This is a genomic window from Streptomyces sp. NPDC059373 (assembly GCF_042751495.1).
In the GTDB taxonomy this organism is placed as follows: domain Bacteria; phylum Actinomycetota; class Actinomycetes; order Streptomycetales; family Streptomycetaceae; genus Actinacidiphila.
Map to the genome: position 1 here is coordinate 1 of NZ_JBHYXC010000047.1, position 52,042 is coordinate 52,042.

Sequence of the window (52,042 nt, forward strand, 5' to 3'; positions counted from 1 at the left end):
CGGGCCGAGCACCGCAACTGGACGCCACCCGCACCAGACACCGTCACCATCACTCGGCAGGACAGAACCTAAGTCACCGGCATTGGGCCTAGGCCGCGCCCAGGCGGTCACGAACGGCCCCTTCGCGCCGCCCGGACCGCCCATGACCGCCCGGACGCGGCCTAAGCTGACCCCATGCCCCGTTACGAGTACCGCTGCCGGTCCTGCGGCAGCACCTTCGAGCTGAACCGCCCGATGGCCGAGTCGTCCGCCCCCGCGAGCTGCCCCGGGGGCCATGAGGACACGGTCAAGCTGCTGTCGACCGTGGCGGTGGGCGGCACCGCCTCCGCGCCGTCGCGCCCCGCCTCCGGCGGCGGTGGCGGCGGGGGCTGCTGCGGTGGGGGCTGCTGCGGTTAGGGCCTGTCTTGTCAGTGGTGGGCCGCGCGCTCCTCGCGGATGTTGGCGACGACCCGGGCCGCCGTCTCGCGTACGGCGGCGGTCTCGGTGAGGAAGTGCCAGTAGTCGGGGTGGCGGCCCTGGAGACCGGCGACGGCGCGGTCCAGGCGGGCCACGGCGTCGTCGAGCGGGCGGGCGTGGCGGGGCTCGGGGGTGGAGCGGCCCTGCATGACGAGGCGCTGGGCGTCGCGGATCGCGAACCGGGTCTTCTCGACCTCGGCCGCCGGGTCCTTCTGCACCTCGTTGAGCCGCCGCAGCCGGTCACCGGCCGCCGACACCGCCCCGTCCAGTTCGTCGAGCAGCGCCCGTACCGTGCTCAGCCGTGACGTCGCGTCCGGCCAGCGCTGCTCGTCGCGCGCCTTCGCCGCCTCCGCGAGCGTCGCCTCGGCCTGCGGGAGCACGGTGCGCGCGTGGGCCGGGACCTGCTGCAGGTCCTCCCAGCAGGCCAGGCTGAAGCGCCGCCGCAGCTCGCTCAGGATCGGGTCCACGCCTTCCGCCCGGGTCGCCAGCGCCTGTGTACGCGTACGGAGGCTGACCAGCCGCTTGTCGATCTCCTGGGCCCGCTCCGGCAGCCGTGCCGCCTCGGCCCGGATCGCCTCGGCGGCCCGCACCACCTCGTCCGCCCGCTGGATGGTCGCCTGCACCCCGTGCGTGCCGGCGCCCTGGTTCAGCTTCCTCAGCTCCGGCGCCAGTGCAGCCAGCCGCCCCGCCAGGTCGTCCGCCTTCAGGCCGGAGGCCCGTACGGCGTCCAGCGCGTTGCTCGCCGCCAGCAGTCCCTGCCGCGCCCGTTCCACGGCCGGCGCCAGCCGTGCCAGCTGCGTCTCCGCCTTCCCCAGCAACGGCCCCAGGCTCTCCCCGAACCTGTCCAGGTCCGCCTTCGCCCTGACCAGGTCGTCCTTCGCCTTGGTCAGCTCCGTCCGGGCGTGCGCCGCTGCCGAGGCGTCCAGCTCGTCCCGGTCCAGGTCGTGGGCGTCGACCGCCGCGATGTAGGCGCCGCTGACCTGGTCGATACGTTCGCCCAGCGCCCGGAAGTCCGCGCGGGCGCGCTGAGCCGCCGGGGAGTTGTCCACCGCCGTGATCGTCTCTATCGAGATCACCAGATCCCGCTGCGCACTGTCCAGCTCATAGAACGCCTCGGCGGCGGCGTCCTTCGCGGCCTGCGCGTCGGCGCGGATGTTGTCCCCGCGCCGCCACCACGAGCGTGCCGTCGTCACAGTCGCTCTCTCCCGCTCCGCCGCGCCGCTGCGCATCCTGCTTTTCCCGTTTTCCGGTCCAGTCTCCCACCCACCCGAGACGAATACACCGACCGGTCCGGTTGCGCGGCAGGTCGTCTCCCCCACCCCGCCCCTTCCCGAAACTGGGCTCAGGCCGTGGCGACAGCCACCATGCGGCGGAGGATCTCCTCCCCCGCGGCCACGCCGGCGGAGCCGAGCGCTTCGACGTGGGGCGCCGTCCAGCCCGTGTCGAAGAGCTCGCCGTGGCCGGGCCGCCAGCCGGCGTCCGCGGCGAGGAGGAGGTCGGCGTCGAGGAGGGAGTCGCCGGCGGCGAAGACGCGGTGGGCGCCGGTGCGGCGGACGACTTCGGCGAGGGCGGCGCTTTTGGTGAGCGGCTTGGGGACGGCGTAGATCTTGCGGCCTTGCATGGAGACGGTCCAGCCGCGCTCGTCGGCCCAGCCGGCCAGCTCCTTGACCCAGCCCTCGGGTACGAGGGAGCGCTCGACGACGAGGTAGACGAAGAGTTCCTCCGCCACCCGCTCCTTGCGCAGCCAGGCCGGGTCGGCGGTGAGGGCGAGGTGGTCGCGGACCTCGGCGAGCGGCGCGGAGCCGTCGGCGAGGCGGCGCCGCATTTCGGTGTTCCAGTCGTGGTCGGTGTGGCCCTTGACCAGGATGTGGCCACCGTTCGCGCAGATCGCGAAGCGCGGTACGGGCCCGGGCAGATTGATCCGCCGGTACTGCTTGCGCGTACGCGTCGTCGCGGGCACGAACTCCGCCGCCGAGGCGAGCTCCTGGACGAGCCCGGCAGCGGTCTCGGTCATGAAGGAGAGCGGGCGGGCCTCGTTGACCTCGACGCAGAGCAGCCGGGGGGCGTACTCGTCCGGCATGGTGAGGGCGAGGGCGGACGGGGAGTAGATGAGGGTGCGGTCGAGGTCGCTGGCGACCAGCTTGCGGGTCACGTTGCTGGTCACTTGGCCGCCACCGCCTTGCCGTCGGTGCCGGTCGCGCCGCGGGTGAAGCGGGGGTGGATGAGGCCGACGCAGGAGTACGGCAGGCCGTCCACCTCCTCGACCGGGACGCCGCGCTGTTCGGCGAGGAGCCGTACGTGGTCGAGGTCGGACCCGGCGCCGCGCTGGGCGAGGATCTTCCAGGGCACGCGGCGCAGCAGCACCCGCGTGGTCTCGCCGACACCCGGCTTGACGAGGTTCACGTCGCCGATGCCGTACTCCTCGCTGATCCGCTCCACCGCCGCCCAGCCCTCCCAGGTGGGCGAGCGGTCGGCGGCCTGCAGCGCCTTCACGTCGTACGCGACCTCCTCGGCGACCTCCGCGAAGCGCGCCTCGACCGCGTCGAGGAACAGCCCGGAGACGTCGGCGCCGGCCAGCTCGCGGTAGAACTTGCCGCCGTGGAAGTCGTCCGGTCCGATCAGGTCGGCGCGCAGCACGGTCCGCGAAACCAGCCCGGAGACGGTCGAGTTGAGGCATGCGGAGGGGATCAGGAAGTCGTCGCGGGTGCCGTAGGTGCGTACGCAGCCGCCGGGGTCGGCCAGGACGGCGATCTCCGGGTCGAAGCCTCCGTACGGCTTGACGGCCTCGGCCAGCTCGCGGGTGATGGCGCCCTTGCCGGTCCAGCCGTCGACGAAGACGGCCTGCTTGGGGTCGTGGTTGGCGGCCAGCCAGCGCAGGGCGGTGGTGTCGATGCCCCGGCCGCGCACGATGGAGACGGCGTAGTGCGGCAGCTCCAGGCCGTGCGCGTGGCGCGCCCAGCGGCGCATCAGGACGCCCACGGGCACTCCGGCCCGGGCCAGCGACACCAGCACCGCGTCCGGGCCGCGCTCGGCGAGCACCAGCTCGGTCACCGCGCCCACCGCCCGCGCTATCCGGGTCGCCGAGGTGTCGAGTGCGGCCCGGAAGAGGGCCTGGTAGTCGGGGCTGGGCTGGTACTCCACCGGCAGCGACTCCGCGTAGTGCGCGCCCCCGCTCTGGATCGCCTCCTCGCGCTCCTCGGTCGGCGCCTCCAGCTCCACGTCCGAGAGGTCCTTGAGCAGCCAGCCGACTTCTTCCGGTGCGTAGGAGGAGAAGGCCGGGCCGCGCAGGGGCTCGGGCAGCGTGCTGGGTTCGTACGAAGGCACCACGGCGAGCAGCAGCCTTTCTGTGTGTTCGGCAAGCTGCGCGAGCAGCCCGCCGGGGGCATGCAGGGCGGGGGTGTCCCCCGCCGAGTCCACGACGGCGACGATCGCGTCGAAGCCCCCGCCTGCGACGTTGTACGCGTAGCGTTCGCCGTCGCCGTCGGCCGGATTGTCGTGATCAGGGAAAACGATACGGGTACGTATCGCATATCCCGGGTCGTCCACGGCGAGTACGGGCGACCGGGTCGTCGTGGAGAACCGCACGTCCGCCGTGCCGGCGAGGGCCTCGTCGAGGGCGCGCGCGAGGCGCAGCGGGGCGTACATCAGCTCTTCGTTGCCCAGTACGAGGACGCTGCGTGCGCCCTCCGGGAGGGCGGCGGCGAGGCGGGCCGCCATGCCGGGGAGCGCGGCTTCGAGGCGGGTCCGGTGCTTCGGGGTGAACCCGTGGCGGCCGCCGTCCGGCAGGCCGGCGGGCCAGCCGAGGTCGACGCGGGGGGTTGTCTCCCCCACCCCGCCCTTTCCCGACCCAGAGCCCAGATCCTCCAACGCCGGACGGGCTGAAGTGTGCTCGGCCACCAATTCCTGCCCCCGCTCAAGCACCCCGTCCGGCAGGACGACCGTGCCGGAGGCCAGCGCGATCAGCTCCACCCGCGCGCCCAGCTCTGCCCCGAACGCGTCCAGGCGGGCGCGGTCCTCCGCGGACCGTACGTCGACCAGCGCGACCACCACGTACCGCTCGCGCGGGTGGCGGGCATGCAGGTCCCGCACCGTGTTGAGGACCGTCCGTCCGGTCGAGAACTCGTCGTCGACCAGCACCAGCGGCCCGTCCCCGGCCAGCAGCCCCGCGTCCTCCGGCAGCAACAGGTGCGACGTGGCGTGGCTGTGCTCCTCCTCGAAGCCGCCGACGGCGGCGACGCCCGCCACGGGGCGGCGGGTGGAGTGCAGGTAGGGGGCGAGGCCCAGGCCGTCGGCGACGGCGTGGCCGAGGCCGGTGGCGGTTTCGGCGTAGCCGAGGACGACGGAACGCGCGGCGGCGGCGTCGCCGAGGAGGGCCCGTACGCGGAGGCCGAGGCCGTGGCCGGCGTCGTAGACGACCGCAGGGCGCTGGGGGACGTGCTTGCCCAGGACGTTGGAGACCAGGAGGTGTGCGCGCTTCTTGTTGCGGCGTACGGCGAGCCCGAGGACGTCGGTGAGGCCGTCCCCGTGCAGCTCGATGCCGAGCCGGTCGGCGACCCACTGGCCGGTCCAGGTGTGCGTCATGGGGTGGGTGTTCCGTTCTGTCGTCACGCTGTCGGTCACGCCGGCACGCATGCCGCGAGAAGCTCCACGAAGCCGGTCTCCTCGCGGGCGACGCCGAAGACCTCGGCCCGCCGGAGAGTGCGCTCGGCCCAGGCGCGGTGGGGCTTCACCTCGTTCATCTTGTTGGTGTACGCGGAGCGCAGCACACCGCCGCCGCTGCGGTCCTCGTGGAGGATGTCGACGGCGTCGCTCCACTCCTCGTGGGAGACGACGTTGAGCGCGTGCACCGGCAGGACGTGCGACGGGTGGATGCAGGTCTTGCCCTGCAGTCCGTTCGTGCGGTCGAGCTCGATCTCCCGCAGCAGTCCGTCCATGTCGTGCTGGATGAGGGACTGGCGCAGGTCGACCGCCTCGGGGACGAAGGGGCTGTGCCGAAGCAGCGGCTTGAACATCCGCTCGGAGTGCCTGAAGTACTCCCACACGGGCCCGGTGACGGTGAAGCCGGTGCCGTCGGCCCGCCCGAGCACGTTGATGACGTCCGCGATGACCGAGGCGACGATGCGGACGTCGTACGCGGTCATGTCGGGCGACCGGCGCAGCCCGTACGCGGAGCAGAAGTCGGTGACGCCGAGCCGCAGGGCGAGGACCCGCTCGCGGTACTTGTCGACGGTGCGGGCGATCCCGTACAGGGTCTCGGTGCGCGTCTCCAGGTGCAGGAGCTGCGGGGATTCGAGGACCGGCATCGCGAAGAGTCGCCGCCCGGAGGCGGCCTCGGCGGCGGTGAGGGCCTCGAGGAAGGGGACGCCGGTCTCCTCGGTGAACTTGGGGAGGACGAAGCCGGACAGCAGCCGGATGTCCTCGCCGAGGCGCCGCGCGAGGTCGGTGATCTGGCGAGGGGTGCGGACCCGGATGAAGAGCAGCGGCAGTTCGCCGCTTTTGGTACGGGCGCCGAGGTCGGCGAACTGGCGGACGAGGTTCTGCTCGGCGCCCTCGACCTCGCGGTCGTCTATGGAGTCCTCGAGGCACAGCACCATCGAGACGACGCCGCGTCCGGCCTGCTTGATGACGTCGTCGGCGAGGGTCTCCCGGGTGGCCGGGCTGTAGAGCGTGGCGCCCAGGGCCACGGAGAGCGTGCGCGTCGGCGAGTCGGAGGTGAACTCCTGCGGCTCGCGGTGGAACAGCTCACTGCGTACGTCTGGCGCGAGGTGCCCGAAGTGGCGCATGCGAATCCCCGTGGTCTGTGATGGAAAGTGTGGCGGGCATCGTCCCCCGACGCCATTGGCCGATTATCGTACGTGTGGGTATACAACCTTCGTTCCCGCCGTGCGTGAAAATCAGGTAACCCCCTCGAGTCCTGGGCGTGTCATCTCGACCGCGCTCGCGCCCGCGTTGTGGGCACGGCGCCCGAAAGGGCAGGATGACGGACATGACGCACGCGATGGTGAAGGGCTCGAACATCCCCCTGAACGCGTCAGGGGTGCGCGCGGTGCTGCGCTGGAGCCCCGGCTCGGATGTCGACGCGTCGGCGCTGCTGCTCGGCCCTGACGGTCGGGTCCGCTCGGACGCGGACTTCGTCTTCTACAACCAGCCGAGGCATCCCTCGGGGCTGGTGCGCCATCTGCCCAAGCAGAGCGTCGCCGAGGGCCTGACCGACAGCGTCGAGGTGGACCTCGCGGCGCTCGACGCAGGGGTGGACCGGGTGGCCATCTGCGCGTCCGCCGACGAGAGCCCGTTCGGGCTGATCTCGGACCTGCGGCTGACGCTGTACGACGCGAGCGGCGAGACCCTGGCGGTGTTCGACGTGGTGCCGGACACCGGCCGCGAGTCGGCGCTGATCTGCGGCGAGCTGTACCGGCGGGGCGAGGGCTGGAAGTTCCGCGCCCTGGGACAGGGGTACGTGAACGGGCTGATCGGCCTCGCCACGGAGTTCGGCATCTCGGTGGACGAGGACGGGCCCGCGCCCGACGCCCCCGGCCCGGATCCGGTGCCGTCGCCCGCCCGCCAGGCCGCCGGGGAGCCGACGTCCGTCCCGCAGCCGGTGCCGGCGCCCACGGTCGTGCCCGAGCCCGACGGCTACCCGCTGCCCGCGCCCACGCAGGTGCCCGCGCAGCCGCTCGCCCAGCCCGCCTACGGCTACCCGCCCACCGAGCCCCCGACCGTCCCGGCTCCCGTGCCCGCCCCGGCCTCCGCCTACGGCTATCCGCAGACCCAGCAGGCGCCGCTCACCGTCCCGGCGTACGGCTACCCGCAGCAGGCCCCGCCGCCGCCCTCGCAGCCGCTCGCCTCACCGACCGCCTTCGCGCTTCCGCCGCAGGGCCCGCAGTTCCAGGAACGCCGCTAGCCGCCAGGCACCTAGCGCACGGCGTTGTTGGCCTTGTAGCCCCGGCCCCACTGCAGGCCCCAGCCGTAGAGCCGGTCGAGCTCGGCCTGGAAGCCGTACACGTACTTGACCTCGCGGCGCACGAGCAGCTCGCCCTTCTTGTTCTCGATGAGGACGACGGCGCAGGAGCGGGCCTGCGGCTCGCGCTCGTTGAGGGGGATCTCGATCCGGGGGCCGGAGGTCGGGAAGATCTCGACCTTGGCGTGGGTGCGGTCGAACGCGGGCGTGCCGTCATAGATGTAGACGAAGACGAGCAGGCGCTTGAACTCGTCGCGCTTGTCGAAGTTGATGTAGAGCGTCTCCCCCGAGGAGCCGCCGAAGCGGTCGTCGCCGCTCATCTGGATCCACGGGGGCGCGTCGAGGTCGCCGAGGAAGTTGCCGAGCGGCTGGACGACGCCCTTGGTGCCGTCGGCGAGCTCGTACATGCAGGCCAGGTCGAGGTCGACGTTGACCATGGCGGGGCCGGCGGCCTGGACGGGCTCGGGCTTGAAGAGGGAGAGCTGGCGGCCCAGCCAGGTGCCGCCCTGCTTGCCGAAGGCGCCGGTGTCGGAGGTGCGCATGGACCACGACAGGTTGATCCGCAGATTGCCGGCCGCCGCGCCCTGCTTGGTCAGGGACACGATCGGATGCCGCCGGGTCAGCTCGACGGTGTGCGCGTTCGCGACATCGAACTGCGCGGCACCACTGGGCCGCAGGAAACTCGGGAACTGCCACATACCGCTACCCCTCCCCTGGACGCGAACCGCCCCCCGCCGGGCGGCGGGGGGCGGGTGGGCCTTGTCGTCGACCGGGGTCAGACCCCGGAGGTGACTTCCGCCTTGTCGTTCGACTGTCCTGAGCTTTCCCCTTCGCGGCGGTTTCGCACCACCGACGACCAGTAGGAAGCGGCGATCAGGACGACGCCGACGAGACCGGTGATGACCTCGTTGATCTCGAACTTGATGGTGACGAGCAGGATGACCGCCAGCGCGCCGATCGCGTAGTGCGCGCCGTGCTCGAGGTAGACGTAGTCGTCCAGGGTGCCCTTGCGGACCAGGTAGACGGTCAGCGACCGGATGTACATCGCGCCGATGCCGAGGCCGAGTGCCATCTCGAAGATGTCGTTGGTGATGGCGAAGGCGCCGATGACCCCGTCGAAGGAGAAGGACGCGTCGATGACCTCGAGGTAGAGGAACATGAAGAACGCGGCCTTGCCGGCCAGGCCGACGGCGGACACCGCCCCGCTCTTGCCGTTCCGGGAGGTCTCCGCGACCGCTCCTGCCTCGCCGGGGGCGTCGTCGGAGGCGTCGTCGTCCTCGTCCAGGCGGTCCTCGAAGTAGCCGGAGATGCCGCCCACGACCAGGTAGGTGATCAGGCCGGCGACGCCGGACAGCAGCACGGTGGCGCTCTTGTCGCCGCCGCCGTGGGCGACGTCGGTGGCGAGGGTCATGGAGGTGACCAGCAGCGCGACCAGTGCGATGACGACCGACAGCATGTCGAGCTTGCCCAGCCTGGACAGCGGCCGCTCCAGCCAGGCCAGCCACTGGTGCTCGCGCGCCTCGAAGATGAAGTCGAGGAAGATCATCAGCAGGAAGACGCCACCGAAGGCGGCGATCGCCGGGTGGGCGGCGGTGACCAGGTGCTCGTAGCGGGTCGGGTCCTGGATGGCGACCTTGACGGCCTCGATGGGGCCGATCTTCGCCGTGATGGCTACGATCACGACCGGGAAGACCAGCCGCATGCCGAAGACGGCGATCAGGACGCCGACGGTCAGGAAGATCTTCTGCCAGAAGGCGTTCATCTTCCGGAGGATGCCGGCGTTGATCACAGCGTTGTCGAAGGAGAGCGAGATCTCCAGAACGGAGAGGATCGCGACGATCGCGAGCCCCTGCGCGCCCCAGAGGACGCCCGCCAAGGCCAGGCCGGCGGCGGTGATGCCCAACGACCAGCCGAATGTTCTCAGGAGCACTGGTAACCCAATCCCTTTGCCGCTTTACGAAACGTTGACCCCGAAGTCTAGGGCGATGCCCCGCAGACCGGACGCGTACCCCTGTCCTACGGCTCGGAACTTCCACTCCCCGCTGTAGCGGTAGAGCTCGCCGAAGATCATCGCGGTCTCGCTGGAAGCGTCCTCGGAGAGGTCGTAGCGGGCCAGCTCGGCCTGGTCGGACTGGTTGATCACGCGGATGAAGGCGTTGCTGACCTGGCCGAAGGTCTGGCCCCGGGTGTCGGCTTCGTAGATCGAGACCGGGAAGACGATCTTGTCGACGTGGTCCGGGACCTTGGTGAGGTCGACCAGGATCGACTCGTCGTCGCCCTCGCCCTCACCGGTGAGGTTGTCGCCGGTGTGCTCGACCGAGCCCTCCGGGCTCTTGAGGTTGTTGTAGAAGACGAAGTACTCGTCGCCGAGCACCCGTCCCGAGGCGCACAGCAGGGCGCTGGCGTCGAGGTCGAAGGGCGCTCCGGTGGTGGAGCGCGCGTCCCAGCCGAGTCCGATCATCACCTGGATGAGATTCGGCGCGGCCTTGGTGAGGGAGACATTGCCCCCCTTGGCGAGCGTGACGCCCATGTCCTGCGTTCCTCCCCGACAGACGTACGGCACCGCGCCGGCGGGGTGCGGTGCCGTACTGATGGATCAGACGTTGACGCCGAAATCCTGCGCGATGCCGCGCAGCCCCGACGCGTACCCCTGGCCGATGGCGCGGAACTTCCACTCCGCGCCGTGCCGGTACAGCTCGCCGAAGACCATGGCGGTCTCGGTGGAGGCGTCCTCGGTCAGGTCGTAGCGCGCCAGCTCTCGGTCGTCGGCCTGGTTCACGACGCGGATGAACGCGTTGCGGACCTGGCCGAAGGACTGCTGCCGGGTCTCGGCCTCGTAGATCGACACCGGGAAGACGATCTTGGCGATCTCGGCCGGGACCCCGGCCAGGTTCACCTTGATCTGCTCGTCGTCGCCCTCGCCCTCACCGGTGATGTTGTCACCGGTGTGCTCGACGGAGCCGTCGGGGCTCTTGAGGTTGTTGAAGAACACGAAGTGCTGGTCGGAGAGGACCTTGCCCTCCGCGCCCGTCAGGAGCGCGCTGGCGTCGAGGTCGAAGTCCGAGCCCGTGGTGGTGCGGGCATCCCAACCGAGGCCGACGATGACGGCCGTGAGATTGGGGGCCTCCTTCGTCAGCGATACGTTGCCACCCTTGCTGAGGCTGACTCCCACGAGTCCTCCCAAATGGTCACTTGCCTTGTTCCAGGACAACGCACCGAGCTTAGTGAGCGGTTCCCGTTCGCTACAGCGCTTCGAGCGCCTTTGCGTACTCCTTGAGGTCACGGGCGTCCGGGAGGCCGTTGACGATGGTCCAGCGGACCACGCCCTCCTTGTCGATGACGAAGGTGCCGCGCACCGCGCAGCCCTTGTCCTCGGCGAAGACGCCGTACGCCCGCGAGGCCTCGCCGTGCGGCCAGAAGTCGGAGAGCAGCGGGTAGTCCAGGCCCTCCTGCTCGGCGAAGACGCGCAGCGTGAACGGGGAGTCGTTGGACACCGCGAGCAGCTGGACGTCGTCGTTCTGGAAGGTGGGCAGTTCGTCGCGCAGCGCGCAGAGCTCGCCCGTGCAGACACCGGTGAAAGCGAAGGGGTAGAACAGCAGTACGACGCTCTTCTCACCGCGGAAGTCGGAGAGCCGGACGGTCTGGCCGTGCTGGTTCTTGAGCTCGAAGTCCGGAGCGTTCTCGCCTACGGCGATCGCCATGGAAACACACCTCTCTGGTCACGGAAGCCTGTCGCGCGGCCCAAGTCTGTCACCCGCGACTACGCCCCACCCAGCCGCCCCGAGGACAGGGTGCACGCGGGTGAACGCGGCACGCCCCCGCAGACCAGGGGTCTGCGGGGGCGCCGTGAAGTGCGGTCCACCTACTTCTTGCCCGCCCGAGCGGTCTTGGGGGTGACCAGTCGGCTGGCGGTCCAGTCCTTGGTCACATTGACGCTGCTCGTCTGAGCCAGGCCGGCGGTCTGCGCGGCCTCTCCGATGTCACTCGGCTCGACGTGTCCGTCGCGGCCGGTCTTCGGGGTCATGAGCCAGATCTGGGCACCGTCGTCGACGGCGGACGTGGCGTCGACCAGGGCGTCGGTCAGGTCGCCGTCGTCATCGCGGAACCACAGAATGACGGCGTCCGCGACGTCGTCGTAGTCCTCGTCGGCGAGCTCCTCGCCCGTGATCTCCTCGATACCCTCGCGGAGCTCCTGGTCGACGTCATCGTCGTAACCCAGCTCCTGGACCACCTGTCCGGGCTCGAAACCAAGCCGGCCAGCCGGGTTGGTCCGCTCCTCCGCGTGGTCCGCGGTCGCGCTCACGTTTTGCCTCCTGTCATGGGGGATACCTTCCCGCCACTGCGCGGGTTATTGGCGGTAGTCCACACGGGCGCGGCGGATCGCGCAAGTACCCAGCCGCCCATCACGCCCATACGTTGACGTGTCACCGCAACCCGCACGTCAAATCGTGACGCAGATCACGCCACTTTGCGAGGGTTCCACCCTAATCGGTGCCCCGGTCGGCCGTACGACCGAGTGGGCGTAGAGTTCAGATTTGGCCGTCGGGCCACCAGCGTCGCGCAAGGGACATGTACGAGTCTGTAAGGGGTCTGTCTCACTACGTGGCGGTTACCGCTCAGTAGAGATGACGATTCCGAGCGACGCGGTACACGATGGAGGCGGCGCGACCCAGCAGAGCAAGACCCTAGTAGCGAAGGAACAGCGTGGCTTCCGGATCCGATCGCAACCCGATCATCATTGGCGGCCTTCCCAGCCAGGTCCCGGACTTTGATCCCGAGGAGACGGCGGAATGGCTCGACTCGCTTGACGCCGCTATCGACGAGCGCGGACGTGAGCGCGCCCGCTACCTGATGCTTCGCCTTATCGAGCGTGCCCGCGAGAAGCGCGTGGCCGTGCCCGAGATGCGCAGCACGGACTACGTGAACACCATCGCGACCAAGGACGAGCCGTTCTTCCCCGGCAACGAGGAGATCGAGCGCAAGGTCCTGAACGCGACCCGCTGGAACGCGGCGGTCATGGTGTCCCGTGCCCAGCGGCCCGGCATCGGCGTCGGCGGCCACATCGCCACCTTCGCCTCTTCGGCCTCCCTCTACGACGTGGGCTTCAACCACTTCTTCCGGGGCAAGGACGGCGGTGACGGCGGCGACCAGATCTTCTTCCAGGGCCACGCCTCCCCTGGCGTCTACGCCCGCGCGTTCCTTCTGGACCGGCTCTCCGAGCAGCAGCTCGACGCCTTCCGGCAGGAGAAGTCCAAGGCCCCGTACGGCCTGTCCAGCTACCCGCACCCGCGGCTGATGCCGGACTTCTGGGAGTTCCCGACCGTCTCGATGGGCCTCGGCCCCCTCGGGGCGATCTACCAGGCCCGGATGAACCGCTACATGCAGGCGCGCGGCATCGCCGACACCTCCGCCTCGCACGTGTGGGCGTTCCTCGGCGACGGCGAGATGGATGAGCCCGAGTCCCTCGGTCAGCTCTCCCTGGCGGCCCGCGAGGGCCTGGACAACCTCACCTTCGTCGTCAACTGCAACCTGCAGCGGCTCGACGGCCCGGTGCGCGGCAACGGCAAGATCATCCAGGAGCTGGAGTCGCAGTTCCGCGGCGCCGGCTGGAACGTCATCAAGCTGGTCTGGGACCGCAGCTGGGACCCGCTGCTCGCCCAGGACCGCGACGGCGTCCTGGTGAACAAGCTCAACACCACGCCCGACGGCCAGTTCCAGACGTACGCCACCGAGTCCGGCGCGTACATCCGCCAGCACTTCTTCGGCGACGACCAGCGGCTGCGCAAGATGGTCGAGGACCTCACCGACGACCAGATCCTGCACCTCGGCCGTGGCGGCCACGACCACAAGAAGATCTTCGCGGCGTACAAGGCGGCCAAGGAGCACGAGGGCCAGCCGACCGTCATCCTCGCCCAGACCGTCAAGGGCTGGACGCTCGGTCCGAACTTCGAGGGCCGCAACGCGACCCACCAGATGAAGAAGCTGACGACCGACGACCTCAAGCGCTTCCGGGACCGGCTGCACATCCCCATCACGGACAAGCAGCTCGAAGAGGGCTACCCGCCCTACTACCACCCGGGCGCGAAGTCCGAGGAGATCCAGTACATGCACGACCGCCGGGCCGGCCTCGGTGGCTACGTCCCGACCCGCGTCGTGCGCGCGAAGCCGCTGCAGCTTCCCGACGACAAGGCCTACGCGGTCACCAGGAAGGGCTCCGGCACCCAGGCGATCGCCACCACCATGGCCTTCGTCCGGCTGCTCAAGGACCTCATGCGGGACAAGGAGATCGGCAAGCGCTTCGTGCCGATCGCCCCGGACGAGTACCGCACCTTCGGCATGGACTCGCTCTTCCCGTCCGCGAAGATCTACAACCCGCTCGGCCAGCAGTACGAGGCCGTGGACCGCGAGCTGCTCCTGGCGTACAAGGAGTCCCCGACCGGCCAGATGCTGCACGACGGCATCTCCGAGGCGGGCTGTACGGCCTCGCTGATCGCGGCCGGTTCGGCCTACGCCACGCACGGCGAGCCGCTGATCCCGATCTACGTCTTCTACTCGATGTTCGGCTTCCAGCGCACCGGTGACCAGTTCTGGCAGATGGGCGACCAGCTCGCCCGCGGCTTCGTGCTGGGCGCCACGGCCGGTCGTACGACCCTGACGGGTGAAGGCCTCCAGCACGCGGACGGCCACTCGCACCTGCTGGCCTCGACCAACCCGGCGGTCGTCGCGTACGACCCCGCGTTCGGCTTCGAGATCGCGCACATCGTCAAGGACGGCCTGCGCCGGATGTACGGCGAGAACAGCGAGGACGTCTTCTACTACCTCACCGTCTACAACGAGCCGATCGTGCACCCGGCCGAGCCGGCCGACGTGGACGTCGAGGGCATCCTCAAGGGCATCTACAAGTACAAGGCCGGCGACACCGGCGCGATCCCGGCGCAGATCCTCGCGTCCGGTGTCGCGGTGCCGTGGGCCATCGAGGCGCAGAAGATCCTCGCCGAGGAGTGGAACGTCAAGGCCGACGTCTGGTCCGCGACCTCGTGGAACGAGCTGCGGCGTGACGCGGTCACGGCCGAGGAGCACAACCTCCTCCACCCCGAGGAGGAGCAGCGCGTCCCGTACGTGACCCGCAAGCTCGCCGGCTCCCAGGGCCCGTTCGTCGCGGTCTCGGACTGGATGCGGGCCGTGCCGGACCAGATCTCGCGCTGGGTCCCCGGCACCTACCAGTCGCTGGGCGCCGACGGTTTCGGCTTCGCCGACACCCGGGGCGCGGCTCGTCGCTTCTTCCACATCGACGCCCAGTCGGTCGTCCTCGGCGTGCTCACCGAGCTCGCCAAGGAGGGCAAGATCGACCGCTCGGTGCTGAAGCAGGCCATCGACCGCTACCAGCTCCTCGACGTCACCGCCGCCGACCCCGGCGCTGCCGGGGGCGACGCGTGACGGTTACGTCGCCGTAGTGCCAAGCCGGGCCCCCGTCGCGCAGTAGCGGCGGGGGCCCGGGGCGTTCAGAGGCCGCCGCCCCAGCCGGCGCCGGTGAGCCACAGCAGCGCGACGATCGTGTCGATGCCGCCCAGGACCAGCGCGACGACGGCCGGGATGGACTTGCTGCCGCCCCAGGTGCGGCCCATGGCGAGCCAGCCGCAGACGATGGCGACCGGGCCGAGCACGATGCCCAGGACGAAGAAGCCCGCGATGGCGCAGATCACGCCGATGACGGCCAGAGTTCCGGTATCGGTACGGGTAGAGGTTCGAACCGGCATGGCACCTCCCTCGGTGTCAAGAGTTCGCCTGCCCCGTGCCGCCCGGATTATTGGTCGACGATCTGGAACGCCCTGACGGTGTGCCGGGACTCCGGTACCCAACTCCCGGACGGGAAGGTCACGAAGTCCCCCTCGGTGGCGCACTCACGGCTCTGATAGGTCGTCACCAGCCGCCCCGTGCGGTTGACGAAGGACTTCGCGCTCACCCCCTCCGGCAGCGGCACGCACGAGTTGACGTCGGTGTCGGCCAGCTCGTGGACCGTACGGCCGCCCTGGTAGCCGGGCTTGGCCCACAGGCACAGCTCGCCCGGCGAGCAGTCGCCCGCGGGGGCGGCGGTGGCGGGCGCGGCGGTGGCCGGGACGATGGCGGCGGCCGCGGTGAGGGCGGCGGCGGTCAGGATCTTGCGCATGTGGATCACTCCCCGTGTCGTATGAGCCGTAAGAGGCGTTGATCAGCTTCGTCGGGTCACGCAACCGGTAAAAGGGGATGAGTCCGATTTCACCCTGATAGGGAGTTGACAGCAGCCGTGTTACGCGGGGGTATCGTGTGCCCCCCAATGTGCAATCCGGACCCAGGGATTCCAGTGATCGAGACGCCGCCTTCGGCCGGACTGCGCGAGCGCAAGAAGCAGCGCACCCGCGACGCCCTGGTCCGCGCCGCGGTCGAACTGTTCGTCCGAAAGGGCTACGAGCGCACCACGGTCGACGAGATCGCGGCGGCGGTCGACGTCTCCCAGCGCACCTTCTTCCGGTACTTCGCCAACAAGGAGGAAGTCGCGCTCGCCCTGGAGGAGACCTCGGGAGAGCAGTTCGTGGACGCCGTGGCCGCGAGGCCGGCCGGTGAGGCGCCCTTCGAGGCACTGCGCGGAGCACTGGTCGAGTCGTGGGACAACATCGGCGCCACAATCGGCGCAATTGTCCCCATATCGGTCCATCTGAGGCTCTATCGGCTCATCGAGTCGACGCCCGCGCTGCTCGCCGCGCAGATGCGGCGATCGGCCGCCACGGAGGAACGCCTCGCCCAAGTGATCGCACGCCGCGAGGGACTGGACCCGAGGAGCGATCCGCGCGCCCGGGTGCTGGTCGCCGCGTTCGTCGGCGTCGTGCGGTCGGCGCGGTGTGAATGGAGTCACGGAGAGGAGACGAGCGTGGAGTCGATGCGCCGTACCACCGAGGAGCATCTGGCCCTGCTGGCACCGGCACTTACACAGGACTGGGGACACCGTACGCGAAACGCGGGAATCCCCCCGTCTCAAACGTGACTTGAGTCACCACCGGCCCGGGGGAGGCTCCCCGTCTCCTATGGTTGCCCGTACCGCGTTTTCCCCGGGGTCACCCCTTTATCCCCCACGTACACCGCGAGGCGAAATCCTTGGGCTTTGTCGACGAGCGCTTCAGCTCGCCCTCCCTGCGGGCCCTACTGGCCCTGGCCGTGGTCTTTGTGATGCTGGCGACCACCGGCTGGACCGCCCTGCACCGCTCCAGGGGCTACACCGACCCGAGGACCGCCGCCGCGGCCTCCTGGCTCAAGGGCTCCGTGGGCGGCAGACACCTGCCGAGCCCCGAGGCCGGGGCCGACGCCGTAGCGCACTTCTTCGCCACGCTGTCCCCCACCCAGCGGCAGGGCCTCGCGGCCCGCTACCCCCTCGTCGTGGGCAACCTCAACGGCGCCCCGGTGTCGCTGCGCTATCAGGCCAACCGCATCGCGCTGGCCACCGCGGAGGCCGATGAGGCCAAACGCTCGCACAGCACCCTGCTCACCGCCGACGGCCGCCAGGAGGCGGGGCGCCTGGCCAACCGCTACGCCTCGCTGCTCAGCGACGGCCGGCAGATCCTCGCCTTCGACCCCACCGGGCGCGGCCGGGCCGCCGAGGTCTTCGGCGACCTGAGCACCGCCAAGCGGATCTCGGTGGTCGTCCCCGGCGTCGACACCGACATCCTGTCGTTCGAGCGCACCGTCAAGGCGTACTCGTCGCCGGTCGGCATGGCCCGCTCGCTCTACGCCTCCGAGCAGGCCGCCCAGCCGTCCGCCCACACCGCCGTCATCGCCTGGGCCGACTACATCACGCCCTCGGGCGTCGGCCTGGACGCCTCCACCGGTGAACTCGCCGAGGTCGGCGCGAAGCGGCTCAACGCCCTGCTCGCCTCGCTTCCGGCCAGCTCGCAGGTCTCGCTCTTCTGCCACTCGTACGGCTCCGTGCTGTGCGGCGTGGCCGCGCCCTCCCTGCCCGGCACCGGGGCCACCGTCTCCGACATCGCGGTCTTCGGCAGCCCCGGCATGCGGGTCCAGCGGGCCTCCGACCTGCACACCACCGCGCGCATCTGGGCCACCCGGGACGCCACCGACTGGATCAGCGACGTCCCCCACCTCGAGTTCGCCGGCCTCGGCCACGGCGCCGACCCGGTCTCCCACGCCTTCGGCGCCCGCGTCATCGACGCCACCGGCGCACAGGGTCACGCCGGCTACTTCCGCGAAGGCACCGGCAGCCTCGCCAATTTCACCCGTATAGCGCTCGGCAGCTACAGCTCCATCCGCTGCGCCACGGGCGCGGCCTGCACGGCGGGCGTGTGAGCCGCTACTCCCGCGCGGCCGACGTGGAGGACATGTCCGGGTAGCGGTCGCCGGCGACCTGGCCGGCGATCGGCTCGAGCCACTGCAGCTCGACGTCGTCGAGGGTGATCCGGGTGGCCGCGGTGTTCTCGCGGACGCGGTCGGCCTTGCGGGTGCCGGGGATGGGGACGACGGTGAGGCCGTGGACCTGGGCGCGCTGGTGGAGCCAGGCGAGGGCGATCTGGCCGAGGGTGGCGTCGTGGGCCTTGGCGGCCTTGCGCACCGGGTCGAGAAGGTCGGCGTTGCGCTTGGCGTTCTCGCCGGTGAAGCGGGGCTGGAACTGGCGGAAGTCGCCGCCGGAGAGGTCGGCGGCCGCGTCCTGGAAGGCGCCGGTGAGGAAGCCGCGCCCGAGCGGCGAGTACGGGACGACGGCGACGCCCAGCTCGGCGGCAGCGCCGACCAGGGAGATCTCGACGTCCCGGCTGAACAGCGACCACTCGGACTGGACGGCCGCTATCGGGTGCACGGCGTGCGCCTCGCGCAGCTCCGCGCCGGTGACCTCGGACAGGCCGAGGTGGCGGACCTTGCCCTCCTTGACCAGCTCGGCCATCGCGCCGACGGACTCCTCGAAGGGCACGGACGGGTCCCGCCGGTGCATGTAGTACAGGTCGATCACATCGACGCCGAGCCGCCGCAGGCTGCCCTCCACGGCCTCGCGGATGTACGCGCGGTCGTTGCGGATGCCCCGGTAGTGCGGGTCGGCGGCCTTCCGTACGATCGCGAACTTGGTCGCCAGGGTGATCTCGTCGCGGTGGGCGCGGACGAAGGGCGAGAGGAACTCCTCGTTGGCGCCCGAGCCGTACACGTCGGCGGTGTCGAAGAGGGTGACGCCCGCCGCGAGCGCGGCGTCGAGGGCGGCGCGGGCGGCGGCCTCGTCGGTGTCGCCGTAGAACTCGCTGATGCCCATGCAGCCCAGGCCCTGGATTCCGACCAGGGGTCCGCCGGTGCCGAGTGCGGTCTTTTGGATCTTTGCGTTGGCCATCGGGGTCAAGCCCTTTCCGCATACATGTCGATTTTGTGGTCAAGGACCGCAAGGGTGTCCTGGAGCTCGGCGATCCGGCGCAGCACGTCCACGCGGGTGCCTTCCAGCAGCTCGCGCCGGTCGCCCCGGGTGTGGTCGCCGAGGCGCACCAGCTCGGCGTAACGGACCATGTCCGCGACCGGCATCCCGGTCAGCCGCAGCTTGCCGACGAAGGCCAGCCAGTCGAGGTCCTTGTTGGTGAAGCGGCGCTGGCCGGTGTGGGACCGGTCGATGTGCGGCATCAGCCCGATCCGCTCGTACCAGCGCAGGGTGTGCGCGCTGAGCCCGGTGCAGGCGACGACCTCGCTGATCGTGTACTGGTCCCTGCCGTCCGGGAGCGGGTGTGCCGTATCGTCCTCGCAGCTGCGTACGCTGCCGGGCTTGCTCTTCGCCACCTGCGTCACGGTCATGTCTTCAACGCTAGAACCTTAGAGCGCACTCCAAGCAAACATTTTTCAACGCGGAGCTCTCAGATCACGGCCTTACCGCCGTAGACGGCGTCCAGAACGCTGTGATCCACGATCTTGGCGGCGTCCGGCAGCTTCTTCACCCCGGCGGCGCGCAGCGCCTTGAACATGTCGCCCGCGAGCAGCGACTCGTCGATCCGGAAGAGCCCCTTGGCCTTGGTGAGGTCGCTCTGCGTGAGCGGGATCTGCAGCTCGTTCTCGCGGGTCTGCTGCTTGAGGTCGAGACCGAGGTCGGCGCCGTACTTCTGTACGGCGAGCCCGGCGGCGGTCGCCGGGGCCTTGGCGTTGTCCTGCCAGCCGCGGATGGTGGCGCGCATGAAGCGCTCCAGGACGTCGGCCTTGGCGTCGAGGAAGGAGCGCTTGCTGAAGACGATGTCGGAGTACTGCGGCAGGCCGAGGTCGGCGTACGTGACGACCCGGTAGTCCTTGCCCTCCTTCATGCCCTTCTTCTCCTCCAGGGTGATCGGCTGGTTGGTGACGAAGCAGGTGTACGCCTTGCCCTGCTTCTCCAGCAGGGGTCCCGGGTCGTAGCCGACGGGCACGAAGGTGTAGTTCTTCGCCAGCCCGGCCACCGTGAAGATCGCGTCGAGCAGCGGCTGGACGCCCTGCTGCCCGAGGATCTTCGCGCCCACCAGGTCCTTCGCGCTGGTCACCGGGTCGGAGGCGAGTGAGAGCAGACCTCCGGGGCTGGTCTGGAACTGGGTGCCGATCATGACGAAGTCGTTGCCCTTGGGGATCGACTCCACGAGGGTCTGCATGCTGGCGTGGACGCCGATGTCCGCCGAGCCGACCGAGACGCTGACGGTCGGGTCGGGGGCGTTGGGGCCGCCGGCGACGAACTGGACGGTGAGGTTCTCGTCGGCGTAGTAGCCCTTGTCGTCGGCGATCCAGTAGCCGCCGAACTCGACGTTCTTGATCCAGCCGAGCGCCACCTTGAGGGTGGCCGGCGCCGCGGTCGAGGTCGACGTGCTCTTCGCGGTGGCGGTGTCCCCGCCACCGCAGGCGGCCAGCAGCCCGGACAGGCCGAGGCCACCGAGCCCTGCCGCGCGCAGCACATTCCGGCGGGACCAGTCGTTCATGGGTGGTGCTCCTTCGGCTTGTACGTGATTCGGGCGTACGGATCAGGAGAAGCGCTCGGCGCCGCGCCGTTCGAGCGCGCGGGCGACCGCGAAACAGGCCACCGAGACGACGGTGGCGACGAGGGCCGTGCCCCAGGCACGGGCGGTGTCCATGAAGGTGACGGACTCGGCGAACAGCCGGCCGAGGCCGTGCGTGCCGAGCAGGTACTCGGCGAGCATCGCCGCGAGCACGGTGGTGGGCGCGGTCAGCCGCAGAGCGACCAGCAGCCCGCGTACGGCGTGCGGAAGCAGCAGCAGACGCAGCCGGGTGGCCCTGGAGGCGTTCAGCACGGTGAAGAGATCCGTGGTCGCGGCGGGCGCCGAGCGCAGCCCGGAGCCGGTGAGCACGAAGGCCGGGAAGAACGACACGACGGTGGTGACCGCCAGCACCGCCGTGTTGCCGAAGCCGACCAGCCGGGCGATCACCGGGATCATGGCGACCACCGGCACCGACCGCATGATCAACGCCATCGGTGTCATCAGCCCCGACAGCACCGACGAGGCCCACACGGCGACCGCGAGGGCCGCGCCCAGCGCCATCCCGGCCAGCAGTCCGGCGCCGGCGTTGAGCAGCGTCCAGCCGAGGTCGGCGGCGTAGACGCCGGGGTGGCCGAGGACGTCACCGAAGACCGCGCCGGGGGTGGGGGCGACGATCTGGTTGAGCTGCTGCGTGCGGATCCACAAGGCCCAGGCCGCGATGAGCACGGCGACGGTCCAGTAGTGCGAGACCACGCGCAGTCCGGCCTTCACGCGAACCTCCGGGCGGCCAGGGCGCGCAGCCCGGTGAGCGCGAGGTACGCGGCGAGCGAGACCAGCGCGGAGGCCAGGGCGGCGGCCCACAGCAGGTCGACCTGGAAGTTCTGCATGGCGCTGACCAGCAGTACGCCCAGGCCGCGCGGCGCCCCGAACCACTCGCCGATGACGGCGCCGAGCACCGCGGCGGGCGCGGCGAGGGTGAGGCCGTCAAGCAGCAGCGGTACGGCGACCGGGAGTTGGAGGCGCAGCAGGCGGGTGCGGCGGGTGGCGCCGAGGGCGCGGAAGACGTCGAGGTGGGCGGCGCTCGCGGCGGCCAGGCCGGAGGTCGCGGCGACGAACATCGCGAATCCGGCGGCCAGGGCGGCGATGACGGCGGGGGTGCTGTCGCGGCCGACGGTGGTGATCAGCAGCGGCCCGAGGGCGATCAGCGGGATCGCGTTCACCACCGCCGCCAGCCGGTCCAGGCCCGGTTGGGCCGGCGGCGCCAGCACCCCGATCACGGCCACCGCGACCGCGACGGCGCCGCCCAGCGCGAAGCCGGTGCCCGCGGCGGCGGCCGTGGCGGCCAGCGCCCGGCCCAGCAGGCCCCGGGCCACCGGATCACCGAGGTAGGACACGACCTCCGTCAGAGGTGGCCAGTTGTCCCCGAGGAGCCGCAGCCGGCCGACGGCCTCCATGATGCCGAGCAGCAGCAGCGCGCCGGTGGCGGTCAGCGATGCCTGCCGCGTGCGCGGGCTCACCGGGCGGTCTCCGCGCTCTCGTCGAGGAGTTCGGTGAGCCGGTCGACGGTGTCGTGGAAGCCGGGGTCGCGGGTGACCTCGCGGCCTCGCGGGCGCGGCAGGGTGATCTCCTCGATGTGCCGGACCCGGCCCGGGCGGCCGGTGAGCACCACGACCCGGTCGGCGAGCAGTACGGCCTCGTCGACGTCGTGCGTGACCAAGAGGGTGGTGATCCGCTGCTCGGCCCAGATCCGGGCGAGTTCGAGGTTCATCCGGCGCCGGGTGACCGCGTCGAGCGCGCCGAACGGCTCGTCGAGCAGCAGCACTTCGGGCTCGAGGGCGAGCGCGCGGGCGATGGCCACGCGCTGCCGCATGCCGCCGGACAGCTGGCGCGGGCGGGCGTCGGCGAAGCCCGTGAGGCCCACGAGGTCCAGCAGCGCGCCGACGCGCTCGCGGTCGACCGGGCGGCCGGCCACCCGGAAGGGCAGGGCGATGTTGTTGAAGGCGCTGGACCACGGCAGCAGGGCGTGCTCCTGGAAGGCGACGCCGAGGCGGTGGCCGCGTACCAGCTCGCCCGGCGGCCCGCCCTCCACCAGGGCCTCGCCGGCGCTCGGCTCCTCCAGCCCGGCGAGCATCCGCAGCACGGTGGACTTGCCGCAGCCGGACGGCCCGAGCAGTGCCACGAACTCGCCCTGCCCCACGGTCAGGTCCACCCCGTCCAGGGCCTGTACGGTGCGGCCGCGGCGCAGCGGGAACTCCTTGGACACGCCGCGCAGTTCGATCGCGGCCGGTGCGGGCGCGGCGGATGCGGGCGCGGCCGCTGCGGGCGTCTGGGCGTCCGGCTGCGTGGCGCTGTCCATGGCCTCGATCATCCAGCCTCCCATGGCCGTGAACCATTCGGTTCACCGAACGTAGGGCCCCTTCGTTTCCCCGGCATTGCGGCCCCTGAGCCGCGCCGTTACACCCGGTCAGCGGCGGGTAATGTGCGGGCCATGCCCGACAACCCGGCCCTGCCCGAGCGCGAACGACTCCTGCGGCTCACCGCCGACCACGTACTGGAGCACGGGGTCGCCGGGATGACGCTGCGCCGGCTGGGCCAGGCCATCGGCACCAACAACCGCATGCTGCTGTACTACTTCGGCTCCAAGGAGGAGCTGATCTCGGCGGCCCTGATCGAGGCCGGCCGCCGCTTCCCCGTACTGGCACGGGCGTTTGCCATCCTGGAGGACCAGCGGCGCCCGCTCCTCGACCGCATCACCGCCGCGTGGGACGCCGTCGCCGCAGCGGAGAACCTGCCCTTCCACCGCACCTTCTTCGAGGTCCTCGGCCTCGCCGTCCACCAACGCGGCCGCTTCGACGCCTTCCTCGGCGCCGTCGGCACCGACTGGCGCGACCAGGTCGCCGCCTGCCTCCGCCGCGACGGCGTCCCCGCCCCCCTCGCCGACGACCTCGCCCGCGAACTCGTCGCCCTCTGGCGCGGCCTCCAACTCGACCTCATCACCTCGGGCGACCGGGCCGGGACCAACCGTACGAACGCAGCCGTCGCGGCATCCATCGCCGAACGTGCCGCGGCAGCTACGAAGCCATAGGGATCTTCGGGACGACGATGTCGAGCGGCCCGTCCGGGATGGCGACCGCGTCCGCGCTCCAGCCCCAGATGGAGCAGAGCCTGCGGCGGGGGTCGTTGTGCCCGTCCCGGCCGTGCAGGACGCGGTAGTTGTCGATGCAGATCATGTCGCCGGCCTCGGCGCGGAACATGGGGCCGGTGTCGCGGGCGGCGTTGACGACCGTCTCCCAGCGGCGTACGTAGGGCCAGTGCGCGGCCTCGTCCGGTCCTTCGACGGGCGCGAGGTAGGGGTGGTAGCGCCCCTGGAGGCGGCCGGAGGGGGTGCGGCGGGCGATGGGGGCGAAGGTGCCCTGGGGGTAGTTCGGCTCGGAGTGGTCGATGTCGACGGTGCGGCAGAAGTCGGCGAGGTCCGCGTGCCCGGGGTCGGCGGCCAGCAGGTCGAGCAGCCGGGCGGTGTCGATGAGGAAGGAGTCGCCGCCCACCGCCGCGGGGCGCTCGCACCAGAGGAAGAGGTGGTCGGGGGCGTAGTCGCCGAAGGCGAAGCCGTCGTTGTGGGCGACCATCCGCTCCTCCGCGGAGCCGAAGTCGCGCTTGCGGCCGCGCTTGTCGGCGGGCTGGGCGTGGACCGCCATGGCCTCGCGCCGGCCCTTCTCCTTCGTCGCCTCGAACTGCGTGCCGACACGGACGCTCTTCGCGCCCATGATCTCCGCGCCGAAGGCGATGGCCGACGCCTCGTCGTACAGGCCGGTCACGACGGCCGCGCCGTCGCGCGCGATGGTCTCCCTGGCCTCGTCCGCACCGGACACCCTGCGGGGGATGAAGCTCGCCGAACTGACGTCCATCACTCTGCCTCCACACGCTTGAACCGATCGGTTCATCCACGGTAGGCGGGCCGTGTTTCATGCCGGTATCGCCACCGTTAGGCTCGCTGCCATGGAGAGCCTCAGCCTGATCGAGACCTGGTCCGTCACCGACGCGGCGGCGGCTGTCATCCGCCGCGACGGCACGGTGGCGGGCACACACGGACCCCAGGCGCGCCCCTTCCGGCTCGCGTCGGTCACCAAGCTCCTCACGGCGTACGCGGCGCTCGTCGCGTACGAGGAGGGTGTCTTCGAGCTGGACGACCCCGCCGGGCCCCAGGGCTCGACCGTGCGCCACCTGCTCGCGCACGCCTCCGGGCTGGCCTTCGACGAGCCGCGCGTCGTGGCCGCCCCGGGCGCCCGGCGGCTCTACTCCAACGCCGGCTTCGAGGCACTCGGCGACCACATCGCCAAGGCCGCCGAGATCCCCTTCCCCGAGTACCTGCGTCAGGCCGTCCTGCAGCCGCTGGGCATGACCGCGACCTCCCTGCCCGGCTCCCCCGCCGCCGACGGCATCTCCACCGCCGCCGACCTCGCCCTCTTCGCGGCGGAGATCCAGGCGCCGCGCCTGCTGCACCCCTCGACGCTGGCGCAGGCGACCTCGGTCGTCTTCCCCGGGCTGCGGGGCGTCCTGCCCGGCTACGGCAACCAGAACCCCAACGACTGGGGGCTGGGCTTCGAACTGCGGGACGGCAAGTCCCCGCACTGGACCGGCGCTTCGTCCTCACCGCGTACGTACGGCCACTTCGGCCAGTCCGGCACCTTCCTGTGGGCCGACCCGGACGCCGGCGCGGCCTGCGTCGTCCTGACGGACCGTGACTTCGGGGCCTGGGCCGTGCCGGTGTGGCCCGCGCTGACCGACGCGGTCCTGGCGGAACTGCGCGCCTAGGCCGCGCCGCTCCTAGGCCCCTCCTAGGCCCCCAACTGCGCCAGCACCAGCGGGATGTCGCCGCACGGCCACCGCCGGACCCCGCCCGGGGCGTCGGGCCCCTTGAGCAGCGACCCCGCGAGGTGCCGGGTGTCGGTGGACGCGGCGACCCGGCCCCGGGCGTTGACCAGGCACGCGGGGCCCGGGAGGAGCCGCAGCAGCGGGACGACGGCGGCCTCGAAGTGCCGGAGGTACACGTCCGCGGCGGCGACGCCCAGGAAGCGGCCGCCGTGGTGCACGGGCACGGACAGGGTGAGGCTGTACTCGTCGGAGCAGAGGTAGTCGACGTACGGGCCGGCGCAGGCCCGCTCCCCGGTCTCCCTCGGCAGCGCGAACCAGTCCCAGTGGGTGTAGTCGGAGTAGGCCGACGTATGCGGGTCCAGGTCGAGCAGCAGGGGCCGCAGTTCGCCGTCCCGGCTGGTCTGCCACCACTCCAGCCAGGCCGGTGCGTCGCCCAGCAGCCCCGGCTCGGCGATGAAGCCGATGCCGGAGATGAGGTCCCTGTGCCGCCGGAGGCGGTCGTGGAGCAGGGGCCGCAGGCCGGCCAGGTCGGCCGTGGTGAGTGCCCGGCCGGCGGCGCGTACGGCGGCGATGGCGACCGTGCGGTCGCGGACCCGGGCGACGGCCTCGAAGACGTCCTCCAGGGTGTCGCGCACCCGGTCGACGACGTCGGCCACGTCAACGGAAGTGGTGGTGATCGCCACGGTGGTTTGCCTCCTAGCCGGAGTCGGCAAGGCGCAGTTCGATCAGACGCGCCATCGCGTCCCTCACGCGCCGCTCGGCCAGTGATCCGGCCTGCTCCGCGTCGCCGTCCCGTACGGCGCGCATCAGAGCGCGCTGCAGCCGGGCCACGGACGCGGGGCCGTCGTCCTCCCCGAGTGCGAGACAGATTAGCGCCCCGATCTCCGCCTGGATACGGATCTCTTCCTTGGTGAGACGGGCGGACTGCGCGGCGGCGGCCAGTTCGACGTGGAAGCGCCCGTATATCCGCCCCCGGGCGGCCAGATCGTCCGCCGCCTCGAACTCGTCCAGGGAGCGCAGCAGCGCCGCGAGGTCGCCGGGTTCGGTGCGCTCGGCGGCGAGCCGGGCGGCGGTGCCGGAGATGGCGGCCCAGTGGTCGCCGAGGTCGCGCAGCTCCTCCGTGCTCCAGTCGGTGAGGCGGTGCCCGAGCCGGGCCGCGCGCGGCTGGTCGGGGACGGTGACGAAGCTGCCGCCGCCGCGGCCCCGCCGGGTGGTGACCAGGCCCTGCTGGCGCAGCGCCATCAGAGCCTCGCGCAGGGTCACGGTGGAGACCCCGAGGCGGGCGGAGAGTTCGCTCTCGCCGGGGAGTTGTTCCCCGTCGGCGAGCAGGCCGAGGTCGATGGCGTCGGCGAGCCGCCGTACGACGGCGTCGACCCTGGCCAGATTGTCGACCGGAGCGAAGACCGCATGCAGGGCGCCACCCGAAAGCTTGTTCACGAGCACGAGCACACCTTCTCACTTGGCGAAAGCTTTACCCCAGCCGGATCTTGTCCTTTGAAATATAACTTCATATGTTTGCGGTCAACGCTCGACCGAACAGAAAGGTTCCTCCGCCCATGGCCATACGCCTGCGCGGCCTGCGCAAGTCCTTCGGCCAGGTCGAGGCGGTCGCCGGGGTCGACCTGGAGATCGGCGACGGCGAGTTCTTCTCGATGCTGGGCCCCTCCGGCTCCGGCAAGACCACCGTGCTGCGCATGATCGCCGGCTTCGAGGCCCCGACCGCCGGCACCGTCGAGCTGGCGGACCAGGACGTGACCCGGCTCGCGCCCTTCGAGCGGGACGTCAACACCGTGTTCCAGGACTACGCCCTCTTCCCGCACATGACCGTCGAGCAGAACGTCGCGTACGGACTGAAGATCCGCCGGGCCCCCAAGGCCGAGCGCGCCGAGCGGGCCCGCGAGGCGCTCGCCTCCGTCCAGCTGGCCGACTTCGGCAAGCGCCGCCCCGCCCAGCTCTCCGGCGGCCAGCGGCAGCGCGTCGCGCTCGCCCGCGCCCTGGTCAACCGGCCGAAGGTGCTGCTGCTCGACGAGCCGCTGGGCGCCCTCGACCTGAAGCTGCGCGAACAGATGCAGGTCGAGCTGAAGGCCCTGCAGCGCGAGGTCGGCATCACCTTCGTCTTCGTCACCCACGACCAGGAGGAGGCGCTGACCATGAGCGACCGGATCGCGGTGTTCAACCGCGGCCGGATCGAGCAGGTCGGCACGCCTGCCGAGGTGTACGAACGGCCCGCCACGCCCTTCGTCGCCGGCTTCGTCGGTACGTCCAACCTGCTGACCGACCAGGACGGTACGTACAGCATCCGGCCCGAGAAGATCCGGCTGCTCGACGACAAGGCCCCGGCCGGCACCGGCGACGACCTGCGCACCGTCACCGGCACCGTCGCGGAGGTCGTCTACCTCGGCGACTCCACCCGCTTCCTGGTCGACCTCGACGAGGGCGGCCGGCTCACCGCCCTCCAGCAGAACCACGAGACCTCCTCGGCGGAGGTCGCCGCCTACCGCGGCACCCGCGTCCGCCTCCAGTGGCACCGCCGCCACAACGTCTTCGTCACCACCCCGGAAGTCCCCGAAGCCCCGGAAGCCCCGGAAACGGAGTCCACGTGCGTCTGACCCGTACCCTCGTCGCCTGTACGGTGCTGGCCCTCGCCACCGCCTGCGGATCGTCCGGCAGCAGTACCGACAGCTCCAACGGCGCCTTCACCCCGCCCAAGCTCAGCGCCCAGAAGACCCTCGGCAAGACCGAGGGCACGGTCAACCTGATCGCCTGGGCCGGCTACGCCGAGGACGGCTCCAACGACAAGTCCGTCGACTGGGTGACGCCCTTCGAGAAGCAGACCGGCTGCAAGGTCAACACCAAGGTCGCCGGGACCTCGGACGAGATGGTCAGCCTGATGAAGACCGGCCAGTACGACGCCGTCTCCGCCTCCGGCGACGCGTCGCTGCGCCTGATCGCCTCCGGTGACGCCGCCCCGGTCAACACCGATCTCGTCCCCAACTACAAGAACATCTTTTCCAGCCTCAAGCTGCAGAAGTGGAACTCCGTCAACGGGGTCGCCTACGGCATCCCGCACGGCCGCGGCGCCAACCTGCTGATGTACCGCACCGACAAGGTCTCCCCCGCCCCCACGTCCTGGTCGGCGGTCTTCGACAAGTCGTCCGCGTACAAGGGCCATGTCACCGCCTACGACTCCGCCATCTACATCGCGGACGCCGCGCTCTACCTGATGAAGACCAAGCCGTCGCTGGGCATCAAGGACCCGTACGCCCTCGACCAGAAGCAGTTCGACGCGGCCGTGGCCCTGCTCAAGGAGCAGAACGCCAACGTCGGCGAGTACTGGAGCGACTACCTGAAGGAGATCTCCGCCTTCAAGAGCGGCGACTCCGTCATCGGCACCACCTGGCAGGTCATCGCCAACCTCGCCCAGTCCGAGAAGGCCAAGGTCAAGGCGATCCTGCCGAGCGAGGGCTCCACCGGCTGGTCCGACACCTGGATGATCTCGGCCAAGGCCAAGCACCCCAACTGCGCCTACAAGTGGCTGGACTGGATCGTCTCGCCCAAGGTCAACGCCCAGGTCGCCGAGTGGTTCGGTGAGGCCCCGGCCGATTCCAAGTCCTGCGACTACACCGCCGACAAGAGCTTCTGCACCACGTACCACGCGGCCGACGAGTCGTACTGGAAGCAGGTGCACTTCTGGAACACGCCCATCCCGCAGTGCCTCGACGGCCGTACGAACGTGACGTGCGTGCCCTACGCCAAGTGGGTCCAGGCCTGGACCGAGATCAAGGGCTGAACACGACCATGAACGACACCTTCGGGCGGCGGATCGCAGGCATGCTGCACCGCCGCCCGCGGCTCCGGCTCTCCCTGCTGCTCTCCGCCCCGCTGCTGTGGCTGGTGCTGGCGTATCTGGGCTCGCTCGCCGCGCTCTTCCTCTCCGCCTTCTGGACGACCGACCCCTTCACCTCCGATGTCGTGAAGTCCTGGAGCACGGACAACTTCCGTACGCTCCTCACCACTTCGGTCTACCGGGACGTCGCCCTGCGCAGCCTCACCGTCGCCGTCGCGGTGACCGTGATCGACGCCGTCATCGCCTTCCCCATCGCCTTCTACACGGCCCGGGTGGCCAGTCCGAGGTACCGCCATCTGCTGGTGGTGGCCATCCTCACCCCGCTGTGGGCGAGTTACCTGGTCAAGGCGTACGCCTGGCGGATCATCCTCTCCGAAGGCGGCCCGCTGGACTGGCTGCTGAAGCCGCTGGGGCTGCACGGCCCCGGCTACGGACTGCCGGCCGTCATCATGGTGCTGGCGTATCTGTGGCTGCCGTACATGATCCTGCCGATCCACGCGGGCCTGGAGCAACTGCCCGCCAACCTCCTTGACGCGTCGGCCGATCTGGGCGCCCGCACCTGGCGGACCTTCCGGTCCGTGGTGCTGCCGATGGTCTTCCCGTCGATCGCCGCGGGATCGGTCTTCACCTTCTCGCTGAGCCTCGGCGACTACATCGCGGTCCAGATCGTCGGCGGCAAGACCCAGCTCATCGGCAACCTCGTCTACTCCAACATCACCCTCGACCTGCCGCTGGCCGCGGCGCTGGGCACCGTGCCGGTGGCGATCATCGTCCTCTATCTGCTCGCCGTCCGCCGCAGCGGCGCGCTCGCCGCCATCTGAGAGGCCCGGGTCCATGCACCTCTCCCGTCCCGCACGCATAGCCCTGCGGACCGCCGCCGCCCTCGGCTTCGCCGTCATCTACGTCCCGCTGCTGCTGGTCCTGGTCAACTCCCTCAACGCCGACCGCGGTTTCGGCTGGCCACCCACCAGCCTCACCCTCCACTGGTGGACCGACGCCTGGCACAGCTCCGGCGCCCGCGACGCCCTGTGGACCTCGGTCAAGGCCGGCCTCGGCGCCACCGCGATCTCGCTGGTCCTCGGGACACTGATCGCCTTCGCCGTGCAGCGCTACCGGTTCTTCGGCCGCGAGGCCCTGTCCTTCGTGGTCGTCCTGCCGATCGCGCTGCCCGGCATCATCACCGGCATCGCCCTCAACACCGCCTTCCGTACGGTCCTCGAACCGCTCGGCGTCGGGCTGGGGCTCTTCACGGTCATCGTCGGACACGCCACCTTCTGCATCGTCGTCGTCTTCAACAACGTCATCGCCCGGCTACGGCGGACCTCGGGCTCGTACGAGGAAGCGGCCATGGATCTGGGCGCCGACACCTTCCAGGTCTTCCGGGACATCACCTTCCCGCTGGTGCGCTCCGCGCTGCTGGCGGGCGGTCTGCTCGCGTTCGCGCTGTCCTTCGACGAGATCGTCGTGACGACCTTCACCGCGGGTCCGGGCGTGCAGACCCTCCCCATCTGGATCTTCAGCAACATGGCCCGCCCGCAACAGGCCCCGGTGGTCAATGTGGTGGCCGCCGTTCTGATCCTGCTGTCCGTGATCCCCATCTACCTCGCCCAACGGCTGTCGGCGGACACCGCGTCCGGCGGCCGGATCTGAAAGGCCCGTTCCCATGACCCAAGTCGACACCCCGTCCTCGCAAGAGGCCGCCGACACCGCGCAGCTCGCGGCCCTCGGCTACCGGCAGCAACTCACCCGCGCCCTCGGGCTGTGGTCCAACTTCGCCGTCGGCTTCACCTACCTCTCGCCGCTGGTGGGTGTGTACTCGGTCTTCGACTACGGCCTCGCCACCGGCGGCCCGTCCTTCTTCTGGACGATCCCGCTGGTCGTCATCGGCCAGGGGCTGGTGCTCCTCACCTTCGCCGAGGTCTCGTCCCAGTACCCGCTGGCCGGCGGGATCTACCAGTGGTCGAAGCGGCTGGTCGGGCCCAAGTACGCCTGGCTGTCCGGCTGGATGTACACCTGGGCGCTGCTGGTGACAGTCGCCTCGGTGGCGTACCCGATCGCGACGTACGCGGGCCCACTGCTCGGCTATCCGGTCGACCACGCCACCACCGTGGGCACCACGGTCGTCGTCATCCTGCTGTGCGCGGCGGTCAATCTCCTCGGCGTCCGCAGACTGGCGTTCGTGGCGAACATCGGCGTCGTCGCCGAGGTGCTGGGGACCATAGGACTCGGCCTGTATCTGCTGTTCTTCCATCGCGAGCAGGGCATCGGCGTCGTGCTGCACACCTCCGGCGCCGGGGGCACGGGTGGCTACTTCGGGGCGTTCCTCGCCTCCTGTCTCTTCGCCGTCTGGATCTTCTACGGCTTCGAGGCGTGCGGCGACATCGCCGAAGAGGTCAAGGACCCCTCCCGCAAGGTCCCCCGCGCGATGGGCATGACCCTCGCGGTGGGTGCCGTCGCCACCGTCGTCCTCACCCTCGGCCTGGTCCTGGCCGTGCCGGACTTCGGCGCGGTGATCAGCGGCAAGAACGCCGACCCGCTCGGTGCGGTGCTCGCCGACGCGCTCGGCACCGGCGGCAGCAAGGTCGCCCTGGCCCTGATCGTGATCGGCTTCGTCTCCTGCACCCTGGCCATCCAGGCCGCGGCCGCCCGGCTCGTGTACTCCTTCGGCCGTGACGGAGTCATCGTCGGCGCCAAGCGGCTGTCCAAGCTCAGCCCCACCACCCACATGCCGCCGGCCGCTCTCGCGGTCACCGCCGTCGTCCCGGCCGCCATCGCCTTCCTGCCCTCGGCGACGGTGACCCGCATCATCACCTTCGCCGTGGTCGGCATCTACGTCGGCTTCCAGTCGGTCGTGCTCGCCTCCGTCATCGGCCGCGCCAGGGGCTGGCAGCCCGCGGGCAGCTTCCGCCTCGGCCGCTTCGGCTGGGCGGTCAACATCGCGGCGCTGGTCTACGGCGTCACCGCGATCGTCGTGCTGTCGGTCAAGACCCCGGCCAACGGGACCTCCTTCTTCGACCGCTGGATGGTGCCGCTGTCGGTCGGCATCGTCGCCGCGGTCGGGGTGCTCTACCTGCTCGTACTGCGGCCGAGGGAACACGTCGCCGAGGCCGACCGGGCGCCCGAGCCGGCCGCCGTCGCGGGGTAGGCGCGAGTCGCGCCCCGGCATCTGAGAGGCTTGGGCCGTGCCCGAATCCTCTCGAAACGACCACGGCGAGCCCGGACCGACAGCCAAGTCCGCCGCACCGGCGCATCCACACGCGGCGACACTCCGGCGACTGGAGAAGTCGTCCGGGCGGCTCGCCCAGAACGCGATCACGCGGATGGACGAGCAACTGCCGTGGTACCGGGCGATGCCGCCGGAGAACCGGTCGTGGATCGGACTGGTGGCCCAGGCCGGCATAGCGGCGTTCACCGAGTGGTTCCGGCACCCCGAGACGCCGCAGGCGATCAGCACCGACGTCTTCGGGACGGCCCCGCGCGAGCTGACCCGGGCGATCTCCCTGCGCCAGACCGTGGAGATGGTCCGGGTCACCATGCAGGTGATGGAGGCCGCGATCGACGAGGTCGCGGCGCCCGGCGACGAGGCCGTGCTGCGCGAGGCACTGCTCGTCTACGCACGCGAGATCGCCTTCGCGACGGCCCAGGTGTACGCGCAGGCGGCCGAGGCCCGGGGCGCGTGGGACGCGCGGCTGGAGTCGCTGGTCGTCAACTCGGTGCTGTCCGGCGAGGCCGACGAGGGCGTGCTGTCCCGGGCGGCGGCGCTGGGCTGGGGCTCCCCGGACAAGATCGTCGTCGTACTGGGGACCGCGCCCAACGGGGACAGCGAGCTGACCGTCGAGGCGATCCGCCGGGCCTCGCGGCACGCGAAGCTTCAGGTCCTCACCGGGGTGCTGGGCGACAGGCTGATCGTGGTCGCGGGCGGCGACGGGGATCCGATGCGGGTGGCGAAGTCGCTGATCGGGCCGTTCGCCGCCGGACCGGTGGTGGCCGGGCCGGTGGTCGGGGACCTGCTGTCGGCCACGAAGTCGGCGCAGGCGGCGGCGGCCGGGCTACGGGCGTGCGCGGCGTGGCCGGACGCGCCGCGCCCGGTGCTGGCGGACGATCTGCTGCCGGAGCGGGCGATGGCCGGGGACCGGGCGGCCCGGGAGCAGTTGGTGGAGGAGATCTACAGCCCGCTCGAGGAAGCGGGCTCAGCGCTGCTCGAGACGCTCTCCGTCTACCTGGAGCAGGCTTCGTCCTTGGAGGGAGCCGCGCGGATGTTGTTCGTTCACCCCAACACCGTTCGCTACCGGCTCCGACGTGTGACGGACGTCACCGGATGGTCGCCCTCGGATGTACGCTCTGCGTTCACGCTGCGCATCGCGCTTATCCTGGGACGACTCTCCGACGCCGGTCAGACACCCTGAGTACGCACAGTCTTTTGTGGGACACCAACAAATCACCCGTCGGTTCTTGGTCCCTGTCCCCACGGGCGTGGACCACCTTGCACACGAGAGAGTGAAAAGGTGCTCGTAATCGTCGCTCCCGGCCAGGGCGCCCAGGCCCCCGGCTTCCTGACTCCCTGGCTCGAACTCCCCGGTGTCGCGGACCGCCTCGCAGGCTGGTCCGACGCAGCCGACCTCGACCTTGCCCGTTACGGCACGAAGGCCGACGCGGACGAGATCCGCGACACCGCCGTGGCCCAGCCGCTGTTGGTGGCCGCGGGTCTGCTGTCGGCGCGTGAGCTGTTCCCCGACGAGGTGGCGGCGCGCGGCGTCGTGGCCGCCGTGGCGGGCCACAGCGTCGGCGAGATCACGGCAGCCGCCGCCGCGGGCGTTTTCGACGCTCGTACGGCGCTGCGCTTCGTCTCCGCCCGTGGCCGCGCCATGGCCAAGGCGGCCGCCGTCACCGAGACCGGCATGTCCGCCGTGCTCGGCGGCGACCCCGAAGGCGTCGTCGCCCACCTCACCGGCCTCGGCCTGACCCCGGCGAACATCAACGGCGCCGGCCAGATCGTCGCGGCCGGTACGTCGGAGCAGCTCGCCGCGCTCACCGAGAACAAGCCCGAGAAGGCCCGGGTCATCCCGCTGAAGGTGGCGGGCGCCTTCCACACCGTGCACATGGCCCCGGCGGTCGCCGAGCTCGACGCCCTCGTACCGGAGTTGACGATCAACGACCCGGGTACGCGGTATGTATCGAACACCGACGGCCAGGTCGTCGACAGCGGTGCCGAGATCGTCCGGCGGCTGGTGGCCCAGGTGTCCAACCCCGTCCGCTGGGACCTGTGCATGGAGACCTTTACGCAGCTGGGCGTCACCGCGATCATCGAGGTGGTCCCTGGTGGCACCCTCACGGGACTGGCCAAGCGCGCGCTGCCGGGCGTCAAGACGCTCGCGGTGAAGACCCCGGACGACCTCGAAGCGGCCCGCGCGATCATCGCCGAGCACGGCACCCACGAATAGGAGCCCCCGCAGACATGACCGCGCAGCGTCAGCCAGCGAAGATCCAGCCCAGCAGAGGCGCCCCGTACGCCCGCATCATGGGTGTGGGCGGCTACCGTCCCGTCCGGGTGGTGCCCAACGAGGTGATCCTCGAGCACATCGACTCCAGCGACGAGTGGATCCGCTCCCGTTCGGGCATCGCGTCCCGGCACTGGGCGGGTCCGGACGAGACCGTCGCCGAGATGTCGATCGCGGCGGCCGGAAAGGCGCTGGCTGACGCCGGGATCGCCGCCGAGGACATCGACGGCGTGATCGTCGCCACCGTCTCGGACCTCAAGCAGACCCCGGCGGTGGCGACCGAGATCGCCCACCGGATCGGGGCCGGCAAGCCTGCCGCGTTCAACGTGTCGGCGGGCTGCGCGGGCTTCGGCTACGGGCTGACCCTCGCCAAGGGCATGGTCGTCGAGGGCAGCGCCAAGTACGTCCTCGTGATCGGCGTGGAGCGGCTGAGCGACCTCACCGACAAGGAGGACCGTGCGACGGCCTTCCTGTTCGGTGACGGCGCGGGCGCGGTCGTCGTCGGCCCGTCCGACGTACCGGCCATCGGGCCCACCGTCTGGGGCTCGGAGGGCGACAAGTCCGAGACCATCAAGCAGACCGTGAACTGGGACCGCTTCCGGATCGGCGACGTGTCGCAGCTGCCGGTCGACTCGCGCGGCGAGGTGAAGTTCCCGGCCCTGACGCAGGAGGGCCAGGCGGTCTTCCGCTGGGCGGTCTTCGAGATGGCCAAGGTGGCCCAGCAGGCGCTGGACGCCTCCGGGATCACCGCCGACCAGCTCGACGCCTTCATCCCGCACCAGGCCAACATGCGGATCATCGACTCGATGATCAAGGCCCTCAAGCTGCCGGAGCATGTCGCGGTCGCCCGCGACATCGAGACCACCGGCAACACCTCGGCCGCCTCCATTCCGCTCGCCATGGAGCGGCTGCTCGCCACCGGTCAGGCCAAGAGCGGCGACACTGCCCTGGTCATCGGCTTCGGGGCGGGTCTCGTCTACGCCGCCACTGTCGTTACCCTCCCCTAGTCACACCCGTTCAGTCCCCAGCAACACATCGCACACAAGGAGCGCCGAATGGCCACCCAGGAAGAGATCGTCGAGGGTCTCGCGAACATCGTGAACGAGATCGCCGGAATCCCGGTGGAGGACGTCGAACTCGACAAGTCCTTCACCGACGACCTGGACGTCGACTCGCTGTCCATGGTCGAGGTCGTCGTGGCCGCCGAAGAGCAGTTCGACGTCAAGATCCCGGACGACGACGTGAAGAACCTCAAGACCGTCGGCGACGCCGTCGACTACATCCTCAAGGCCCAGGCCTGAGTCTGAGCCCCTGAGGGCACCCCGTGGGACGACGCGTCTGTCGCCCGCCCTTCTAGACGTGGAGAGACAATCCCTGTGAGCCCGACCAATCGCACCGTGGTCGTCACCGGTATCGGCGCAACCACTCCGCTGGGTGGGGACAGCGCGTCGACCTGGGACGGCCTGATCGCCGGACGTTCCGGCATCAGCTCCCTGGAACAGGACTGGGCAGCCGAGCTGCCGGTCCGTATCGCCGGACAGATCGCTGTCGAGCCGACCGAGGTCCTGCCCCGCCCGCTCGCCCGCAAGCTGGACCGCTCGGCGCAGTTCGCGCTGATCGCCGCCCGCGAGGCATGGGCCGACGCCGGCTTCACCGCCCGGGCCGGCGAGGACAACTCGGTCGACGCCGACCGCCTCGGCGCCGTCGTCGCCTCCGGCATCGGCGGTGTCACGACGCTGCTCAACCAGTACGACGTGCTCAAGGAGCAGGGCGTACGCCGGGTCTCCCCGCACACCGTGCCGATGCTCATGCCCAACAGCCCGTCCGCCAACGTCGGCCTGGAGATCAACGCCCGTGCCGGCGTGCACTCCCTGGTCAGCGCCTGCGCCTCCGGCGCCGAGGCGGTCGGCTACGCCATCGAGATGATCCGCTCCGGCCGCGCCGACGTGGTCGTCGCCGGCGGCACCGAGGCGGCCATCCACCCGCTGCCGATCGTCGCCTTCGCCAACATGATGGCGATGTCCAAGAACAACGACGACCCGCAGGGCGCCTCCCGTCCGTACGACAAGGCCCGCGACGGCTTCGTCCTCGGCGAGGGCGCCGGCGTCATCGTCCTGGAGTCGGCCGAGCACGCCGCCAAGCGCGGCGCCAAGGTCTACTGCGAGGCCCTCGGCCAGGGCCTGTCCGCCGACAGCCACCACATCGCCCAGCCCGAGCCGACCGGCCGCGGCATCGCCGCCGCGCTGGAGCAGCTGCTGTCCTTCACCGACATCAAGCCGGCCGAGATCGTCCACCTCAACGCCCATGCGACGTCCACCCCGCAGGGTGATGTCGCGGAGGTCAAGGCGCTCCGCAAGGTGCTCGGCGACGACCTCGACCACGTGGCCATCTCCGCCACCAAGTCGATGACCGGACACCTCCTCGGCGGCGCCGGCGGCATCGAGACGGTCTCCACCGTTCTCGCCCTCCACAACCGCCTCGCCCCGCCCACCATCAACCTCACCGACCTCGACGACGAGATCGAGCCCGGCCTGGTCTCCCCCGAGGCCCGTCCCCTCCCCGAGGGGCCGGTCGTCGCGCTGAACAACTCGTTCGGCTTCGGTGGCCACAACGTGGTGCTGGGGTTCCGCACCGTCTGACGTTCTGGCGCACGATCCCGGCCGAGGGCCGGACACCGCTTCACACGGTGTCCGGCCCTTCGCATTTCACCCGATCGGTAGGTTTTGCCCCTCCTGCGCATGTCGTCGGGCGTGTCGGCGCAAGCTCCGAACGTGAATCGATGGCTCTGGGGAGGGGTCGCCGCCGCGGTGCTGTTTCTGTGCCCGGCGGGGGCGGCGGTGGCGGACGGTCACCGGCCGGTGGTGCGGGTGGATCCCAGCACCGGGCGGGTGCGGATCGAGGTGGGGGGTGGTGCGATCCGGGTGGAGACCGGCCCTGACGGAGGCGGGGGCGTCAGGGCGCGGGTGCGGACCGGGGGGACGACCGTCACGGCCCGGCGTGGGCCGGGCGGCGCCTCGGCGAGGGTGGAGACGCGGCACTGTCCCCGCTACTCGTCGAACGTCAGCGGCTCGGTGACCGGGTCCGGGGCGCGGGGGTCGGTGTCCTGGCGGAGTCCCTGCGGGGCGCGCCCGAAGCCGGCGCCCAGGCCCGCTCCTCCGCCGGTGCGGCGGCGTCCCGTACCGCAGGCCGTGAAGCCGGCCCCCAAGGCGTCCCCGACGCCGACACCCACGCCGCCGCCGTCGCCCAGCGCCGCGCCGCGCACGCGGATCCAGGCGTACGCCGGGCCGCCCAGCACCCCGGTCACCGGGGGGCCGTCGCTGGTCACTCTGACGCTGCTGATCACCGCTCCCGCCGTGCTGGCCGCAGCCACGCTGCGGCCGCAGGGCGGCAGCCGTCGGCGCTCCAGCTGATCCATCCTTCGGAGGTCGCATGTCGCAATGGCTTGTCCTGGCGATCGGAATGGCCGCCGCGTGCGCGGTCGTCCTCACCATCGTCCTGCTCAACCACCGCCGTATCGGAGAGGATGACGACCCGTCGGAGACGCCGGACGTCATCGAGTACATGACCATGATGTTCGGCGTGATCTACGCCATCGTCATCGGCCTGGCCATCGCCGGCGTCTGGGAGGCGCGCAGCGCCGCCCAGGACGACGTCCGGCACGAGGCACAGGCCCTGCACGAGGTCAGTGAGCGCGTGCAGGTGTATCCGGCGGCGGTACGGCAGCGGATCCGCGCCGACGTCGACTCGTACGTCACCTACGTCGTCCACAAGGAGTGGCCGGTGATGCTCGACAAGGCCGAACTCAGGCCGCAGGGCGGGGCGCTGCTGGAGAAGGTCCGGCGCGACGTCACGGACTTCACGCCACGCACGAACCTGGAGAGCCAGGCATACCAGCCCGTCGTCGACCAGGTGGCGGTCGCCGACGACGCCCGCAACGCGCGCGGGCAGAACGCGGGGCCGACCATGCCGGGGGTCGTCTGGTTCGGCCTGATCGTGGGGGCGCTGGTGTCGATCGGCCTCATCTTCACGCTCCAGATCCGCCGGTCGCCGCGCGAGTTGCTGCTGGCCGGGCTCTACAGCGCGCTGATCGCCTTCCTCCTCTTCCTCATCTGGGACCTCGACGCGCCCTTCGGCCACTCGCCGTCGGACTCCACGTCCGCCTTCCTGGCCCTGTTCCCCGGGGTCAGCTGAAGCTGGCGAAGTAGGACGCCACCATGTCCTCGTTGCCGTGGCCGAGGGCGGCCGCGCGGCGGAGGCGTTCGGCGCCGGCCGCGGCGACGTCGAGGCGGACGCCGGCCCGCTCGCCGGCCTCGACGATGAGGCGGGCGTCCTTCTCGGCCGTGGTCACGGCGAAGCTGGCCTCCAGGTTGCCGGAGAGCACGGCCGCGGCCTTCGTACGGAGGTAGGGCAGGTCGAGGGCGCCGCCCTCGATGACGTCGAGGAAGTGCTGGAAGTCGACGCCGAGTCCGTTCGCCAGGGCCAGGGCCTCGGCCGTGCCGTTGGTGGCGGCGAGGACCCAGCTGTTGGCGACGAGCTTGAGGCGGGTGCCGGCGCCCGACGCGGCGTCGTCGCCGACCCAGAGCGTACGGCGGCCGACCGCGTCGAGGACGGGTGCCACGGCGTCGCGCAGCTCGACCGGGCCGGCCGCGAGGATGATCAACTGGCCGTTCTCGGCGGGCTGCTTGGTGCCGAGGACGGGGGCGTCGACCATGCGCAGCCCCTGCTGGTCGGCGAACGCGGCGAGTTCGGCGACCGCGTCGACCCCGACGGTCGTCGACTGCACCCATACGGTTCCGGCCGCCAGGCCCGGTGCCGCCTGCCGCATCGCGTCGAGGGCGGCGGACCCGTCGTAGACCATGGTGAGGACGACGGACGCGCCCGCCACCGCCTCGGCGGGGGTGTCGGCGACGGTGATGCCGTCCGCGGCGAGAGGCTCCGCCTTGGACTTCGTACGGTTCCAGACCCGGACGTCCAGGCCGGCCCTGGCGAGGTTCCTGGCCATCGCGGCGCCCATGATGCCGGTACCCAGCACACTCACGCTGATGTTGTCTGCCATACCGGCAGGCTACGACGTCCGGCGGTCAGACGACCTGGTGGAGCCACCGAACGGGCGCGCCCTCGCCCGCGTAGCGGAAGGGTTCGAGCTCGTCGTCCCAGGGCTTGCCGAGCAGTTTGGCGACCTCGGCCTCCAGGTCCGCCTCGCCCGTGCGGGCCCGGGCCAGGGCGGCGCGAAGCCGGTCCTCGGGGATGAGGATGTCGCCGTGCATTCCGGTGACGGCATGGAAGATGCCGAGCTCGGGCGTGCTGCTGTAGCGCTCGCCCTCGGCCGTGGCGCAGGGCTCGGCCGTGACCTCGAAGCGCAGCAGGTGCCAGCCGCGCAGCGCGGACGCCAGTCTGGACGCGGTGCCGACCTGGCCCTGCCAGGAGAACTCGGCGCGCCAGGTGCCCGGTGAGGCGGGCTGGCGGATCCAGTCGAGGTTGACGCGCACGCCGAGGACGCCCGCGACGGCCCATTCGACGTGCGGGCACAGCGCGCGCGGTGCGGAGTGCACGTACAGAACTCCACGTGTCGTCACCGGGACCTCCAGTGTGGGACGAGGTTCGCCTTCCCCAGCGGCCTCATGCCCGTACCAAAGCGATCCGGGACATCGTCGGTCATTCTGTACCAATCACCACATATGAGCCAAACTCCAAACGCTCCTTCTCCCGGCGCACTGTCTGGGAAAAAGCTACCGCGCCGCGTCATCGGAGGAGTGACGTACTGTCGGGCTCACCGATATGTCACCCACTCGTCCGAGAGTCAGAACGCGGGAGCTGCCCGATGCGACACGGCACGGCCATCGTGGTCACCGCCGCCCTGGCCCTGCTGGCGGGCTGCTCCGGCGGCTCGCCCTCGCACAGCAGTTCGCCGGCCGCCTCGACGGCCACGCAACGGGTCACCCGGCAGGCCGCCCCCAAGGCCACCACTCCAACGTGGGACACGACACCGGCATCGCTGGCCGCTCTGGGTGACTCCATCACGCGCGGCTTCGACGCCTGCGGGCTCCTCAAGGACTGCCCGGACGTGTCCTGGACGAAGGACCTCGCCACCCGGCTCAAGGCCAAGAGCTGGAATCTGGCCCGCACCGGCGCGACCATGGCCGACCTGGAGGGCCAGGTGCAGAAGGCCGCGGCCGACAAGCCGGCCCAGGTCACCATCCTGATGGGCGCCAACGACGCCTGCCGGACCGGCACCACCGACATGACCTCGGTGGCCGAATACCGCCGTGAGTTCACCGCGGCCATGCGGACGCTGCACCAGCGGCTTCCCAAGGCGCAGGTGTTCGTGCTGAGCGTGCCCGACCTCCAGCGGCTGTGGGAGGTCGGCAAGGACAACTCCCTGGCCCGGGACGTCTGGAACCTCGGGATCTGTCCGTCGATGCTGCGCGACGCGGATTCGATGACCCTCGCCGCGCAGCAGCGGCGTACGACCGTACGGGACCGGGTGGTCGCGTACAACAAGGTGCTGGCGCAGGTGTGCGGGACGTACGACCGCTGCCGCGACGACGGCAAGGCGGTCTTCGACTACCGCTTCACGGCGGCCGAGTTGAGCCCCTGGGACTACTTCCACCCCAGCACCCAGGGGCAGAGCCGGCTGGCCCGGATCGCCTACGAGGCGTTCACCTCCAGCAGGGTCACCGAGTAGGGCGGGAAGGTGTACGGGAAGGACGTGCCGAGGCCGGTGAGGGCGGTGGCCACCGGGACCACGGCGACCGGGTCGGCGAGGGTGTTGGTGGCCTTCACGCCGGGGCCGGTGATGACGGTGGCCCGGCCCTTGGACCCGACCTTCGACACGCCGTTGATCCTCACGGCGGCGGTGCGGGCGACGCTGCCGACGTTGACCACGGCCGCGTAGAGCCGGCCGGTCTTCACGTCGCGGGTGGTGACCGTGTTCAGGCCGGGGAGGGCGCGTACGGCCGTCGGGATCACCACGTCGCCCTGCCCGGTGCGCAGCAGCTTCTGGGCGTAGTAGCTCGGGGAGCCGTAGCTGGTCAGGGCGTCGTAGGCGATGAGGTTGGTGTTCCAGGTGACGTCGTTGACGTTCGCGAACAGCGGGGCGTACGACTCCAGCAGCACCTGATCGGAGTTGCGGATGAGGCCGACCAGCCAGGAGGCGTCGCCGAGCGCCGCGTTGAGGTCGGGCGTCGGCTTGCCCTCCTGGGCGGCCCATTCGCCGACGAAGACCTTGGTGCTCGCGCGGTCGCGGGTGTCGTACTTGTGCGAGGCCTGCTGGAAGGCGGAGGCGGTCGGGTAGTAGTGCTCGTCGATGAGGTCGGGGATGCGGCTGGTGACGGCCGTGGTCGCGATGAGCTTGAGGTCGGGGTACCTGGCCTTGATGGCGTCGTGGAAGGCGGCGAAGCGCTCGTCGTAGGAGCCGGACCTGTCGAACCAGTCCTCGTTGCCGATCTCTATGTACCTGAGCCGGAAGGGCTCGGGGTGGCCGTCGGCGGCCCGCCTGGCGCCCCAGGTGCTGGTGACGGGGCCGGTGATGTACTCGATCTCGTCGAGCGCGTCCTGCACGAAGGGCGCGAGGGCGTCGCCGGTGACGTAGCCGCCCTTGAGGGCGTAGCCCGCGAAGACGCAGAGCAGCGGGAGGCAGCCGAGGTCCTCGGTCCACTCGAGGTATTCGAGGAGGCCGAGTCCGTCGGTCGACCAGTAGCCCCACGCGTCGTCGGGGTGGCCGGGGCGCTGCTCGACCGGACCGATGGTCTTCTTCCAGTCGAAGCGGCTGGCGATAGTGTTGCCCTCGAGGTAGTTGCCGCCGGGGAAGCGCAGGAACTTCGGCTGGAGAGCGGCGAGTTTCTCCATCAGGTCGACCCGCAGGCCGTTCGGCCGGTTGTTGTACGTCGGCGGGAAGAGCGAGACGTTACTGAACCAGATCGTGCCGAACGCGGCGGCCGTGGTGACGGTCAGCACGGCGTCAGCCGTGGTCGGGGCGGATACCCTGGTGCGCAGCTTCAGCTCGTACTTGTGCCACGAGCCGGTCAGGGCGCGGGTGGTGCCGGAGGCGTGGACCGTGCCGTCGCTGCCGGTGATGGTGACGGTGAGCGGGCCGGTGGCACCGTCGGCCTTGGCGTACAGCGAGGCGCGATAGGTGGTGGAGGGGCGGACGGGGATGCCCCAGAAGCCCGGGTTCGAGATGCCGTCGCCGGCCGCGCTGACGCTCAGTCTGAGGGACTGGGTGAGGGCGGAGTTGAGCGGCGTCGCGGTGTCGATGGCGATGGCGCCCCCGCCGACCGCGCTCCAGTGCAGTGGGGTGCCGGCGGCCATGAAGCTGCGGTTGTTGACGAGTTCGGCGTAGACGCCGCCCTCGCCGGAGTGGTTGATGTCCTCGAACATGATGCCGTTCAGCTCGGGGCTGACGGTGATGCCGGGTGTGGCCGCGTCGATGACGAAGGCGGGGGTGGTGTCCTCGACGGGCACACCCGCGAGAACGGCCGCCTGTGCGCCCGTGAGCGCACTGTCGAACACGTACACGTCATCGATGAGCCCATGCACCTGGTCGACCTGTGAGCCCCCGTACATGCCCCGTCCGACGGCCGTCGTGCCGGTGGCCTTCCAGCGGGTGGTGCAGGGGGCCTCGCCCTCCAGGACGCCGTTGACGTAGAGCCGTACCACGCCCGCCGCGACGTCGTCGACGCCGACGAGGTGGTACCAGGTGCCGGCGCTGGGCGCGAAGGTGGCGCCGGCGATGGCGGCGGTGGAGTTGGCCGAGGTGGAGTCGGCGGGCAGCCGGGTGAAGGCGAAGGTGCCCGTGTCGTCGCGGAGCTGGAAGTAGAAGCCGCTGACCGCGCTGCCGTCGGTGCTGACGAAGGTCTGGTAGCCGCCGACCGAGCCGAGCTTCACCCAGGCCGCGACGCTGAAGCTCGCCGTCGTGTCGACCACCGGGCCGGCCAGCGAGGCGTTGCCGCCGGAGGTGACGTCGAGGCTGTACGCGCCGGACTTGCCCGCGCCCCAGGCGGCCGCGCCGTTCAGGGTGAGCGTGTGGCCGCCGCCGGAGTCGTCGGCGGCCGTCGTACCGGTGCCCTCGTCGAACGCCCAGTGGGCGGCGGGGGCGGGCAGCGCCTCGTCGGCGGAGGCCCGTGGCAGGCCGAGGCCGGTGCCGATTCTCAGGCCTTCGACCAGGGGTACGGCGCCGAGCGCGGCTATGACGGCGCGACGGCCGACGATGCCTCTGGTGGATGGATTCGTGCCGGAATTCGCCATGATGTGCTCCTCAACTCGAAGTCCCGTTCGAGATATCGGACGCTGTGCGGAATTTCGTCCGAAGGAGCATGGGGCCACTTCCACCACCCCGTCAACACCGGGAACCAGCCGGGCTCACAGCGCGGACACGCTGCTGGATCCGTTATCCCCTCAACCGTTGACACCACCGGGAAGGCGTCATTACGTTCCCTTCAGCATTTCGAACGCGTTACGAAATCTCGAACGAGGTCGTAAGGGGCAGTTTCCGTGCGCATCACCGGCATCAGCACCCACGTGGTCGGCACCCCGTGGCGCAATCTCACCTACGTACTGGTGCACACCGACGAGGGCATCACCGGCGTGGGCGAGACCCGCATGCTCGGGCACACCGACGCGCTGATCGGCTATCTCCACGAGGCCGAGGCCAACCACATCAGCGGTTCCGATCCCTTCGCGGTGGAGGACCTCGTCAGGCGGATGAAGTACGGCGACTACGGGCGCGCCGGCGAGATCGTCATGTCCGGCATCGCCGTCGTCGAGATGGCCTGCTGGGACATCAAGGGCAAGGCGCTGGGCGTCCCCGTCTGGCAGCTGCTCGGCGGCAAGGTCCACGACCGGATCAAGGCGTACGCCAACGGCTGGTACACCACCGAACGCACCCCCGATGCCTACCACAAGGCCGCCACCACGGTCGTCGAGCGCGGCTACCGGGCCCTGAAGATCGACCCGTTCGGCACGGGCCACTTCGAGCTGGACCACGCCGCCACGAGCTACGCCGTCTCCCTCATCGAGGCCGTCCGGGACGCGATCGGCCCGGAGACCGAGCTGATGCTCGAGATGCACGGCCGTTTCAGCCCCTCGACCGCCGTACGGCTCGCCAAGGAGATGGCACCCTTCCACCCGGCCTGGCTGGAGGAACCGGTCCCCCCGGAGAACCTCAAGGCTCTGGCGAAGGTCGCCGAGAAGGTGGACCTGCCCGTCGCGACCGGCGAACGCATCCACGACCGCATCGAGTTCCGTGAGCTCTTCGAATCCCAGGCCGCCGACATCATCCAGCCCGACGTCGGCCACATCGGCGGCATCCTGGAGACCCGCAAGCTCGCCGCGACCGCCGAGACCCACTACGTCCTGGTCGCCCCACACAACGTGGGTGGCTCCGTCCTCACCGCGGCCTCGCTCCAAGTCGGCTTCTGTACGCCGAACTTCAAGATCCTCGAGCACTTCAACGACTTCGCGGACTCGGACATCAAGAAGGTCGTCAAGGGCGCTCCCAAGGTCGTCGACGGCTACTTCGAGATCTCCGACGCCCCCGGCCTCGGCGTCGAGTTCGACGTCGACGCCGCCGCCGAATTCCCCCAACAGCAAGCCCGCTTCGACCTCTGGGCCGACGGCTGGGAGCAGCGCCGCCCCAAGGGCGCCCGGTGAGCCGCTTCGGGGCTCCGCCCCGCCCCGCCCCTTCCGGAAACCGGGGCTCTGCGGACCCCAGCGGGTTGTGGGAGTACGTTCCGCAAGGCGAGCGAAGGAACGGACAGCAATCGTGACTGCCACCGAAAAGGCGCTCGTGCTCGACGCGCCGGGCGCTCATCGCCTGGTCGAGCGTGAGCAAGCCGCGCCCGGGCCCGGCGACGCACGGGTCCGCGTGCACGCGAGCGGCATCTGCGGGAGCGACCGCGAGATCTATCAGGGCAACCGCCCCGAGGGCTACGTCCGTTACCCCATCACGCCCGGCCACGAGTGGTCCGGGACGGTGGAGGCGGTCGGTGCGGGGGTCCCCGAATCGCTGCTCGGCCGCAAGGTCGTCGGTGAGGGCTTCCGCAACTGCCAGGTCTGCGACCGCTGCCACGCCGGGGACACGACGCTGTGCGGCGCCGGGTACGAGGAGACCGGGTTCACGCAGCCCGGGGCGATGGCGGACACGCTCACACTGCCCGCCCGGCTGCTGCACCCGCTCGCCGACGACGCGGACCTCACCGAGGCCGCGCTCCTGGAGCCCGCCGCCTGCATCGCCGCCGCCGCGCTCAAGGCGAACGCCCAGCCCGGCGAGCGGGTCGCGGTCGTCGGCACAGGCACGCTCGGCATGCTGGCCGTGCAGTTCCTGGCGGCCGCCTCCCCCGCCGAGCTGCTCGTGGTGGGTACCCGGCCGGACCGGGAGCGGCTCAGCCTGGAGTTCGGGGCCACCCACTTCCGTACCCGCGACCGGCTCGACGCCACGACCGCCGGCTACGACGTGGTCATCGAGACCGCGGGCTCGGCCTCGGCCGCCCGTGCCTCGGCCGCGCTGCTGCGCAGGGGCGGACGGCTGGTCCTCACCGGCATTCCGGCGCCCGGGGCGCTGGGGCTGGACCCGACGGACCTGGTGGTCCGGCAGCTCACCGTGCACACGGTGTTCGGCGCCGCACCCGCCGCCTGGGCGCACGCGGTACGGGTCTTCGGCGCGGGCCTGCTGACCCCGGGCCCCCTGATCACGCACCAGCTCCCGCTCAGCGACTTCGCCGCCGCGATCGACCTCGTCGGCAGCGGCGACCCGAAGGTCGGCAAAGTGCTGCTGACGCCGGCCTCATGAGCACCAACTCCACGAGCCGCAAGGCATGGGTACTTTTCCGGACAGTGTCCGAAATCTCGAACCAAGGAGCACCGTGACCGACGCAGACACCCCGAGCCCGGAGACTCGCGGCCCCCGCCGCCCCGGCGAGTACGCCCTCGCGCTGCTCGGTCAGGGCGCGCCGGCCGACAACCCGGCTGACGCGTCGCCGCACTCCTTCCCCGACGGCGGCGGCTGGCGCACCGAGATCCCCTCCGTGGAGGGGCCGGAGGCGCTGCTCACCGTCCTGGAGGAGAGCGAGCGCCTCGACGTGCCGGTGCACCGGATCAGCCAGGGCAGCGGCATCTGGATGCTCACCGACGCCGAGATCACCGAAATGGTCCAGGCGGCGGCAGAACGGGACATCGAACTCTGCCTGTTCACCGGCCCGCGCGGCACCTGGGACATCGGAGCCGCGACCCGTACCCAGTCCGGCGGCGGCGGGCTTCGGGCCCGAGGTCACGATCAGGTAGCGGGCTGCGTAGAAGACGCCCTGCGGGCTACAGCGCTTGGCGTACGCTGCCTACTCGTCGCCGACGAGGGAGTGTTGTGGCTGCTCAACCAGCTCCGACAGCAGGGAGTCCTCCCTGCGGACACCACCTTCAAGGTGTCAGCCCTGGTCGGCCCGGTGAACCCGGCTGCTTACGGGGTCTGGGAGCGGCTCGGCGGCGACTCGATCAACATCCCGTCCGACCTGACTCTCCAGCAGATCACCGAGATCCGCCGGGGCAGCCGCGCGCCGATGGACTTCTACGTCGAGGCCCCCGACGACCTCGGCGGTTTCGTCCGGCTCTACGACACCGCCGAGCTGATCCGGCGGGGCGCCCCGATCTACCTCAAGTTCGGGCTGAGCAAGGCCCCGGGCATCTACCCCTACGGCCGGCACCTGCGCGACGTCGCCCTGGAGACCGCTCGCGAGCGCGTCCGGCGCGGCCGCCTCGTGCTGGACCTGCTGGCCCGGCTGGGCGCGGGCGCCGGCATGTCACCGCTCGGCACCCGGCTGCCGGGACCGCTCAACCGTTTTCCCCTTGACTCCGCCGCACCCGCGGGCAGCGACGAGACAGACCCACGCTTCACCCCCGAAAGGATCTAGAACAACATGCGCATACCCAGAGCCACGCTCCTGCGTACCGCCGCAGCAGTCACGGCCACTCTCACCCTGGGAGCCGGCGTTTCCGCCTGCGGGCAGAGCTCTAGCTCCGGAAGCAGCGACTCCAAGGGGGGCACCATCGGCATCGCGATGCCGACCAAGGTGTCCGCGCGGTGGATCGCCGACGGCAGCAACATGAAGAAGCAGTTCGAGAAGCTGGGCTACAAGGTCGACCTGCAGTACGCGAACAACGACACCAGCCAGCAGGTCTCGCAGGTGCAGAACATGATCACCAAGGGCGAGAAGGCCCTGGTCATCGCCGCGATCGACGGCACCGCCATGAACGAGGTGCTGCAGAGCGCCGCCGACTCCAAGATCCCGGTCATCTCCTACGACCGCCTGATCCTGGGCACCAAGAACGTCGACTACTACGCGACGTTCGACAACTACAAGGTCGGCCAGCTCCAGGGCGGCTCCATCGTCGACGAGCTCGGCCTGAAGAGCGGCAAGGGCCCCTTCAACATCGAGCTCTTCGCCGGTTCCTCGGACGACAACAACACCAAGTACTTCTTCAACGGTGCGATGAGCGTCCTCCAGCCGTACATCACGTCCAAGAAGCTGGTCGTCAAGTCCGGCCAGACCGCGCTCAACCAGGTCACCACGCTGCGCTGGGACGGCGCCACCGCCCAGAAGCGCATGGACGACATCCTGAGCTCCAAGTACAGCTCGGGCAAGGTCGACGCGGTGCTCTCGCCGTACGACGGCATCTCCCAGGGCATCATCTCCTCGCTCAAGAACGCCGGTTACGGCACCGCGAAGAAGCCGCTGCCCGTCGTGAGCGGCCAGGACGCCGAGATTCCCGCGGTGAAGTCGATCATCGCGGGTGAGCAGACCTCGACGATCTACAAGGACACCCGTCAGCTCGCCAAGGTCGCCGTCCAGCAGGTGAACGCGAAGCTGACCGGCGGCAAGCCCGAGGTCAACGACACCAAGCAGTACAACAACGGCACGAAGGTCGTCCCGACCTACCTGCTCCAGCCGGTGCTCGTGACCAAGGACAACTACAAGTCGGTCCTGATCGACGGCGGCTACTACAAGGCCTCCGACCTCAGCTGATCCTCTCTCCTGAACTGGCGCCGGTGGCGGGCTTCCTGACGAGTCCGCCACCGGCTGCCACACACCCAGAACGGATGCACCACCATGGGCGACCGTGCGCTCGACAAGCCCATCGACGGGGCCGGAGCCAAGCCTGTCGACAAGCCCGTCCTTGAGATGCGCTCCATCACCAAGACCTTCCCCGGGGTCAAGGCCCTGTCCGACGTGACGCTGTCCGTCGCCCAGGGCGAGATCCACGCCATCTGCGGGGAGAACGGGGCCGGCAAGTCGACCCTGATGAAGGTCCTCAGCGGCGTGTACCCACACGGCTCGTACGAGGGCGATATCTACTTCCAGGGCGAGCTCTGCGAGTTCAAGGACATCAGGGCGAGCGAGAGCCACGGCATCGTCATCATCCACCAGGAACTGGCCCTGGTCCCCTACCTGTCCATCGCCGAGAACATCTTCCTGGGCAACGAGCACGCCACCCGCGGTGTGATCAGCTGGAACGAGACACTGCGGCACGCCAAGCAGCTGCTCAACCGCGTCGGCCTGCCCGATCAGCCCACCACCCGGGTCGCCGACATCGGCGTGGGCAAGCAGCAGCTCGTGGAGATCGCCAAGGCGCTCTCCAAGGAGGTCAAGCTGCTCATCCTCGACGAGCCGACGGCCGCGCTCAACGACGAGGACAGCCGCAAGCTCCTCGACCTCATCCTGGAACTCAAGGCGACCGGCATCTCCTGCATCATCATTTCGCACAAGCTCAACGAGATCGAGCGGGTCGCGGACTCCATCACCATCATTCGCGACGGGAAGACGATCGAAACCCTTTCCGTCACGAAAGGTGAGGTCAACGAGGACCGCATCATCCGCGGCATGGTCGGCCGCGACCTCGAGCACCGCTTCCCCGACCGCGAGGCGTACACCGGCAAGGACGCGGACCAGATCGCCTTCGCGGTCCGGGACTGGACCGTCCACCACCCCATCGACCAGCACCGCAAGGTCGTCGACGGGGTCTCGATCGAGGTACGCCGGGGCGAGATCATCGGCCTCGCCGGCCTGATGGGCGCCGGTCGCACCGAGCTCGCGATGAGCGTCTTCGGCCGCAGTTACGGCCGGGACATCTCCGGCACCGTCCTCAAGGACGGCGAGGAGATCCGTACCAGGACCGTGCCCGAGGCCATCGGCCACGGCATCGCGTATGTGACCGAGGACCGCAAGGCCCTCGGCCTGAATCTGATCGACACCATCAGCCGCAACATCTCGCTCTCCGCCCTCGGAAAGGTCGCCAGGAACGGCGTCATCAACGAGAACGAGGAGACGCGGGTCGCGCAGGGCTTCCGCAAGACGATGAACATCAAGGCGCCGACGGTCTTCGAGGACGTCGGCAAGCTCAGCGGCGGCAACCAGCAGAAGGTCGTCCTCAGCAAGTGGATCTTCTCCGACCCTGATGTGCTGATCCTCGACGAGCCGACCCGGGGCATCGACATCGGCGCGAAGTCCGAGATCTACGCGGTCATCAACCAGCTCGCCGCCGAGGGCAAGGCGGTGGTCTTCATCTCCTCCGAGCTGCCCGAGCTGCTCGGGATGTGCGACCGGATCTACACCATGTCCGCGGGCCGGCTCACCGGTGAGATATCCCGGCAGGACGCCACGCAGGAACTACTGATGCGCCACATGACCATGGACAAGAACAGCAAGGAAGTAGGGGCCGGATCATGAGCAGCCCGGTGGAGACGACCGTCACGAAGGGCACGCCGCCGGGCGGCACCCCCGAGGACGGGAAGAGCGGCGCCTGGACGGATGTCCTGCTCCAGGCGATGCGCAGCAATCTGCGCCAGTACGGAATGATCGTCGCCCTCGCGCTGATCATCGTGCTGTTCGCGATCTGGACCAACGGGACGACGGTCACGCCGACCAACGTCACGAACATCATCACGCAGAACGGCTACGTCTTCATCCTGGCCATCGGCATGATGATCGTCATCATCGCCGGGCACATCGACCTGTCGGTGGGTTCGCTGGCCGCCTTCACCGGGGCCATCGCCGGTGTGCTGATGATCAACCACCACATGGCCTGGCCGCTCGCGATGGCGATCTCGCTGGTCATCGGCGCGATAGCCGGCGCCTGGCAGGGCTTCTGGGTCGCGTACATCGGGGTGCCGTCGTTCATCGTCACCCTGGCCGGCATGCTGATCTTCCGCGGCGGCACCGAGATCCTGCTGAAGGGCCAGTCCCTGGCGCCCATGCCGGAGGGCTTCACCAAGATCACCAGCGGCTACCTGCCGACGGTCGGCCCGCACACCAACTACCACAACCTCACCCTGCTGCTGGGCCTGGCCCTCATCGGCTGGATGGTCTTCTCCGAGTGGCGCAGCCGCCGCCAGCAGGCCGCGTACGACCTGGACGTCCTGCCCTTCGGACTGTTCGTGCTGAAGTGCGTGGCCATCGGCGCCGCGATCATCGCCTTCACCATGACGCTGGCCAGCGACCAGGGCTACCCGATCCTGCTGCTCATCCTGGCGGGCCTGCTGATCGTCTTCGGCTTCGTGATGCGCAACACCGTCATCGGCCGGCACGTCTACGCCCTCGGCGGCAACCAGTCCGCGGCCAAGCTGTCGGGCGTCAAGAGCAAGCGCGTCGTCTTCCTGATCTTCGTCAACATGGGCGTTCTCGCGGCGCTGGCGGGCCTGGTGGCCGCCGCCCGCCTGCAGTCCGCCACCCCGGGCGCCGGCGTCAACTACGAGCTGGAGGCCATCTCCGCCGCCTTCATCGGCGGCGCCTCCTCCAGCGGCGGCGTGGGCACCGTCCTGGGTGCCATCATCGGTGGCCTCGTGCTGGGCGTGCTCAACAACGGCATGTCGATCCTGAGCGTCGGCAGCGACTGGCAGCAGGTCATCAAGGGCCTGGTGCTGCTGGCCGCGGTCGGCTTCGACATCTACAACAAGCGCAAGGTGGGTTCGTAGCCATCAGCGGCATCAGCAAGGAGCACTTCGGCACGCTGGACGACGGGACCAAGGCCGACATCTGGACGGTGTCGAACGGCGGCATCACGCTGAAGGTCCTGTCGTACGGCGGCGTCGTCCAGACGCTGGAAGTGCCCGACCGCGACGGCCGCCCGGCCAACGTCTCGCTCGGCTTCGGCACCCTCGAGGACTACGTCGCGCACAGTCCCTACTTCGGGGCGCTGATCGGGCGGTACGGCAACCGCATCGCCGGCGGGCGCTTCACCCTGGACGGCGTGGCCCACCAGCTGCCCGTCAACAACGGGCCGAACTGCCTGCACGGCGGTGACCAGGGCTTCGACCGGCGGGTCTGGGACGTCGAGCCCCTCACCGCCGGCGAGGACACCGGGCTGGTGCTGCGCCGCACCAGCCCGGACGGCGAGATGGGCTTCCCGGGCACGCTGGAGGTGGAGGTCGTCCACACCCTCACACCGGGCGGTGCGTGGCGTATCGACTACACGG

General features: G+C 70.3%; 51 protein-coding genes. 26 read left to right on the forward strand and 25 right to left on the reverse strand.

Annotated features, from left to right (window positions below):
* The first annotated feature begins 174 nt into the window (after positions 1–174).
* The gene (locus ACFXJ5_RS35665; protein WP_384640763.1) at positions 175–396 is read left to right on the forward strand and encodes a zinc ribbon domain-containing protein; all 222 of its coding nucleotides are present in this window, start codon (positions 175–177) and stop codon (positions 394–396) included.
* Positions 397–407: 11 nt separating this feature from the next.
* On the opposite strand, the gene ACFXJ5_RS35670 is transcribed toward ACFXJ5_RS35665, so the two are convergent.
* The 4 genes from ACFXJ5_RS35670 to ACFXJ5_RS35685 all read right to left on the reverse strand — a co-directional run bounded on the left by ACFXJ5_RS35670 (position 408) and on the right by ACFXJ5_RS35685 (position 6,239).
* Complete coding sequence (locus ACFXJ5_RS35670; RefSeq protein WP_384640766.1) at positions 408–1,649, reverse strand: hypothetical protein; 1,242 nt, start codon at positions 1,647–1,649, stop codon at positions 408–410.
* Positions 1,650–1,798: 149 nt separating this feature from the next.
* A complete protein-coding gene (locus ACFXJ5_RS35675) occupies positions 1,799–2,620 on the reverse strand; it encodes an HAD family hydrolase (protein ID WP_384640768.1) in 822 nt (273 codons plus the stop codon).
* Positions 2,617–5,037, reverse strand: coding sequence for a phosphoribosyltransferase (locus tag ACFXJ5_RS35680; RefSeq protein WP_384640896.1), 2,421 nt, complete (start codon positions 5,035–5,037; stop codon positions 2,617–2,619). The genes ACFXJ5_RS35675 and ACFXJ5_RS35680 overlap by 4 nt, the downstream gene beginning before the upstream one ends.
* A 35-nt stretch (positions 5,038–5,072) precedes the next feature.
* Entirely contained in the window at positions 5,073–6,239 is a 1,167-nt protein-coding gene (locus ACFXJ5_RS35685; protein WP_384640771.1) for an HpcH/HpaI aldolase/citrate lyase family protein, read from the reverse strand.
* 203 nt (positions 6,240–6,442) lie between these two features.
* Between ACFXJ5_RS35685 and ACFXJ5_RS35690 the strand changes: the two genes are divergently transcribed.
* A complete protein-coding gene (locus ACFXJ5_RS35690; RefSeq protein ID WP_384640774.1) occupies positions 6,443–7,357 on the forward strand; it encodes a TerD family protein in 915 nt (304 codons plus the stop codon).
* 11 nt (positions 7,358–7,368) lie between these two features.
* Here the strand turns inward: ACFXJ5_RS35690 and ACFXJ5_RS35695 are convergent, their stop codons facing one another.
* The 6 genes from ACFXJ5_RS35695 to ACFXJ5_RS35720 form a co-directional block, all read right to left on the reverse strand.
* Positions 7,369–8,112, reverse strand: a complete 744-nt coding sequence (locus tag ACFXJ5_RS35695) for a Tellurium resistance (protein WP_384640777.1) — start codon at positions 8,110–8,112, stop codon at positions 7,369–7,371.
* Positions 8,113–8,189: 77 nt separating this feature from the next.
* Complete coding sequence (locus ACFXJ5_RS35700) at positions 8,190–9,344, reverse strand: DUF475 domain-containing protein (RefSeq protein ID WP_384640780.1); 1,155 nt, start codon at positions 9,342–9,344, stop codon at positions 8,190–8,192.
* Between the two features lie 24 nt (positions 9,345–9,368).
* Entirely contained in the window at positions 9,369–9,944 is a 576-nt protein-coding gene (locus ACFXJ5_RS35705) for a TerD family protein (RefSeq protein WP_384640783.1), read from the reverse strand.
* Between the two features lie 66 nt (positions 9,945–10,010).
* Complete coding sequence (locus tag ACFXJ5_RS35710) at positions 10,011–10,586, reverse strand: TerD family protein (protein WP_384640786.1); 576 nt, start codon at positions 10,584–10,586, stop codon at positions 10,011–10,013.
* Between the two features lie 70 nt (positions 10,587–10,656).
* The gene (locus ACFXJ5_RS35715; RefSeq protein ID WP_384640789.1) at positions 10,657–11,115 is read right to left on the reverse strand and encodes a peroxiredoxin; all 459 of its coding nucleotides are present in this window, start codon (positions 11,113–11,115) and stop codon (positions 10,657–10,659) included.
* A gap of 161 nt (positions 11,116–11,276) precedes the next feature.
* Positions 11,277–11,717 (reverse strand): DUF3052 domain-containing protein, encoded by a 441-nt coding sequence (locus ACFXJ5_RS35720; RefSeq protein WP_127359816.1) that lies wholly within the window; start codon positions 11,715–11,717, stop codon positions 11,277–11,279.
* Positions 11,718–12,118: 401 nt separating this feature from the next.
* On the opposite strand from ACFXJ5_RS35720, the gene aceE reads away from it, so the two are divergent.
* Positions 12,119–14,851: a pyruvate dehydrogenase (acetyl-transferring), homodimeric type gene (gene aceE / locus ACFXJ5_RS35725; RefSeq protein WP_384640792.1), complete on the forward strand. Its 2,733-nt coding sequence runs from the start codon at positions 12,119–12,121 to the stop codon at positions 14,849–14,851.
* A gap of 65 nt (positions 14,852–14,916) precedes the next feature.
* On the opposite strand, the gene ACFXJ5_RS35730 is transcribed toward aceE, so the two are convergent.
* The gene (locus ACFXJ5_RS35730; protein WP_384640795.1) at positions 14,917–15,171 is read right to left on the reverse strand and encodes a small hydrophobic protein; all 255 of its coding nucleotides are present in this window, start codon (positions 15,169–15,171) and stop codon (positions 14,917–14,919) included.
* A gap of 47 nt (positions 15,172–15,218) precedes the next feature.
* On the reverse strand, positions 15,219–15,581 hold the full coding sequence (locus tag ACFXJ5_RS35735) for a peptidase inhibitor family I36 protein (RefSeq protein WP_384640797.1): 363 nt from the start codon (positions 15,579–15,581) through the stop codon (positions 15,219–15,221).
* 174 nt (positions 15,582–15,755) lie between these two features.
* On the opposite strand from ACFXJ5_RS35735, the gene ACFXJ5_RS35740 reads away from it, so the two are divergent.
* Complete coding sequence (locus ACFXJ5_RS35740; protein WP_384640799.1) at positions 15,756–16,433, forward strand: TetR family transcriptional regulator; 678 nt, start codon at positions 15,756–15,758, stop codon at positions 16,431–16,433.
* A 110-nt stretch (positions 16,434–16,543) separates the two neighbouring features.
* Positions 16,544–17,743: an alpha/beta hydrolase gene (locus ACFXJ5_RS35745; RefSeq protein WP_384640802.1), complete on the forward strand. Its 1,200-nt coding sequence runs from the start codon at positions 16,544–16,546 to the stop codon at positions 17,741–17,743.
* Between the two features lie 4 nt (positions 17,744–17,747).
* Here ACFXJ5_RS35745 and ACFXJ5_RS35750 read toward each other — a convergent pair whose 3' ends face one another.
* Genes ACFXJ5_RS35750 through ACFXJ5_RS35775 form a run of 6 tightly spaced genes read right to left on the reverse strand, consistent with a single transcriptional unit; the run spans position 17,748 to position 22,723 of the window.
* Positions 17,748–18,764 carry an aldo/keto reductase gene (locus ACFXJ5_RS35750; RefSeq protein ID WP_384640805.1) on the reverse strand — a complete coding sequence of 339 codons (1,017 nt, stop codon included), beginning with the start codon at positions 18,762–18,764 and terminating at the stop codon, positions 17,748–17,750.
* 5 nt (positions 18,765–18,769) lie between these two features.
* Complete coding sequence (locus ACFXJ5_RS35755) at positions 18,770–19,213, reverse strand: MerR family transcriptional regulator (protein WP_384640808.1); 444 nt, start codon at positions 19,211–19,213, stop codon at positions 18,770–18,772.
* 59 nt (positions 19,214–19,272) lie between these two features.
* The gene (locus tag ACFXJ5_RS35760; RefSeq protein ID WP_384640811.1) at positions 19,273–20,349 is read right to left on the reverse strand and encodes an ABC transporter substrate-binding protein; all 1,077 of its coding nucleotides are present in this window, start codon (positions 20,347–20,349) and stop codon (positions 19,273–19,275) included.
* Between the two features lie 42 nt (positions 20,350–20,391).
* Entirely contained in the window at positions 20,392–21,138 is a 747-nt protein-coding gene (locus ACFXJ5_RS35765) for an ABC transporter permease (RefSeq protein ID WP_384640814.1), read from the reverse strand.
* Positions 21,135–21,884, reverse strand: coding sequence for an ABC transporter permease (locus ACFXJ5_RS35770; protein WP_384640817.1), 750 nt, complete (start codon positions 21,882–21,884; stop codon positions 21,135–21,137). The genes ACFXJ5_RS35765 and ACFXJ5_RS35770 overlap by 4 nt, the downstream gene beginning before the upstream one ends.
* Complete coding sequence (locus ACFXJ5_RS35775; protein WP_384640820.1) at positions 21,881–22,723, reverse strand: ABC transporter ATP-binding protein; 843 nt, start codon at positions 22,721–22,723, stop codon at positions 21,881–21,883. Before ACFXJ5_RS35775 ends, ACFXJ5_RS35770 begins: the two co-directional genes overlap by 4 nt.
* A gap of 132 nt (positions 22,724–22,855) precedes the next feature.
* Between ACFXJ5_RS35775 and ACFXJ5_RS35780 the strand changes: the two genes are divergently transcribed.
* The gene (locus ACFXJ5_RS35780; RefSeq protein WP_384640823.1) at positions 22,856–23,452 is read left to right on the forward strand and encodes a TetR/AcrR family transcriptional regulator; all 597 of its coding nucleotides are present in this window, start codon (positions 22,856–22,858) and stop codon (positions 23,450–23,452) included.
* Here the strand turns inward: ACFXJ5_RS35780 and ACFXJ5_RS35785 are convergent.
* A complete protein-coding gene (locus ACFXJ5_RS35785) occupies positions 23,439–24,272 on the reverse strand; it encodes a TauD/TfdA family dioxygenase (protein ID WP_384640826.1) in 834 nt (277 codons plus the stop codon). The two genes, ACFXJ5_RS35780 and ACFXJ5_RS35785, sit on opposite strands and share 14 nt — an antisense overlap.
* 91 nt (positions 24,273–24,363) lie before the next feature.
* On the opposite strand from ACFXJ5_RS35785, the gene ACFXJ5_RS35790 reads away from it, so the two are divergent.
* Complete coding sequence (locus tag ACFXJ5_RS35790) at positions 24,364–25,179, forward strand: serine hydrolase domain-containing protein (protein ID WP_384640829.1); 816 nt, start codon at positions 24,364–24,366, stop codon at positions 25,177–25,179.
* Between the two features lie 23 nt (positions 25,180–25,202).
* Here the strand turns inward: ACFXJ5_RS35790 and ACFXJ5_RS35795 are convergent, their stop codons facing one another.
* Together ACFXJ5_RS35795 and ACFXJ5_RS35800 are read right to left on the reverse strand one after the other, a co-directional pair.
* Positions 25,203–25,922, reverse strand: a complete 720-nt coding sequence (locus ACFXJ5_RS35795; protein ID WP_384640832.1) for a cache domain-containing protein — start codon at positions 25,920–25,922, stop codon at positions 25,203–25,205.
* A 13-nt stretch (positions 25,923–25,935) separates the two neighbouring features.
* Entirely contained in the window at positions 25,936–26,676 is a 741-nt protein-coding gene (locus tag ACFXJ5_RS35800; protein WP_384640835.1) for a FadR/GntR family transcriptional regulator, read from the reverse strand.
* A 119-nt stretch (positions 26,677–26,795) separates the two neighbouring features.
* Between ACFXJ5_RS35800 and ACFXJ5_RS35805 the strand changes: the two genes are divergently transcribed.
* From ACFXJ5_RS35805 to ACFXJ5_RS35850, 10 genes are all read left to right on the forward strand, one after another.
* The gene (locus ACFXJ5_RS35805) at positions 26,796–27,848 is read left to right on the forward strand and encodes an ABC transporter ATP-binding protein (RefSeq protein ID WP_384640838.1); all 1,053 of its coding nucleotides are present in this window, start codon (positions 26,796–26,798) and stop codon (positions 27,846–27,848) included.
* Entirely contained in the window at positions 27,839–29,029 is a 1,191-nt protein-coding gene (locus ACFXJ5_RS35810) for an ABC transporter substrate-binding protein (protein WP_384640840.1), read from the forward strand. The genes ACFXJ5_RS35805 and ACFXJ5_RS35810 overlap by 10 nt, the downstream gene beginning before the upstream one ends.
* Positions 29,030–29,037: 8 nt before the next feature.
* A complete protein-coding gene (locus ACFXJ5_RS35815) occupies positions 29,038–29,907 on the forward strand; it encodes an ABC transporter permease (RefSeq protein WP_384640842.1) in 870 nt (289 codons plus the stop codon).
* 13 nt (positions 29,908–29,920) lie between these two features.
* A complete protein-coding gene (locus tag ACFXJ5_RS35820) occupies positions 29,921–30,736 on the forward strand; it encodes an ABC transporter permease (RefSeq protein WP_384640845.1) in 816 nt (271 codons plus the stop codon).
* Between the two features lie 13 nt (positions 30,737–30,749).
* Positions 30,750–32,231, forward strand: a complete 1,482-nt coding sequence (locus ACFXJ5_RS35825) for an amino acid permease (protein WP_384640848.1) — start codon at positions 30,750–30,752, stop codon at positions 32,229–32,231.
* A gap of 37 nt (positions 32,232–32,268) precedes the next feature.
* Positions 32,269–33,492: a PucR family transcriptional regulator gene (locus tag ACFXJ5_RS35830; RefSeq protein WP_384640850.1), complete on the forward strand. Its 1,224-nt coding sequence runs from the start codon at positions 32,269–32,271 to the stop codon at positions 33,490–33,492.
* A 99-nt stretch (positions 33,493–33,591) separates the two neighbouring features.
* Positions 33,592–34,527, forward strand: coding sequence for an ACP S-malonyltransferase (locus tag ACFXJ5_RS35835; RefSeq protein WP_384640853.1), 936 nt, complete (start codon positions 33,592–33,594; stop codon positions 34,525–34,527).
* Positions 34,528–34,541: 14 nt separating this feature from the next.
* Entirely contained in the window at positions 34,542–35,591 is a 1,050-nt protein-coding gene (locus ACFXJ5_RS35840; RefSeq protein WP_384640856.1) for a ketoacyl-ACP synthase III, read from the forward strand.
* Positions 35,592–35,639: 48 nt separating this feature from the next.
* Positions 35,640–35,885: an acyl carrier protein gene (locus ACFXJ5_RS35845; RefSeq protein ID WP_127359798.1), complete on the forward strand. Its 246-nt coding sequence runs from the start codon at positions 35,640–35,642 to the stop codon at positions 35,883–35,885.
* A 75-nt stretch (positions 35,886–35,960) separates the two neighbouring features.
* On the forward strand, positions 35,961–37,223 hold the full coding sequence (locus ACFXJ5_RS35850; protein ID WP_384640859.1) for a beta-ketoacyl-[acyl-carrier-protein] synthase family protein: 1,263 nt from the start codon (positions 35,961–35,963) through the stop codon (positions 37,221–37,223).
* Between the two features lie 407 nt (positions 37,224–37,630).
* Here the strand turns inward: ACFXJ5_RS35850 and ACFXJ5_RS35855 are convergent, their stop codons facing one another.
* Positions 37,631–37,999 (reverse strand): hypothetical protein, encoded by a 369-nt coding sequence (locus ACFXJ5_RS35855; RefSeq protein ID WP_384640861.1) that lies wholly within the window; start codon positions 37,997–37,999, stop codon positions 37,631–37,633.
* Positions 38,000–38,013: 14 nt separating this feature from the next.
* Between ACFXJ5_RS35855 and ACFXJ5_RS35860 the strand changes: the two genes are divergently transcribed.
* Positions 38,014–38,775, forward strand: a complete 762-nt coding sequence (locus tag ACFXJ5_RS35860; RefSeq protein WP_384640864.1) for a bestrophin-like domain — start codon at positions 38,014–38,016, stop codon at positions 38,773–38,775.
* Here the strand turns inward: ACFXJ5_RS35860 and ACFXJ5_RS35865 are convergent.
* Together ACFXJ5_RS35865 and ACFXJ5_RS35870 are read right to left on the reverse strand one after the other, a co-directional pair.
* A complete protein-coding gene (locus tag ACFXJ5_RS35865; protein ID WP_384640867.1) occupies positions 38,768–39,640 on the reverse strand; it encodes an NAD(P)-dependent oxidoreductase in 873 nt (290 codons plus the stop codon). The two genes, ACFXJ5_RS35860 and ACFXJ5_RS35865, sit on opposite strands and share 8 nt — an antisense overlap.
* Before the next feature lie 25 nt (positions 39,641–39,665).
* A complete protein-coding gene (locus ACFXJ5_RS35870) occupies positions 39,666–40,160 on the reverse strand; it encodes a DUF3145 domain-containing protein (protein WP_384640870.1) in 495 nt (164 codons plus the stop codon).
* A gap of 245 nt (positions 40,161–40,405) precedes the next feature.
* On the opposite strand from ACFXJ5_RS35870, the gene ACFXJ5_RS35875 reads away from it, so the two are divergent.
* On the forward strand, positions 40,406–41,269 hold the full coding sequence (locus tag ACFXJ5_RS35875; RefSeq protein WP_384640873.1) for a GDSL-type esterase/lipase family protein: 864 nt from the start codon (positions 40,406–40,408) through the stop codon (positions 41,267–41,269).
* On the opposite strand, the gene ACFXJ5_RS35880 is transcribed toward ACFXJ5_RS35875, so the two are convergent.
* Positions 41,233–43,830: a LamG-like jellyroll fold domain-containing protein gene (locus tag ACFXJ5_RS35880; protein ID WP_384640876.1), complete on the reverse strand. Its 2,598-nt coding sequence runs from the start codon at positions 43,828–43,830 to the stop codon at positions 41,233–41,235. The two genes, ACFXJ5_RS35875 and ACFXJ5_RS35880, sit on opposite strands and share 37 nt — an antisense overlap.
* Positions 43,831–44,076: 246 nt before the next feature.
* On the opposite strand from ACFXJ5_RS35880, the gene ACFXJ5_RS35885 reads away from it, so the two are divergent.
* From ACFXJ5_RS35885 to ACFXJ5_RS35915, 7 genes are all read left to right on the forward strand, one after another.
* The gene (locus ACFXJ5_RS35885; RefSeq protein ID WP_384640879.1) at positions 44,077–45,234 is read left to right on the forward strand and encodes a mandelate racemase/muconate lactonizing enzyme family protein; all 1,158 of its coding nucleotides are present in this window, start codon (positions 44,077–44,079) and stop codon (positions 45,232–45,234) included.
* 112 nt (positions 45,235–45,346) lie between these two features.
* Entirely contained in the window at positions 45,347–46,372 is a 1,026-nt protein-coding gene (locus ACFXJ5_RS35890) for a zinc-binding dehydrogenase (RefSeq protein WP_384640882.1), read from the forward strand.
* Between the two features lie 73 nt (positions 46,373–46,445).
* The gene (locus ACFXJ5_RS35895; protein WP_384640885.1) at positions 46,446–47,483 is read left to right on the forward strand and encodes a hypothetical protein; all 1,038 of its coding nucleotides are present in this window, start codon (positions 46,446–46,448) and stop codon (positions 47,481–47,483) included.
* Positions 47,484–47,489: 6 nt separating this feature from the next.
* Positions 47,490–48,596 (forward strand): multiple monosaccharide ABC transporter substrate-binding protein, encoded by a 1,107-nt coding sequence (chvE, locus tag ACFXJ5_RS35900; protein ID WP_384640887.1) that lies wholly within the window; start codon positions 47,490–47,492, stop codon positions 48,594–48,596.
* 84 nt (positions 48,597–48,680) lie between these two features.
* Positions 48,681–50,297, forward strand: coding sequence for a multiple monosaccharide ABC transporter ATP-binding protein (gene mmsA, locus ACFXJ5_RS35905; protein ID WP_384640890.1), 1,617 nt, complete (start codon positions 48,681–48,683; stop codon positions 50,295–50,297).
* Positions 50,294–51,541 carry a multiple monosaccharide ABC transporter permease gene (mmsB, locus tag ACFXJ5_RS35910; protein ID WP_384640893.1) on the forward strand — a complete coding sequence of 416 codons (1,248 nt, stop codon included), beginning with the start codon at positions 50,294–50,296 and terminating at the stop codon, positions 51,539–51,541. Before mmsA ends, mmsB begins: the two co-directional genes overlap by 4 nt.
* Positions 51,460–52,042, forward strand: a 583-nt coding sequence (locus ACFXJ5_RS35915) for an aldose epimerase family protein (protein WP_459253998.1), incomplete at its 3' end; no start/stop codon positions are given. The genes mmsB and ACFXJ5_RS35915, both read left to right, overlap by 82 nt.

Bases quoted from the DNA above. Each gene is read 5' to 3' on its own strand.
- ACFXJ5_RS35665 (WP_384640763.1), top strand. From the start codon at position 175: ATGCCCCGTTACGAGTACCGCTGCCGGTCCTGCGGCAGCACCTTCGAG.
- ACFXJ5_RS35680 (WP_384640896.1), bottom strand. From the start codon at position 5,037: ATGACGCACACCTGGACCGGCCAGTGGGTCGCCGACCGGCTCGGCATC.
- ACFXJ5_RS35685 (WP_384640771.1), bottom strand. From the start codon at position 6,239: ATGCGCCACTTCGGGCACCTCGCGCCAGACGTACGCAGTGAGCTGTTC.
- ACFXJ5_RS35690 (WP_384640774.1), top strand. From the start codon at position 6,443: ATGACGCACGCGATGGTGAAGGGCTCGAACATCCCCCTGAACGCGTCA.
- ACFXJ5_RS35695 (WP_384640777.1), bottom strand. From the start codon at position 8,112: ATGTGGCAGTTCCCGAGTTTCCTGCGGCCCAGTGGTGCCGCGCAGTTC.
- ACFXJ5_RS35705 (WP_384640783.1), bottom strand. From the start codon at position 9,944: ATGGGCGTCACGCTCGCCAAGGGGGGCAATGTCTCCCTCACCAAGGCC.
- ACFXJ5_RS35715 (WP_384640789.1), bottom strand. From the start codon at position 11,115: ATGGCGATCGCCGTAGGCGAGAACGCTCCGGACTTCGAGCTCAAGAAC.
- ACFXJ5_RS35730 (WP_384640795.1), bottom strand. From the start codon at position 15,171: ATGCCGGTTCGAACCTCTACCCGTACCGATACCGGAACTCTGGCCGTC.
- ACFXJ5_RS35735 (WP_384640797.1), bottom strand. From the start codon at position 15,581: ATGCGCAAGATCCTGACCGCCGCCGCCCTCACCGCGGCCGCCGCCATC.
- ACFXJ5_RS35750 (WP_384640805.1), bottom strand. From the start codon at position 18,764: ATGGCCAACGCAAAGATCCAAAAGACCGCACTCGGCACCGGCGGACCC.
- ACFXJ5_RS35755 (WP_384640808.1), bottom strand. From the start codon at position 19,213: ATGACCGTGACGCAGGTGGCGAAGAGCAAGCCCGGCAGCGTACGCAGC.
- ACFXJ5_RS35760 (WP_384640811.1), bottom strand. From the start codon at position 20,349: ATGAACGACTGGTCCCGCCGGAATGTGCTGCGCGCGGCAGGGCTCGGT.
- ACFXJ5_RS35775 (WP_384640820.1), bottom strand. From the start codon at position 22,723: ATGGACAGCGCCACGCAGCCGGACGCCCAGACGCCCGCAGCGGCCGCG.
- ACFXJ5_RS35780 (WP_384640823.1), top strand. From the start codon at position 22,856: ATGCCCGACAACCCGGCCCTGCCCGAGCGCGAACGACTCCTGCGGCTC.
- ACFXJ5_RS35785 (WP_384640826.1), bottom strand. From the start codon at position 24,272: ATGGACGTCAGTTCGGCGAGCTTCATCCCCCGCAGGGTGTCCGGTGCG.
- ACFXJ5_RS35790 (WP_384640829.1), top strand. From the start codon at position 24,364: ATGGAGAGCCTCAGCCTGATCGAGACCTGGTCCGTCACCGACGCGGCG.
- ACFXJ5_RS35805 (WP_384640838.1), top strand. From the start codon at position 26,796: ATGGCCATACGCCTGCGCGGCCTGCGCAAGTCCTTCGGCCAGGTCGAG.
- ACFXJ5_RS35815 (WP_384640842.1), top strand. From the start codon at position 29,038: ATGAACGACACCTTCGGGCGGCGGATCGCAGGCATGCTGCACCGCCGC.
- ACFXJ5_RS35820 (WP_384640845.1), top strand. From the start codon at position 29,921: ATGCACCTCTCCCGTCCCGCACGCATAGCCCTGCGGACCGCCGCCGCC.
- ACFXJ5_RS35825 (WP_384640848.1), top strand. From the start codon at position 30,750: ATGACCCAAGTCGACACCCCGTCCTCGCAAGAGGCCGCCGACACCGCG.
- ACFXJ5_RS35840 (WP_384640856.1), top strand. From the start codon at position 34,542: ATGACCGCGCAGCGTCAGCCAGCGAAGATCCAGCCCAGCAGAGGCGCC.
- ACFXJ5_RS35845 (WP_127359798.1), top strand. From the start codon at position 35,640: ATGGCCACCCAGGAAGAGATCGTCGAGGGTCTCGCGAACATCGTGAAC.
- ACFXJ5_RS35855 (WP_384640861.1), bottom strand. From the start codon at position 37,999: ATGGATCAGCTGGAGCGCCGACGGCTGCCGCCCTGCGGCCGCAGCGTG.
- ACFXJ5_RS35860 (WP_384640864.1), top strand. From the start codon at position 38,014: ATGTCGCAATGGCTTGTCCTGGCGATCGGAATGGCCGCCGCGTGCGCG.
- ACFXJ5_RS35865 (WP_384640867.1), bottom strand. From the start codon at position 39,640: ATGGCAGACAACATCAGCGTGAGTGTGCTGGGTACCGGCATCATGGGC.
- ACFXJ5_RS35875 (WP_384640873.1), top strand. From the start codon at position 40,406: ATGCGACACGGCACGGCCATCGTGGTCACCGCCGCCCTGGCCCTGCTG.
- ACFXJ5_RS35880 (WP_384640876.1), bottom strand. From the start codon at position 43,830: ATGGCGAATTCCGGCACGAATCCATCCACCAGAGGCATCGTCGGCCGT.
- chvE (WP_384640887.1), top strand. From the start codon at position 47,490: ATGCGCATACCCAGAGCCACGCTCCTGCGTACCGCCGCAGCAGTCACG.
- mmsA (WP_384640890.1), top strand. From the start codon at position 48,681: ATGGGCGACCGTGCGCTCGACAAGCCCATCGACGGGGCCGGAGCCAAG.
- mmsB (WP_384640893.1), top strand. From the start codon at position 50,294: ATGAGCAGCCCGGTGGAGACGACCGTCACGAAGGGCACGCCGCCGGGC.